Raw genomic sequence first — 57,211 nt, 5'->3', positions numbered from 1 at the left:
ACCTGAGCCTGACCGCTGACCACCGCGTGGTGGACGGCGTCATGGCCTCCAAGTTCCTCAAGCGGATCGCGGAGCTGCTGGAAAACCCCTATATGCTGCTGGTCTGAGTTCAGACCGGATCAAACGGAACCCGGCGTCAGCCGGGTTCCGTTTCCCGAAAGTTTGTTCAAAATTTGACGATTCTGTTCATCCGGAGCCGGAAATCCCGGCGTGATTTGGATAACTTAACGGAAAGAAGGACAAAAAATCATGGCAACTGAAGTGCTGATGCCCAAGCTGGGTCTGACCATGACCGAGGGCACCATTGAAGAGTGGAAGATCAAGGAAGGCCAGCCGGTGAAGAAGGGCGACGTGCTGTTCTCCGTGGCCACCGACAAGCTGACCAACGATGTGGAGGCCGATGCCGACGGCATCCTGCTGAAGATCCTGCTGCCGGAGGGCGAGACCGCCGAGTGCAAGAGCGTCATCGCCTACATCGGCGCCGAGGGCGAGGCTGTGCCCGGCGCCGCTGCCCCTGCCGCGGCTCCTGCTGCCGCTGAGGCGCCCGCGGCCGCTCCCGCAGCGGCCGCCGCTGCGGCTCCTGCCGCCGCCGGCCCCAAGAGCGTTATCGTGGTGGGCGGCGGCCCCGGCGGCTATGTGGCCGCCATCCGCGCTGCCCAGCTGGGCGCCAAGGTCACCGTGGTGGAGAAAGAGCACCTGGGCGGCACCTGCCTGAACATCGGCTGCATCCCCACCAAGTGCCTGCTCCACAGCGCTGAGCTGATCGAGGACATCAAGAACCAGGGCGCCGACATCGGCGTGAAGGTCACCGGCGTGGAAGTGGACTTCCCCCAGGTCATTGCCCACAAGAACGCCATCTCCAAGAAGCTGACCAGCGGCATCGCCGGACTGTTCAAGCTGAACAAGGTCGCCAAGATCGACGGTGAGGCCACCTTCACCGCCCCCAAGACTCTGGAGGTCACCAAGGCCGACGGCAGCAAGGAGACCATGACCGCCGACGCCATCATCGTGGCTACCGGCTCCATCAACGCCGTGCCTCCCATCCCCGGCATCAAGGAGAACCCCAACTGCATCGACTCCACCGGCGCTCTGAGCCTGGAGGCCCTGCCCAAGTCCATGGTGGTTATCGGCGGTGGCGTCATCGGCCTGGAGCTGGCCTGCGCCTACGCCGCCTTCGGCACCAAGATCACCGTGGTGGAGGCCATGGACCACATGCTGCCCATGCTGGACGGGGAGCTGACCAAGATCGGCGTGGCCCACATGAAGAAGATGGGCATGGAGTTCCATCTGGAGTGCCCCGTGCAGTCCGTGGAGGCCAGCCCCGTGGGCGCCAAGGTCACTTGCCGGAACAAGGCCGGCGAGACCGTCAGCTTTGAGGCGGAGAAGGTCCTGGTGGCCATCGGCCGCAAGGCCAACACCGCCAGCCTGAACCTGGAGGCCGGCGGTCTGAACAACGACCGGGGCCGCATCCTGGTCAACGACAAGATGGAGACCAACGTCCCCGGCGTGTACGCCATCGGCGACTGCGTGTTCGGCCGCGCCCAGCTGGCCCACACCGCCAGCGCCATGGGCGAGGTGGCCGCTGAGAACATTATGGGCATGGACGCCAAGTACGACGAGTCCACCAACCCCACCTGCGTGTACATCGAGCCGGAGGCCGCCTCCGTGGGCCTCACCGAAGAGCAGGCCAAGGCCAAGGGCATCGACTACAAGGTGGGCAAGTTCCCCATGAGCGCCAACGGCAAGGCCCTGATCCTCAACGGCGGCGAGGGCCTGGTGAAGATCATCGCCGACGCCAAGTACGGCGAGGTCCTGGGCATGCACATCATCGGGCCCCGGGCCACGGACCTCATTGCCGAGGGTGCCCTGGCCATCCGGCTGGAGGCTACCATCGACGAGCTGATCTCCACCATCCACTCTCATCCCACCGTCACCGAGACTATGCGGGAAGCCGCGCTGAACGTTGAGAAGCGCGCCATCCACACCAAGAACTGAGTTTCGGGTTTCGGAGGGAAGGAAAGTGTGAAAGGAAACCGTCAGGGTTTCCTTTCACGTTCCATCACCCGCCGCAGCGACGGAGGCGAAGCCTCCGCAGGCGTGCGGAGCACGCAGCGCGCCATCCACACCAAGAACTGAGTTTCGGACTTCGGGGGGAAGGAAAGTGTGAAAGGAAACCGGCAGGGTTTCCTTTCACGTTGGATCACCCGCCGCAGCGCGCCATCCACACCGAGAACGGAGTGTTTTCAACCGCATCCCCGGCCCGGACCGCTTCGGCGGCCCGGGCCTTTGTTACGCTGGAATGCGGAATATTTCCGGCCGGTTGCACGGTTTCGTGCAACAAAAGCCCATATATATTATAATGTATCCGCGCCTATGCCCGGATCTCCGGAAATCATACGGTGGTTTTGTTACGGCTCTGTTACAAATGGCCCGGTCCCCTTGCATTTGAAATTTGCCTCTGATAAAATCCAACATGAACAAACGAACTGTCCTGTTCCGATCACCCGGCGCAGATACGGGTAAACGGCTAGCCACGGTATGTGTGCCGTGTAAAAGGAGGGGGACCGCTCGGGCGTTCACATCACAAGCCGGAAGGGACGCGGAAGCCTCTCAAGAAGGTGTTTCTCCAGGTGGTGTCTGGGGATGTATACGCCTCATTTAGCAGATTTTTGCAACTTTTTCGGTAAAATTTAAAAGGAGGAAATCCTACCATGAAGAAGTTCCTTTCTCTGGTTCTGGCTCTGGTGATGGCCATGTCTCTGGTCACCGTCAGCGCTGGCGCCAAGGACTTCACGGACAGCGATTCCATCAGCGGCGAAGACTACGCTGAGGCGATCGACGTGATGTCCGCCCTGCAGATCATCGATGGCTACGAAGGCGGCGCCTTCCAGCCCCAGGGCACCCTGACCCGCGGCGCTGCCGCCAAGATCATTGCCTGCATGATGCTGGGCAAGACCACCGCTGAGGCTCTGGGCAACCAGGCCGCTCCCTTCAAGGACGTGCCCGTTGGCTCCACCTTCGCCGGTTACATTGCCTACTGCGTCGAGGCCGGCATCATCGACGGCTACGCTGACGGCACCTTCCGTCCCTCCAACAAGCTGACCGGCTTTGCCTTCCTGAAGATGCTGCTGACCGCTATGGGTTATGACAGCAAGATCGAGGGCTTCACCGGCACCAACTGGACCGTGAACGTGGCCCGCCGGGCCATCGAGAACGGCCTGACCAAGGGCAACGACAACTTCGTTGGTACCGCTCTGGCCACCCGTGAGGAGGCTTGCCTGTACGCTGTCAACACCATCAAGGCCACCCTGGTGGAGTATGAGAACAAGGGCTCTTCCATCGTCATCAACGGCGTTGAGATCAGCCAGGGCGCTTCCTCTCCCAAGGTCGTGACCTCCGGCAACGCCTCTCAGGCCACCTCCATCAACAGCGACAAGTACACCGGCACCGTCAGCGGCGCTTCCGGCACTAATTACTACACCGTCGAGTTCGGTGAGAAGTACATGCCCAAGCTGTCCCTGCGCGGCACTACCGACGACTTCAAGCGTCCCACCCACACTTGGAGCTACGACGGCGTGAAGGTCGGCACCTACACCGACGAGGCCGATCTGGAGTACAACAAGAAGGTCACCTCCAACGAGATCTATGCTTCTCTGGGCCTGACCTCCACTGTGAACGCTGAGATCTATGTGGATGGCGTCAACATCAAGAACAATGGCGACTACACCACCAAGACTTACACCACTCAGGGCACTGACGCTGTCTACTTCACCGTTCAGAAGAACAACACCGACAAGACCGGCGACAAGGGCGCTCTGACCCAGGTCTGGAAGACCGGCCACTGGAACAACGGCGTGTGGGTCACTGACGTTCTGATCACCATCATGCACTACTATGTGGGCGATGTGGTCTCCACCACTCCCGCTGCTACCAACCGCGAGGCTTATGCCACTATCGTGGGCCGCGGCGAGAACACCGCCAACACCGTTTCTGCCAACGGCCGTAACGGTCGCTTCAACACCGAGGACTTCAAGACCGACGATGTTGTTGTGTACAACTACAGCCAGGCTGTCAACGCCAACAGCGCCGTTCAGAACGTGACTGTTGCTGAGACCGCCACCGGCACCCTGAGCGGCTACACCACCAGCGACAGCGCCACTGTGGGCGGCACCAAGTACGACTACAGCTGCACCATCGCCAACCAGGCTGCCAACGCTGCCGTCAACAAGGACGTGACCGTGGTCCTCGATCCCTTCGGCTATGCCATCGACATCGACGGCGCTGACGACGAGAGCTACGCTGTTGTCCTGGGCATCAACGATGAGAACGACCTGCGCACCGAGGCCAACCTGCTGTTCGCCGACGGCACCGCCAAGATCGTCTCCACCTCTGCCAACTTCTGGAACACTGTCTCCAAGGGCGACGTTGTCACCTACGAGATCAAGTCCAATGACCGCTATGCTCTGACCCTGAAGGCTGACTCCTTCACTAACACCATCCGCATCACCAACGGCGCTTACACCTTCCTGGTGGGCGGCACCTACTCCGGCTCTGCCTGGAGCGGCACTCCCACTACCTACTATGCCAACGGCGACACCATCTTCCTGGTGAAGACTGTTGATGCCAACGGCAACGCTATGTACAATGCCTATAAGGGCATCAAGAACGTTCCCACCGTCACCCTGACCACTGCTAACACTGTTTCTGTGTACTGCAAGAACGGTGCCAACCAGCCCGCCACCGTGGTGTATGTGGACGCTTCTAACGCTTCTGTCCTGAACCCCACCTCTGACGTCATCTTCCTGAAGGGCAACGATGATGGCCAGTCCTATACCACCGGTATTGGCGGCTATTACAAGTTCGACGGTACCGTCAACGGTGAGCTGAAGGACGGCGACAAGGCTGTCAAGACCAGCGCCAAGTACGACCTGAACAAGGGCGTTTACAAGCTGTTCGACGGTGTCTCCTATGACGCCAACGGCGTTGCCACCCTGTACATCAGCGACAACGTGATCGAGGGCACCGGCGCTTACAAGCAGTCCAACGACGTTCTGGGCACTCAGCGCAAGAGCGACGGCGGCTTCGGCTACTACTCTGTGGCTTCCGGCTGCTATGTGGTTGTTGTTACCGAGGATGACGCTGAGATCATCACCGGCCTGACTGCCGCTTCTGTGGTTCAGGATACCAACGATCAGGTCTTCTTCAAGCTGAACAGCTCCAACCAGATCGCTTCTGCTTACATTGTGAAGGTTCCCCACGGCGAGATCGACGGCATCTCCTACAATGTGGCTGCTTCCGCTGGCGTTGAGTTCAGCGTCTATGGCGGCTCTTACTTCACCACTCTGAGCAAGGTTCCCGCTGATGCTACCGTGACCGTCCGCGCTGCGAAGGACGCCACTGTCACCAACGCCTCCCTGTCTGGTGAGAGCGCTCTGGCCGGCGGCACTGTGACCGGCGAGTACATCTACTACACCTTCAAGATGCCCGCCGCCAACGTGGCTGCCAACACCTTCGTGGTGACTGCCAACACCTACTCCGTGACCTTTGACTCCATCGAGGCTGGTCTGACCGGCAAGTTCGTCGGCACCGACAAGACCGTTACCAACGGCAGCCTGACCGCTACTGGCCTGGCCAGCGGCACCTACACCGTGGAGTGGACCGGCACTGGCTACATGACCAAGACCACTCAGGTCGTGGTGAACGGCGCCAATGTTGAGCACGCTGCTGCTCCTACCTATGTGGCGGTTACCATCGATTCCACCAGCCAGAGCACTGGCGCTAACGGCGTGAAGATCACTGGTGTGGATTACACCCATGTCGTGGCCGGCGATACCGTCCAGGTCACCGTGGATCTGACCGGCTTCACTGGCAAAGGTGCCAAGCTGAAGGCAAACAGCGATGTTGTCCAGCTGGTTACTGGTGGTGCTGCTACCCAGACCTTCTCCGTGGTTGTGAATGCTGCCACCGAGTTCTCTCTGGAGGCCATCTAATTTCCACAGCAAATGTTTCCTCTCCCGCATCTGCGGGTGAGTGACAGAAAACCCCCGCTCCAAAAGGAGCGGGGGTTTTTCTTATCGTTTTACGCCGTAGATCCGAATATAGGTGTCTATGGGCATGCCGATTTCTTCGCTGGCCCAGATGTTGAGCTTTTTAATTTCGTTGATCGGTTTCAGATGGATGGTATGCAGCACGGTGAATTCCTCCTCGCCCATTCTGGCGGAGAGGAAATGGGTACGGTCCGAGCCCGGATAGGACCACATTTTCACCCGCATGCCGCCCATGCCGGAACCGTCAGGAATTCCGAAAGCGGCGGCATAGCTGTCATATACCTCGCCGCCCAGCTGGCAGGCCCGGAACGTACCTGCTCCATCCGGCTGCAAATACAGCTCGCAGGCATTTTTGGGAATGTCCACCACAAGTTCCGCCCACAAATACGGACTGAAATCGATATCCTGTACATCCAGCGTTACTGCCCGTACAGGTGCGCCGGTGGGAACGTTCAGTAATCGCACACGCATGTCTGCGGCTGTTCGGGCGTCTTCCTCTGCCTTCAGAGCATCTGCCTGGGTTTGAAGCGCCGCGTCGATTTTGGCGTTGTCGGCATTGAAGTCCGTGCGGAAAATAAAATCCTCCGGGTCCCACTGGCAGAGCTGATAGTTGTTGGTCTGGTTCAAAAAATCCCCCCGTTTGTTCAAGATCCCGCCGGGGCGGGGCCGTCCCCCCCGGTCCCCGCCCGGCGCCGGGGCCTCCGCCGGGGCGGACGCAAACGACCAAACGCCCGCCCCGGAGAAGTCCCTACACTCCCTCCGGGAGTGTAGGGAAAAGTTGCACGGAAACGTGCAACCAGCGCGGAAAATTTTTCGCCTCAAAAATGATATCCTTTCCACAGTGGGAGGTCGTGGCGCCCCTGGGGGCGCTCTGCCGGCTTCCCCCATAGGGGAAGGCTGGGGGCCGGGGAGGCGGGCGGTACGGGATCCGCCCCTGCGGCGGCCGCCGTGCCTATTGGGCCTCCCCCTGGGGGGAAGCTGGTGCGTGCAGCGCGCCTGAAAGGGGAACGCAAGGCCGGGGCAATGTATACCCCCTTGGCATTATCCTGGGGCGGGACGAAAATTTTTTTGCCGGCAGTTGCACAGAAACGTGCAACTTTTGCCCTACACTACCATGTAGTGTAGGGCAAAGCGGCGGCACAGGCCGCCGGCGCGGGAGAGAAGAAAAAAGTCCCGGCGTCCCTGCCCGGCGCGTCCCCCCGCGCGCCGCCCGCACCGCTCCGGGTCCCCCGCCCGGGCGCGGCGGAAACATGGAAAGCGAGGGTATTCATTTTGCGACAAACGACCAATTATCAGCTGCCCTCCTGGGACAGCGACGACCGCATCCTGCGGACGGATTTCAACGACCTGACGGAAAAAACGGATACGGCCCTGGCGGACAATGCCGCCGCCATCGCCGCGGAGACGGAGGCTCGGGAAACCGGGGACCTGTACGTGAAGCTGGCCGAGATTATCACAACAGAGGATGAAGAACAGATATCCATCAATATGCGTTCCATGGACATGACGCCTTATCTCTACCTGGATGTTCTGGCAGAAAGTGCCTGCGACGGAGAGTTATGGATGCAGCTGCCCGGCCTCAGCAATTACACGGAGCTGTCTCTGGGGGGAGGCTCCGCTTCTGTGGAATATCTGGCGAAAGCCGCGCCCAATAACGGCGGAAAAGCGCTGCTGTGCGGCCGGATCTACGACCGTACAACTGCACCGGTCCACTGCCTCAGCATCGACAGTTCCACGGGAGGTTTTTACATTCGGGACTGTTACAGCGTATTCGGCACAGTCCCAACCTTGTATGAGCTGATTTTCCGCAGTTCAACGACTGGCGGAAAGCTGAAAGCCGGAGGAAAATTTATCCTGCACGGCATGCTGAAATGAAAATACCCCCGCGCCTTTCGGCGCGGGGGTATTTTTTTCAGTTCTCAGCCGTCGGCTGGGAATGACCTTGTGACTGGGATCAGGCGCCCAGGGTCACATACTGGGTAGCAGTAGCGGTGCCCAGAACGGTGGTGCCAGTGCTGTCCTTCAGGGTGACGGTCACACGGTACATCGCACCGGAAGACGCATCGCCCAGAGCGGGAGTAGCAGCACCAGCGGCATACTTGTTACCGGCCACATCGGTCTCGGTGTAGACGGTGATCCAGTCGCCGGAGGTGTTCATGCGCTCGTACACCACGGTCAGCTTGTCGCCGGCGGCGGGAGCGGTATAGCCGCTGGCTTCCTTCACGGTCAGCTGCATGGTCTTGGAAGAAGCGCCATCAGCCAGAGTGGGAGCAGCCAGCTTGTAGAACTTCACGGTGTTGACAGAGGCAGACGCATCGCCGGTGCCGCCCACGACCACGACGCCGCTGTCCTTGCTGGTAACAGCGAAGTCATAATCGGCGACGGTGCCCAGGACATACAGCGCGGGAGTTGCAGTGCTGGCCTCATAGGAAACGGCAGTGGTGCCGTCCTTGGTCAGGACGATGGTGTTGTTGCCCACCAGACCGGTGAAAGCAACCTGATTCCAATCAGCCAGAGCGGCGGTGCCGCCAGAAGTGGTCACGGCCACGTTGGCAACGGTCTTGGTCTCATAGGTGGGAGCGGTGAACTCCACGGAATAAGTGCCAGCGGGAAGGGCAACGGTGACAGAGCCAGAAGCCTCAGAGGAGACGTCCTTGCTGTAAACGGTCATGCTGCCGTTCTTCACAGTCAGCACAGCACCGGTCACGCTGGCGGGAACCTTGGAGATAACCAGGTTGTAGTTGCCAACGGTGAAGTCCGCAGTGGTATTGCCGGAGACAGAGACGCTTCTGGTCAGGGTGGCCTGACCAGCCTTGCTCAGCTCCACGGTGTAGGTGCCGGGAACCACAGTGAAGGTAGCGGTATGGTCGGTGCCATTGGTGGTCTTGCTCTCGCCGTTGACCTTGGCAGTCCAGTCGTTAGCAGCGGCCTTGACGGTCAGCGTGTACTCGGTAGCGCTGGTGAAAGCGTTGCCGGACAGGTTCTGAGCGGGCATGGCGAAGCTGTAAACGTAGTAGTTGCCCTCGTCAGCGCCCTTGGTCAGGGTCACAACAGAGCTGGACAGGGTGGTCTTCTCGGTGGTGGAGCGGACCTGAATAGTGGTACCGGCCTTCACATCAGACAGGCTGGAGAGCCAAGCGGTGCCGGTACCGGCGATCTTGTAGACCAGGCCGTCCTTGGCAGAGACAGAGTAAGAAGCGGCAGAGGTCTCCTCGCCAGCAACCTTCACGATGTAAGCGGAGGCGATGGCGTTGGAGGTGTTCAGCTTGAAGAAGACGCGATCATTGCCATCCTGGACCACAGAGCCAGCAGTCAGGCCGGTCTGGATGTCGCCTTCCTCGTTGACCAGGACCACATAGCAGTTGGAGGCAACAGCGTAGTACTTGAAGGTGCCGTTGCTGAGCATGGTGCCCAGAACGTCGTTCTGCTGCTTGTAGACGCCCTTGCCCTCGACCACGCCGTCGGTGCTGCGGACCAGAGTGGCCACGCCGTTGGCGTCATAGGACACGCCGTCATACAGGTTGTAGAAGCCCTTGCGAACATAGTGATCGCTGGTCTTGATCTTGCTGTCGCCGTTCTTCAGCTCGCCGTTCAGCGTGCCCTCGAACTGATAGTAGGTACCGATGCTGCTGTCATAGGTGTAGCTGTCGTCGTTGCCCTTCAGGAAGACAACGTCGGAAGCGGGATTCAGAACGGTGGTATCCTTCGCGGTAGCATCCACATACACCACGGTAGCGGGCAGAGAAGCGTCGCCGTTCTTGCAGAACACGGTGGCAACAGAAGCGGTCTTCACGGTGACGGAGGGAACGTTCTTGATGCCCTCGTAGGCGTTGTACAGAGCGTTGCCGTTGGCGTCCACGGTCTTGACCAGGAAGATGGTCTTGCCGTTGGCGTAGCGGTTCGCAGTAGTGGCGCCATAGGCGAAGGTGTAGTCGCCGTTCTTGATGGCCACGGTGGCTCTGCCAGCGTCGGCCTTCTCGGTCAGGGCGTAGCGGTCGCTGGACTTGAGAGTGTAGGCCACGATGTCGCCCACGAAGTTATTACCGCCAACAGTGCCACCGGCATAAGCGCTGTTCAGAACAACGTCCTTCACAGTGCCGTCAGCGAACAGCAGGGTGGCCTCATAGTGCAGGCCCTTGTGGTAATCCAGGACCACGGCATAGTTCTCATCGGTCTTGCCGTCCACGTCGATGGCATAGCCGAAGGGATCAAGGACCACGGTCACATCGGTGTTGATGGAAGCCTGAGCGGCCTCGCGAGCGATGGTGCAGCTGTAATCATACTTGGTGCCGCCCACGGTGGCGCTGTCGCCAGAGGTGAAGCTGGACAGAGTGCCGGTAGCGGTCTCGGCCACAGCCACGTTCTGGACGCGCTTGTCAGCAGCGATGCCAGACATCCGGGTGTAGTTGTAGATCACAACATCATCAGTCTTGAAGTCCTCGGTGTAGAAGTTGCCAGCGGGATAGCCCTGCTCGCCGCGGGCGGCGATGGTAACATAGGCGTCCTTGGTCTTGGTGGCAGCGGTCTTGGAGACCACATCGCCCACATAGTAGTGGACCTGAGTGATCTTCACGGTGGTGACCCACACGCCGGCGTCGTTGAAAGCGCCACCCTTCCAGACCTGGGTCAGGAGGCCGGTGTCGCCGGTCTTGGTGGTGTTGTTGTTCTGAACGGTGAAGTCGGCCTGGCGAACGCCATCCAGATAGAGCTCAGCAACGACCGTGGAGGTCAGGCCCAGATCATCATAGATGGTGTCGGAAGCGACCTTCTTGTTGTAGGTCAGGTCGGCAGTCTCAGCATAGGTGCCGATCTTCTTACCATCGTAGTTCCAAGTGTGGTTGGAACGGACGAAATCGTCGCTGCCGTCCTTCAGGGACAGCTTGGGCATGTACTTCTCACCGAACTCGACGGTGCAGGTGCTGAGTGCCGGCCAGCGCCGCTGACCGGTGCCGGTGTACTTGTCGCTCGTTGATGGAGGTGGCCTGAGAGGCGTTGCCGGAGGTCACGACCTTGGGAGAGGAAGCGCCCTGGCTGATCTCAACGCCGTTGATGACGATGGAAGAGCCCTTGTTCTCATACTCCACCAGGGTGGCCTTGATGGTGTTGACAGCGTACAGGCAAGCCTCCTCACGGGTGGCCAGAGCGGTACCAACGAAGTTGTCGTTGCCCTTGGTCAGGCCGTTCTCGATGGCCCGGCGGGCCACGTTCACGGTCCAGTTGGTGCCGGTGAAGCCCTCGATCTTGCTGTCATAACCCATAGCGGTCAGCAGCATCTTCAGGAAGGCAAAGCCGGTCAGCTTGTTGGAGGGACGGAAGGTGCCGTCAGCGTAGCCGTCGATGATGCCGGCCTCGACGCAGTAGGCAATGTAACCGGCGAAGGTGGAGCCAACGGGCACGTCCTTGAAGGGAGCGGCCTGGTTGCCCAGAGCCTCAGCGGTGGTCTTGCCCAGCATCATGCAGGCAATGATCTTGGCGGCAGCGCCGCGGGTCAGGGTGCCCTGGGGCTGGAAGGCGCCGCCTTCGTAGCCATCGATGATCTGCAGGGCGGACATCACGTCGATCGCCTCAGCGTAGTCTTCGCCGCTGATGGAATCGCTGTCCGTGAAGTCCTTGGCGCCAGCGCTGACGGTGACCAGAGACATGGCCATCACCAGAGCCAGAACCAGAGAAAGGAACTTCTTCATGGTAGGATTTCCTCCTTTTAAATTTTACCGAAAAAGTTGCAAAAACCAGTCAAGTGAGGCGTATACATCCCCGGGCATATTGCCGCTGCCGCCTGCGGCCCAGGGAAAAGGACGTCCGCTGGTAGCAATTTCTCGGGGAAAAAGTGCTACCAACAGAAATGTGCGGAAAAACGCCTTAGAGCCGCAAGGGTTTCCGGCGGTGGCGCTGGTAGCAGTTTTGGTAGCAGGGGCCTTTTGACAGGGGTTGTCGGGAACAAAAAAGGAGGATATAATGGGAAAAATGCAAGAGGAGGTTCATCCATGACGTGCCTGGGAAGATTTGCGCCGTCACCCAGCGGGCGCATCCATTTGGGAAATATCCTGTGCTGCCTGTTGGCGTGGCTCAGCGCCCGGCAGAAGGACGGACGGGTCCTGCTGCGGATCGAGGATCTGGACACCGCCCGCTGCCCACAGCGCTATGCCCGGCAGATGGAGGCGGACCTCCGGTGGCTGGGCCTGGACTGGGACGTGGGGCCCGGAGCGGAGGGACCGGACGGACCCTATTACCAGAGCGAGCGGACGGCGGTCTATGAGGCGGCGCTGGAAACGCTGGAGAAGATGGGGCTGGTGTATCCCTGCTTTTGCACCCGGGCGGAACTCCATGCCGCCAGCGCGCCCCACAGGAGTGACGGCCAGACGGTCTATCCCGGCACCTGCCGCGATCTCACGGCCGCCGAGGCCGCGGAGCGGGCCAAAAAACGGGCCCCGGCCCTGCGACTGCGGGTGCCGGCGGAGGAGATCGCTTTCCGGGACGGACACATGGGCCCGCAGCGGCAGCGGCTGGATACGGAGTGCGGAGACTTCCTGCTGCGGCGGTCCGACGGGCTGTTTGCCTATCAGCTGGCGGTGGTGGTGGACGACGCCGCCATGGGCGTCACAGAGGTGGTCCGGGGAGCGGATCTGCTGGACTCCACGCCCCGGCAGCTGCTGCTGTACCGGCTGCTGGGACTGCGGGCGCCGGAGTTTTACCACTTCCCCCTGCTGCTGGCCCCGGACGGGCGGCGGCTGAGCAAACGGGACGCAGACGCGGGGCTGGATGTGCTGCGGGAGCGGGCGGCGCCGGAGGAGATCCTGGGCAAGCTGGCGTATCTGGCCGGGTTCAATCCCTCCGCCGCGCCGAAGAGCACCTGGGCGCTGCTGGCGGACTTCGACTGGGACAAGGTGCCGAGGGAGGATGTCCGCATCCCGGAGGGACTGTTTTGAGTCAAAAAGCGGAGACGCGCCAAAAGACGCGTCTCCGCTTTACAAAGTGCCTATTTGCCCGAAGCTGCGATCTCCGGGATGTCCACCTCCGGCATCAGTTCCCGACTGATGATGGTCAGCATCTCTTCCAGCTTGGCGCAGTCCGCCGGGGGAAAGCGGCGGGAGATGCGGTCCATGACCTCCAGCATGTAGGCGGGGCTGATGTCGTAATAGTCCACGTATTTTTGGGTGACCCGCAGGTGGTACTCCCGGCGGTCCTCCGGGGACTGGATCTTCTCAATGTAGCCCTTTTTCACCAGGCTGTTGACCTTGTAGGCCGCATTGGGCGGCGAGATCCGCATGAAGGTGGCGAACTCGTTGACCGTGGGGGTCCCGAGGGCCTGGATGCTCTCCATGCAGAAGGTCTCCACTGTTGTGAGGCTGGCCTCCCGGCTCTGGAAGCGCTGGAAGATCTCCTGATAAAAATGCAGTTTGAATTTGGTATACACATTAAAAAAGGCGTATTTCAGCATAACGCGCCCTCTCCCATGGCGTTTGATTGCGGGAGCCTTACTCCGCGCTGATGGCAAAGGTCAGCTCCGCCGTGCAGGCCACCTGACCGTTGACCACGGCCTTGCACTCGCCGATGCCCACAGGGCCCCGGCGCTTAGTCAGTACGCACTCCATCTCCAGCACGTCGCCGGGCACTACCTTGCGGCGGAAGCGGGCGTTTTTCACGCCGCCGAACAGGGCGATCTTGCCCTTGTTTTCCGGCAGAGACAGGATGGCCACGCCGCCCACCTGTGCCATGGCCTCCAGGATCAGCACGCCGGGCATGACGTGGAACTGGGGGAAATGGCCGCAGAAAAAGGGCTCGTTGACGGTGACGCACTTGATGCCCTTGGCCCACTGGCCGGGCTCGTAGTCGGTGATCTTGTCCACCAGGGCAAAGGGGTAGCGGTGGGGCAGGATCTCCGCGATCTGATTGGAATTGAGCTCCATGGTCACGCCTCCCACTTCTTCAGCAGAATGCTGCCGTTGTGGCCGCCGAAGCCCAGGGAGTTGGACAGGGCATAGCGGATGGCCTGCTCACGGCCGGTGTTGGGCACCACGTCCAGGTCGCACTCGGGATCGGGCACGGCATAGTGGATGGTGGCGGGGATGAAGCCGTCGTGCAGGGCCATGGCGGAGATCACCGCCTCCACGGCGCCGGCGGCGCCCAGCATATGGCCGGTCATGGACTTGGTGGAGCTGATGGCAAGCTCGTGGGCGTGGGGACCGAACACGGCCTTGACGGCGGCGGTCTCACCGGCGTCGTTCAAGTGGGTGGAGGTGCCGTGGGCGTTGATGTAGTCCACGTCCTGCGGCTGAACACCGGCGTCGGCAATGGCGATGGCCATGGCCTTGGCGCCGCCGGAGCCGTCGGCTCTGGGGGCGGTCATGTGATAGGCGTCGCAGGTGGCGCCGTAGCCCACGAACTCCGCGTAGATCTTGGCGCCCCGCTTTTTGGCGTGCTCCAGCTCCTCCAGCAGGAGGATGGCCGCGCCCTCGCCCAGGACGAAGCCGCTGCGCTCGGCGTCAAAGGGAATGGAGGCCCGGTTGGGATCCGTGGCCTGGCTCAGGGCCTTCATGGAGGTGAAGCCGCCGATGGCCAGAGGGGTCACGGTGGCCTCGGTGCCGCCGCAGAGCATCACGTCGGCGTAGCCGTCCCGGATGTAGTGGAAGGCGTCGCCCACGGCGTTGGTGCCGCCGGTGCAGGCGGTCACCGGGCAGGAGCACATGCCCCGAAAGCCCGTGTGAATGGCGATCTGGCCGGCGGCCATGTTGCAGATGGCGGTGGGGATGTAGAAGGGAGAGACCCGGTCCCAGCCCTTCTCCGCGCCCTTGTCATGCTCGGCCTCGGTGATGCTGAGGCCGCCGATGCCGCTGGAGACGATGACGCCGCAGCGGTCCTCCTCGCCCTCGGCCAGGGTGAAGGCGGCGTCGGCCATGGCCTCCTTGGCGGCCACCACGGCGAACTGGGTGAAGCGGCCCATGCGCTTGGCCTCGGGCTTGGGCAGATAGTTTTCCGGCACGAAGTCCTTGACCTCGGCGGCCAGCTTGACCTTCATGTCCGTGGTGTCGAACTGGGTGATGGGCCCGATGCCGCACTGACCCGCCCGCACGGCCTGCCAGGTGTCGGCCACGGTGAGGCCCAGGGGCGTGACGGCGCCCATACCGGTAATGACGACTCTGCGTCGTTCCATAGTGTACCTCCGAAATAGAATTGAAGTGACAGGTAACTGCCCCGCGTTCCTCTAAAAGGGAAAGGGGGCTGGGGGAAAACCGTAGGTTTTCCCAGTTGACTTGCCTCCGGCAAATCAAGGATTTTTAATGATTTTCGCCGCGACCGGTCATTCCGCGGGAATTCACTTCCCGCGGAATTCCTCTGCCCGCCGCAGCGACACGCCCGCCGTGCGGGCGTGAGGGGGCTCAGCGGAGCCGGACTTTGTCCGGCGGAGCGTCTAAGGGGGACGCAGTCCCCCCTTGGACAGGTTACATCGCCATGCCCCCGTCCACCGCGATCACCTGACCGGTGATGTAGGCGGCGCCGTCGCTGGCCAGGAAGGCCACGGCCTTGGCGATGTCCTCGGGCGCGCCCAGGCGCTGCATGGGGATGGAGGCCAGGGTGGCGGTCTTGGCGGCCTCGGGCATGGCGGCGGTCATGTCGGTGTCGATGAAGCCGGGGGCCACGGCGTTGACGGTGACGCCCCGGGAGGCCAGCTCCTTGGCCAGGGACTTGGTCATGCCGATGACGCCGGCCTTGCTGGCGGCGTAGTTGACCTGACCGGCGTTGCCCCGGAGGCCCACCACGCTGCTGAGGTTCACGATGCGGCCGTAACGCTGCTTCATCATGGTCCGGGCCACGGCCTTCATGCACAGGAAGGTGCCCCGGAGGTTGGCGCTGATGACGGAGTCAAAGTCCGCCTCCTTCATCATCATGAGGAGGCCGTCCCGGGTGATGCCGGCGTTGTTGACCAGGATGTCGATGCGGCCGAAGGCCTTCACGGCCTCGTCCATCAGGGCCTTGACCTGCTCGCCGTCGGCCACGTCGCACTTGACGGCCAGGGCCTTGGCGCCCAGGGCCTCGCAGGCGGAGACGGTCTCAGCGGCGGCGGCTTCATTGCCGGCGTAGCACAGCACCACGTTGGCGCCGCCCTTGGCCAGCTCCAGGCACACAGCCCGGCCGATGCCGCGGCTGCCGCCGGTGACCACCGCGGTCTTACCGGTAAAATCCATTTATGCGTCCTCCTTTTTCATCAGGCCCTCCAGGGTCTGGGGCAGGGCCTCCACGTCGGCGGCCGTCTCCACGGCCACCACCGGCACCTCCGGTGCGGTCTTTTTCACAAAGCCGCTGAGGGCCTTGCCGGGGCCGATCTCCACGATGGCGTCCACGCCCATGGCGGCCATGGAGCGGATGGAGTCCTCCATATAGACGCTGCTCTGGACCTGCCGGACCAGCAGCTCGGGGATGGTGACGGTGTCGTCCTTTACGGTGCCCAGGCAGTTGAAGATCACGGGGATCCGGGGCTGGGCGAAGGAGACGGTTTCAAAATACGCCTTCAGGGCGTCCCCGGCGGGAGCCATGAGGGGGGTGTGGAAGGGACCGCTGACCTTCAGGGGCAGGCACCTGCGGGCACCCTTCTCCTTGGCGAGGGCGGCGGCCTTCTCCACGGCGGCCTTCTCGCCGCCGATGACCAGCTGGCCGGGGCAGTTGTAGTTGCAGATCACCACGCAGCCAAGGTCCGAGGCGGCGTCGCAGGCATCCTGCAGCGGCGCCCGGTCCAGGTTCAGCACGGCCATCATGGCACTCTCCCGCCCGGCGGCGGCCTCCTCCATGGCCTTGCCGCGGAAGGCCACCAGCTTCACAGCGGTGGCAGCGTCAAAGACGCCGGCGGCGTGGAGGGCGGAGTACTCGCCAAGGGACAAGCCCGCCGCCACAGACGGCACGATGCCCTTCTCCCGCAGTACGGCGGTGAGACCGGCGGCGAAGGCCACCATGCAGGGCTGGGTGTAGCGGGTCTGGTTGATAAGGCCCTGGCTGTCTGTAAAGGAGACCTCCTTGAGGTCGAAATCCACCTCGGCGCTGTCGTAGACGGCGCGGAAGGCGGGGTACTGCTCATAGAGGTCCGCGCCCATGCCGGCGTGCTGGCTGCCCTGACCGGCGAATAAAAAACCCAGTTTCATCACTCTGCGCTCCATTCCGCCGCGGTGGACTTCAGCACCGCCTGGCCGCCCTCATACAGTTCCCGGAAGATCTGGGCCACGGGCTTGATCTCGTGGAGCATGCCGGCCACCTGGCCGCTCATGACGCTGCCCATCTCCACGTCGCCCTCCAGCACGGCGCGCCGGAGGCCGCCCAGGGTCACCTTCTCCAGCTCCTCCAGGGAGGCGCCCTTCTTCTCCAGGGCCAGGTACTCCCTGGCCATCTTGTTCTTCAAAATCCGCACGGGACCGCCGATGGAACGGCCGGTGACCACGGTGTCGGAGTCCTTGGCCTTCAAAATGGCCTGCTTGTAGTTTTCGTGGATGGGGCACTCCTCGCTTGCCAGCAGGCAGGTGCCCACCTGGATGCCGCAGGCGCCCAGGGCGAAGGCCGCGGCGGCCTGACGGCCGTCGGCGATGCCGCCGGCAGCCACCACGGGCACGCTGACGGCGTCGATCACCTGGGGCACCAGGGCCATGGTGGTCATCTCGCCCACATGGCCGCCGGACTCGGTGCCCTCGGCGATGATGGCGTCCACGCCGTAGCGCTCCAGCCGCTTGGCCAGCACCGCGGCGGCCACTACGGGCATGACCTTGATCCCGGCCTCTTTCCAGGCGGGGATGTACTTGCCGGGGTTGCCGGCGCCGGTGGTGACCACCTTTACGCCCTCCTCCAGGATGATGCGGGCGATGTCGTCGGCGTAGGGGCTCATCAGCATCAGGTTCACACCGAAGGGCTTGTCCGTCAGCTCCTTGGCCCGGCGGATCTCCTTGCGGAGGCGGTCGCCGTCCCAGCCGCCGGTGGCGATCATGCCCAGAGCGCCGGCGTTGGAGCAGGCGGCGGCGAACTCGCCGGTGGCGATGTTGGCCATGCCGCCCTGGATGAAGGGGAGCTCGGTCCCCAGGATCTCATTGAGCTTTTTCATAGTCCTCACTCCTTATGCAAACTCCACCAGGGCGCCGCCCCAGGTGAGGCCGCCGCCGAAGCCCACCACCAGGACCCGGGAGCCGGGACCGACCTTGCCCTGCTCGTGGAGCTCGCTGATGACCAGGGGGATGCTGGCGGCGGAGGTGTTGCCGTATTCGTTGATGTTCTTGTAGTACTTCTCCTGGGGGATGCGGTATTTCCGCACGGCCAGGTCGATGATCCGGGCGTTGGCCTGGTGGAACACGAAGAAGTCCACGTCGTCCACGGTCTTGCCGGTGCGGGCAAGGACCTGGTCGATGCAGTAGGGCACCGCCTCCACAGCGAACTTAAAGACCTTGGTGCCCTCCATGTAGACCAGGCTGGGCACGCCTTTCTCCACGCCGGGGACCCGCAGCATCTCGTCGGTGCCGTGGCAGCCCAGGAAGGCGTGGATGGACTCGTAGGCGGGACTGCACTCCACTACCACCGCGCCGGCGCCGTCGCCGAAGAGGATGCAGGTGCCGCGGTCGGCCCAGTTGGTGATGCGGCTGAGGTTCTCGGCGCCGATCACCAGGCCGAACTTGCGCTCGGAGGCGCCTAGCAGGCACTCCATGGTGTGCAGGGCGTAGAGGAAGCCGGTGCAGGCGGCGTTGAGGTCAAAGCAGACCGTGTCGTGGGGCAGGCCCAGCTCCCGCTGCACCCGGCAGGCGGCGGAGGGCACCTGGGTGTCCGCCGTCAGGGTAGCCACCACGCAGGCGCCGATCTGGTCGGGAGTGACGCCGGCATTTTCCAAAGCCCGGCGGGCGGCCAGGACCGTCATGTCGGTGATGGTCTCGCCCTCCGCCAGGTGGTGGCGGTGGCTGATGCCGGTGCGGGTGGTAATCCACTCGTCGCTGGTCTCCACGATCTTGGCCATGTCGGCGTTGGTGACCACCTTGCTGGGGACGCCGCGGCCGGTGCCCCTGATTTTGATTCCGTTCATAGGTCCTCCTTGGGAGCCGCCGCTCCCATCTTTCTGAATTTCTGGTACCGCTGGGAAGCTAAGGCAGCCCCGCTCTCCCGGGACAGCTCTATCAGGCTCCGCATCAGGAAACGGTCCACCTGGCGGAAGGTGATGGCCGGGGACAGATGGGCGCCGCCCTCCGGCTCCGGGATGATATCGTCGATGACGCCCAAAGCCTTGAGGTCCGTGGCCGTCAGCTTCATCAGGTCGCAGGCCTCGGCGTGCCGGGCCGCGTCCTTCCAGAGAATGGAGGCGAAGCCCTCGGGGGAGAGGATGGCGTAGACGGCGTTTTCCAGCATCAGCACCCGGTTTCCGACGCCCAGCGCCAGTGCGCCGCCGCTGTTGCCCTCGCCGGTGATGACGGCCACCACCGGAACAGTCAGGCGGCTCATCTCGTAGAGGTTCCGGGCAATGGCCTCGCCCTGCCCCCGGGCCTCGGCCTCCAGGCCGGGATAGGCGCCGGAGGTGTCGATGAAGGTGATGATGGGGCGGCGGAACTTCTCCGCCTGGCGCATCAGCCGCAGGGCCTTGCGGTAGCCCTCGGGGTTGGGCATACCGAAGTTGCACTGGAGGTTTTCCTCCAGGGTCTTGCCCTTGCGGGTGCCGATGACGGTGACCGGGCGGCCGTGGAACAGCGCCACGCCGCCCAGAATGGCGGCGTCCTCGCCGCAGAGGCGGTCGCCCCTGCACTCAAAGAAATCGGTGAAGAGGGCGCCGATATAATCGCTGATGTTGGGCCGCTGGGGGTGACGGGCAATGGCCACCCGCTCGGCGGCGGTCAAGGCGGCGTTCATGAGCGCTCCCCCTTTCCGTGCAGGCGCAGCAGCCGGATCAGGGTCTCGCGCATCTGGTCCCGGGGGACCACGGCGTCCACGAAGCCGTGCTCCATCTGGAATTCCGCGCGCTGGAAGCCCTCCGGCAGCGTCTGGCCGATGGTCTGCTGAATGACCCGGGGGCCGGCAAAGCCGATCAGGGCCCCGGGCTCCGCCAGAATGATGTCGCCCAGGGAGGCGAAGCTGGCGGTGACCCCGCCGGTGGTGGGGTCGGTCAGAACGGAGATATAGAGCAGGCCCTTCTCGGAGAACCGGGCCAGGGCCGCGCTGGTCTTGGCCATCTGCATCAGGGAGAGGATGCCCTCCTGCATCCGGGCACCGCCGCTGGCGGCGAACAGGATCAGTGGCAGACGGTTCCGGGCGGCGTATTCGATGGCCAGGGTGATCTTCTCACCCACGGCGGCGCTCATGGAGCCCATGAAAAAGCGGCTGTCCAGCACGCCCACCACGCACCTGCTGCCGCCGATGGTGCCGGCGGCGGTGACCACGGCCTCGTTCAGGCCGGTCTTGTGCTGGGCGGCGGAGAGCTTGGCCCGGTAGCCGGGAAAGGACAGGGGATCCCCCGCGGGATACCGGGGGAAGAGCTCCTTGAAGGAGCCGGGGTCCAGGATGGTGCTGAGACGGTAGTAGGCGCCGATGGGGAAGTGATAGCCGCACTTGGGGCACACCGACAGGTTCCCGGCCACGGTCTTGCGGTCGCTGTCCTGCCCGCACTTGGGGCAGGTGACCGCCTTTTCACCGGGAATATGGTTGCCCCGGATGGCCTTCATGGCCAGAAGGCGCGCCCGGCGCTTGGCAAAAACGCTGTTCATGCCTTACCCTCGCTTTCGTCCAGCTTGCGGTTGAAGTCCAGCAGCGACCGCAGGTTTTCATCCAGGAAGGCCGTGGTGCAGGCACCCAGGATGAATTCCGGATGGTATAGGATCTGATAGCTCAGCTCCGCGTTGGTGGGGAAGCCCTCCAGGGTGAACTCTTCCAGACAGCGGCGCATCCGGCGGATGGCGCCCATCCGGGTGTCCCCCTGGGCAAGGATCTTGGCGGCCATGGAGTCGTAGTAGGGGGAGAGCTCGCAGCCGCTGTACAGGCAGGAGTCCACCCGGACGCCGGGGCCGCCGGGGAAGTGGAGGAAGTCCACCTTGCCCGGGCAGGGGCGGAAGTTCTGGGAGGGATCCTCGGCGTTGATGCGGCACTCGATGGCGTGGCCGGTCAGGCGGATGTCCTCCTGCCGCAGCCGCAGGGGCAGCCCCGCGGCGATCCGCAGCTGCTGGCGCACCAGGTCCACGCCGGTCACCAGCTCCGTGACGCCGTGCTCCACCTGGATGCGGGTGTTCATCTCCATAAAATAGAAGTGCTCCATGTCCGGATCCAGCAGGAATTCCACCGTGCCGGCGTTCTCATAGCCCACGGCCTTCGCCGCCTTCACGGCGGCCTCGCCCATCTTCTCCCGCAGCGCGGGCGTCAGGCACCAGGCCGGCGCCTCCTCGATGAGCTTCTGGTTCCGGCGTTGGACGGAGCAGTCCCGGTCGCCCAGGTGGATCACATGGCCGAACTTGTCGGCCAGCACCTGGAACTCGATGTGCCGGGGCCGCAGCACCAGCTTCTCCAGATACATTTCGTCGTTGCCGAAGCAGGCCTGGGCCTCGGCCTTGGCCTCTGCGTAGGCGGCGGCAAGGTCCTCGGGCCGGTCGCAGCGGCGGATGCCCCGCCCGCCGCCGCCGGCGCTGGCCTTCAGCAGCACCGGATAGCCCACGGTCTCGGCGGCGGCCAGCGCGTCCTCCACAGAGGCCACGGGCCCGTCGGAGCCGGGGGTCACCGGCACGCCGGCAGCGCGCATCAATTCCCGGGCGGCGGATTTGGAGCCGGCCTTGCGGATGGCGTCCCCGGAGGGGCCGATGAAGATCAGTCCCTCTGCGGCGCAGCGTTCAGCAAAGTCGGCGTTCTCAGACAAAAAGCCATAGCCGGGGTGGACGGCGTCGCAGCCGGTGGCCTTGGCCACGGTCAGCAGAGCCGTCTGGTTGAGGTAGCTGTCGGCGGCCTTGGCCGGGCCGATGCATACGGCCTGGCCTGCCAGCTGGACGTGGAGCGCCTCCGCGTCCGCCTGGGAGTACACGGCCACCGTCTCGATGCCCAGCTCCCGGCAGGCCCGCAGCACCCGCAGGGCGATCTCGCCCCGGTTGGCGATCAATACCCGCTTTAGCATGGCTTGTAACGGATCAGAGGCTCCCCGAAGGACACCAGCGCACCGCTGTCCTTGAGGATCTCCTCGATGACGCAGTCACAGGGGGCGGGGACCTCGCTCATCATCTTCATGGCCTCGATGAGGCAGACGGTCTGGCCCTTCTTCACCCGGTCGCCCACTGCCACGAAGGGCGCCTGATCCGGCGCCGGAGCGGCATAGAAGGTGCCCACCAGGGGAGCGGTGACGGCGCTCATCTCCTCCTGCGCGGGAGCGGCGGGAGCCGCCGGAGCGGGGGCCGCGGGCGCGGCATAAACAGGCGCCGCAGGAGCGGCGAAAACGGGAGCCGCCGGAGCGGGGGCCGCCCGGCACAGCTCTATGGAAAAGCCCTCTCGGGACAGCTTCAGGCTCTGGAGCGCGCTGCGCTCGAAGCGGTCCATCAGGTCATAGATCTCTTCGTTGGTCATGATGGTTCCTTTCTTCACGGAAAGCAGCCCGCCGGAGGGATCCCCCGGCGGGCGAAGAATTACTCCTTATGGCTGCTCAGATAGGTGAGAATGTCGTTCACAGTCTTGAGGTTGGCGACGTCGGCGTCGTCAATGTGGATGCCGGTGGCCTCCTCCAGAGCCATCACCAGCTCCACGGAAGCCAGGGAATCAGCGCCCAGATCGTCGGCCAGAGAGGCCTCCGGAGTCACCTGCTCAGCGTCGCAGCCCAGGGTTTCAACAATAATATCGCGTACTTTCTCGAATTCCATGATTGTGGTTCTCCTTATGTCGACAAAATATGAAAATTATTTTAATTAAAATTCTTTAACTAAAATAACAGGGCTATTGTATGTGAAGGCGGGCCGTTTGTCAAGCAAAATTTGGAACAACCCGAAAAAAAGGCGGGAGCTCTGTTGGCGGCGGCAGCAGGGCGTTATTATTTCGACAAGTATCGAAAAAACTATTTCTTTTTCCAGGAAGTTTCGCTATAATGCATCGTAAGCCCATTGTGGGCCTCCGCCGCAGCAAAACTGCTGCGGCTGGAAGTGTGATCGATAGAGGATGGGGACAAAGACATGAAAATCGTCATCGTGGGCATCGGGAAGGTTGGCCTGGCGCTGACCAAGCAGCTGTCGGTGGACAACAAGGTCACCGTGGTGGACGAAGATGACCAGTTGGTGGAGAATATTATTAATGTATACGACGTCATGGGGGTATGCGGCAACGGCGCCAGCTACCAGGTGCAGCAGGAGGCGGACGTGGCTCATGCCAATCTGCTGATTGCCACCACCTCCAGCGACGAAATCAACATTCTGGCCTGCCTTGTGGCCAAGAAGCTGGGCGTGCACCACACCATTGCCCGCATCCGCAATCCGGAGTATGAAAAGCAGCTGCGCTTCATGCGCACGGAGCTGGGCCTCTCCATGGCCATCAACCCGGAGAAGGCCACTGCCCGTGAGATCGCCCGTGTGCTCCGCTTCCCAGCCGCCATGAAGCTGGAGTCCTTTTCCAAGGGTCGGCTGGAGCTGGTGGAGTACCGCCTGACGGAGCACAGCAAGCTGGACGGAGTGCGTCTTTCGGACCTGTACCGCAGCCTCAAGGTCCGGGTTCTGATCTGCGCCGTGGCCCGAAAGGAGGAGACCATCATCCCCTCCGGCGACTTCCAGCTGCGCACCGGCGACAAGATCTACCTCACCTCTTCTCCCAGCGAGCTGGAGCAGTTTTTCCGGCACCTGGGGGTGTTCCGGGCCAGGGCCAATTCCGTCATCGTCGTGGGCGCCAGCAAGATCTGCTATTATCTGGCTTCCGAACTGATCGAGATGGGAATGGATGTGAAGATCATCGACCGGGACGAGCAGCGCTGTATCCGTATGGGGGAGCTGCTGCCAAAGGCTCTGGTGATCGTGGGCGACGGCGCCGACAGTGAGCTGCTTCACGAGGAGGGGATCGAGCAGGCCGATGCCTTTGTGGCCATCACCGGCATCGACGAGGCCAACATCCTCATGGCCATGAGTGCCGCCAAGCAGACCAGCGGCTGCAAGGTAGTGGCCAAGATCAACCGCAAGTCCCTGGTGGACCTGGTGTCCGCCGAGAGTATGATCGACAGTGTGGTCTCCGCCGGCTCCGTCACCACGGAGCTGATCCTCCAGTATGTCAAGGCCATGGAAAACGCCTCCGGCACCCAGCTCAAAACCCTGCACCGGATTGTGGAGGGCAAGGTGGAGGCCATGGAGTTCAGCGTCACGGCGGAAGTGCCCTTTGTCAACATTCCGCTGAAGGATCTGAAGCTCAAGAGCGGATTGCTGCTGGCGGGCATCGTGCGGCAAAACGGCAAAATCGTCATTCCCTCCGGCGACGATGCGCTGCACCTGCACGACGATGTGATTGTCGTCACCACGGACACCCGGCTCCAGGATATCCGGGACATCCTGCAATAAGGCGGGAAAGGCGGGCATATCTTGAACTATCGAATGATTTGTTTCGTCATCAGCCGGATCTTGCTGATGGAGGCGGCGCTGCTGGCGCTGCCCATGGCGGTGGCCTTTTGGTACGGGGAGTCCGGGATCCCATACCTGATCCCCATGGCGCTGCTGATTTTGTGTGGGCTTCCTCTGGGACGCCGGCGGCCGGAGCGGGCCTCTCTGTACGCCCGGGACGGCCTGGCTGTGGTGGCGCTGGCCTGGATCGCGGTGTCTTTGTTCGGCGCAATGCCCTTTTATATCTCCGGGTCTATGGAGAGCTTTGTGGACTGCATCTTTGAGACGGTCTCCGGCTTCACCACCACCGGCGCCAGCATTCTGCGGGAGGTGGAGAGCCTGAACCGGGGCATCCTCTTCTGGCGCAGCTTCACCCACTGGGTGGGCGGCATGGGCGTGCTGGTGTTCGTCATGGCCATTGTTCCCATGAGCGGGGACGGCCACGGCATGCACCTGCTGCGGGCGGAGGTGCCCGGCCCCTCGGTGGGCAAGCTGGTCAGCCGCATGAGCGACAGCGCCAAGATCCTCTACGGCATCTATCTGGTGATGACGGTGGCCGAGATCCTGCTGCTGCTGGCGGGCGGCATGCCGCTGTTCGATTCCTGCATCCACACCTTCGGCTCCGCCGGCACCGGCGGCTTCAGCAGCCGCAACCTCAGCGTGGGCGCCTACAACAACGCCTATTACGACATTGTCATCGGGATCTTCATGCTGCTCTTCGGCGTGAACTTCAATCTCTACTACTTCCTGCTCACCCGGAAATTCCGGGAGGTGTTCCGGTCGGAGGAGCTGCGGACATACCTGGCGGTGGTGGCGGTGTCGGTGGCGGCCATCACCTGCAACATCGTCCACATGTACGGGCTCGTGAGCACCAGCCTGCGCCACGCCTTCTTCCAGGTCTCCTCCATCATTACCACCACCGGCTATGCCACGGTGGATTTCAACACCTGGCCCACCTTCTCCAAGGCGATTCTGGTGACGCTGATGTTTATTGGCGCCTGTGCCGGCTCTACCGGCGGCGGCATCAAGGTTGCCAGGCTGGTGATTCTGGTGCGCAGCTCTGCGGGAGAGATGCGGCGGATGCTGCACCCCAATGCAGTCACTACCACCCGCTTTGAGGGCAAGGTCCTGCCGGAGCGGAATACCCGGGGCGTGTATATCTTTCTCACCATGTACCTGCTGGTATTCACCGTTTCCTGCCTGCTGCTGTCTCTGGAGGAGTTCGACCTGGTGACCATCTTCACCGCCGTGGCCTCCTGCCTCAACAACATCGGCCCGGGGCTGGAGGTGGTGGGCCCCATGGGCAACTTCGCGGACTTCTCCCCCTTCTCCAAGCTGCTGCTGTCCTTTGACATGCTGGCGGGCCGGCTGGAGATCTTCCCCATGCTGCTGCTGTTCGCCCCCTCCATCTGGCGGCGGAAGCTGCCTGCCCGCCGTCAGAACTCTCAGGGGCTGTGACGGGGGAAGCACTTTCCGGTAAACAACAAACAGCATAAGAAGAGGCCGCCAAAAAGGCGGCCTCTTCTTATGCTGAATTTATTTTCTGAAAGAGGTTCCTGCATGGTTCGGCAAGCCGCAGGTAAGCGGCTCAACCGGCGGAGCCGGAGCGGATGGTGTTGGTGATACGGCCGATGCCGTCAATTTCGCAGGTGATCACGTCGCCCTCTTTTAGAAAACAGGGAGGCTCCATGCCCATCCCGACGCCCGCAGGCGTGCCGGTAATAATGATTGTAGCGGCGGGCAAGGTCATGCAGCGGGAGAGCTCGCTGACAATATGGCGGATATCGAAAAACACCTGATTGGTAATGCTGTCCTGGCGCAGTTCCCCGTTGACATAGCAGCGGATCGGCAGCGCAGGCGGGCAGGGGAACTGGTCGGCAGTGACGATAACCGGTCCCATGGCAAAGAAGGAGTCCAGGCTTTTCCCCAGAAAATTCTGCTTATGGCGATACTGTACATCCCGGGCGCTGACATCGTTGGCAACGCTGTATCCAAATAGGTACTCGTGGACATCTTCCGGAGAGACGTGAAGAGCATCCTTGCCTAAAATTACGGCTAATTCGCACTCGTAGTCCAGTTTGGTGACAAAATCCAGATGGCCGTCAATGGGTTCTCCGTCTCCCACGGCCCGGAGGACCTTCTTGTCAAAGTAGACTGCATAGGGCTGTTCGCCGTGGTAATCCACCTTCTGAAAGCGATAGGATTCCTCGGCGTGGCGCATGTAGTTTTCTCCCAGGCAGATCACGTTTCCAACCGGGTGCGGAATGGGCGCACAGGGCTGCGTATCCGACAGAGGGACTCCGCACGGGTGGCCCTGACGGGCGGTTTCCTCCAGGACCTTGCGCTTTTCCGGAGTAAAGCTCCGGATCAGATCATTCATGGAGGCGTCGGAAAACCCCAGTTCCTGAACGGGATATACCGTGCGCTCATCGGCGGAAAGCACGCAGACCTGCTCTGCTCCTTGTATGTTACAGGTGAGAAGTTTCATGTTCTTCAGCTCCTTTTACCAGAGGCGCTGCACTGTGTCAGCGGTATTTGGCTACCAACTGGTCAAAGTCCGCCTCGTCCAGCAGACCGTGCTTTTCATAGGCCCGGGCCTTGACATCGCTTACCAGGAGCCGCTTTTCCTCGGCGGTCAGGTCGATCTTCCGTGCGGCCAGCCAGCAGTCGATGGAAGAAATGCCGGAATGCTTGCCCAGCACCACCTGGCTGTCCGGGTGGCCGGTCAGGGAGGGCAGGTAGGAATTTGTAATCAAAGGATTGCTCTGGTGGGTTTTCGCATACCAGTCGGCTACGATGCCGGACTCGATATCAAAGACGGTATCGCCGGTAATGCCCCGGTTGCCCCGGATCTGCAGACCGGAGAAGCTGCGCAGCAGCTTGGACAGGGGATAGATCTGGCTGTAATCCAGCCCCAGATCCACGCCGTACAGCGTCAGCAGGGACAGGACCACGTCCTCATAAGGTGCGTTTCCGGCCCGCTCTCCCACGGCGCCGATGGTGGTGTGGGCCACATCGGCGCCGGCGGCCAGACCCATGATGGTATTGGCGGCACCCAGGCCGTAATCGTCGTGGAAATGCAGTTCCACCGGCTTGTTGGGGATGCGGGCCTTTACAGCGTGAACAAGATGCGGCACGGTGTGAGGAGCCAGAACGCCCATGGTGTCCACGATGGCCAGAGCGTCCATGTGGCCGTTGGCCGCCACGTGCTCCAGCAGGTCCAGAGACCAGTTCATGGAGGCGCGGGTCATGTCGATGGGGAAGAAAACCGTATACAGACCTGCTTCCTTGGCTGCAAGAGAGGCCTTGATCGACAGCTCCAGAGCCCGATCCATGGTCCAACCGTAGGCGCTGGTGATCATTTCCTCGTTGCAGGGGATTTCGATAACAACACCTTTGACTCCGCAGTCAGCGGCCCGCTTGACGTCGTCCACCATGCAGCGGGCAAATGCAAAGATCTCGCTTTTGATATCGCTTCGCTTGGCCAGATCCACGATTACCTGCCGGTCCTGCTCGGACACAGCCGGCATGCCGGCCTCGATGCGGTGGATTCCCATTTCCGACATTTTTTCTGCCAAAGCAATTTTCTGGTTGTAATCGAAAATCAGGCCCGCCTGCTGCTCGCCGTCCCGAAGCGTCACGTCATGGAGCTTGATATGATCTGAAAAGTTCAGCCCCTCGGTTACTTGGCTGGAAAAGTTCCAGCTGCTGGTAAACCATTTGTCGTTGCGCCATTTTTCGCTCATAAACAAATACCTCCCCTTAAAAAATCACACCCCACAAGGGGGTCGGAGCCCGGGCAGGACCCAGGCTCCGCGGCTTTCTGTATATCAGATGAAACGGCAGATGCGGTCAATGGCAATGTCGGAGAAGCCAAAGGCCTCTGCTTTTGTGGTTTTGCCGTTGCACACCTCCAGCAGTTCGTCCAGCATAGCGGCGCCGGCATCTTCGATGCTGATTTCGCCCTCAGTAACGCCGCTGACGTCGATATCCATGTTGTCGATCATGTTCTGGAATGTGGCGCGGTTGGCGGTGACTTTCAGAACGGGAGCGATGGCGTGGCCGGTGGGCGTGCCGCGTCCCGTGGTGAAAACGACCACCTGACAGCCGCCGGCCACCATGGCGGTGACGGAGGCGATGTCGTATCCCGGGGAGTCCATGACGATGGCGCCCTTTTTGGTGGGGCGCTCGCCCTCCATAACGACCTCCACGATGGGGCGGGTGCCGCCCTTGTAGATGCAGCCCAGGGATTTCTCTTCGATGGTGGAGAGACCGCCGTCCTTGTTGCCCGGCGTGGGCTGGCCGTGACGGCAGTCCTGCCCGGCAGCAGCAAGGTGCGCCTCGTAATCCCGGCAGATTTTGATGATCTGATCATGGATCTCCTTGGTGGCGCCCCGCCGGGCCAGAATGTGCTCGGCGCCCACGAATTCGATCGTCTCGGAGATCATGGTGGAGGCGCCGAGGTCCACAAGGCGGTCGCTGAGGTTGCCGACGGCGGGATTGGCGCCGAAGCCGCTGGTCGCGTCGCTGCCGCCGCACTCAATGCCCATCATCAGGCTGGAGATGTCGCAGGGCTCCCGCTTGACCAAAGAGGCGTCCGACACCATCTGCCGGGCAGAGCGGACGGCCTTTTCAATGGTCCGGATGGTGCCGCCCGCTTCCTGAATGCCGTAGGAGACGATGGGCTTGTTGGTGACCTTCTGGATGCTCTCCCGCAGCTTTTGGTGCGAGACATTCTCGCAGCCCAGGCCGATGACCACCACTCCGTAGACGTTGGGGTTGGCGGCAAAGCCGATCAGAATTTTCTGCGTCATCTCCTCGTTGCCCTTGACCTCTGCGCAGCCGGAGTTGTTGATCACGTTGATGGAGCCGTTTACCTGGGAGGCAACGACGCGGCAGGTCTCGCTGGCGCAGGCGCAGGTGGGCAGAATCAACACGTGATTGCGGATACCCACGGTGCCGTCAGGGCGCTTGTAACCCATAAAGTTCATAGTCAATTCTCCCTCTTTCCTTATTCGCTCAGCTCACTGGAGTAGTCGCGGGGCAGACTGTCAATGTTCAGGTGGGACACCCAGCTGCCCACGCCGATGTCCACCTGGGCGCCGCCGATGATTTCACCGTATTTGATTACGTGAGCGCCCTTGGCAATGGGGGCCACTGCGATTTTATGACAGGGAGGGATCTGCTCCGTGGTGGTGACAGAGCAGAGCTCCGAGCCCTTGAAGTAGTGGACGGTCTGCCCCGCGCTTGCCCCGTTGACAACCGTAACGACATTATCTTTTGGATTCAACATAATGGCTTCTGCTTTCATGGTGATTTCCCTCCGGTTTGAAAATTTATATCAGGCCTTCTCAGCGGCCTTCTTGGCGGCCCACTCAGCGGCGGTACCCCACTTTTTGGCTGCCCAGGAGGTCAGCAGGGGAACCAGGATGACCGTGACGATCACAGCGGCGGCGCACTGAGCAGTGGCGGACTCCACATAGGGCTCGAAAGCCGGGGCGGCCACAGCCACGGCGGCCGGCGTCGCCACGCAGTTGCCGGCTGCGGTAGCTACCGCGGCACCGGCGTAGCCAGGACGCTTGAGGATGAATTTGTCGGCCAGAATGCAGATCAGACCGGACCAGGCCACGCAGATCACGCCCAGCAGGATTCCGGACAGACCGCCCTTGACCAGGTTGGCCAGGCTGATGCCCGCGCCCAGGCAGAAAGCGAAGAAGGGGATCAGCACATTCAGACCGGGCTTGAGGAAATCGGCGATATCCTTGTCCAGATTGCCCAGGATCAGACCGGCCAGAATCGGGGCGATGGCACAGATCAGGCTCTGCAGAGGAATATCCGCCATGCCGGAGGCACCCACAGCCACCAGGGTCAGGAAGGGGCCGTCGTTGATGTTGAGGATCGCCTGGGCAGCGATGTCGGTATCATCACCGAAGGAACCCGCCAGGGACATGAACAGTCCGCCGTTGGAGTTGGTCACGGCGCTGATAATGGCCAGAGTAGACAGGCCCAGGACGCCGGCCATGCTGAAGATGGCACCCACAGCCCAGCCCAGTGCGGCGCCGGCCAGGAATTTAGCCAGCAGCAGAACGATGCCGCGCTTGAGAATTTCCCCGCCCTGGCGCAGCTGAATCTGTGCACCCACGCAGAAAAGGAACACGGCGATGGTGGTGTTCGCACCGCTGCTGGACCACAGGGCGGTAACATAGCCGCCGGCCTGCAGGACAGAGGGGCAGACCGTATTGATCACAACGCCCAGCAAAAGGGGGATCACCATCATGCCGCCGGGAACTTTTTGCACAGTTTTCGAAATTTTCATTGCAGTATCCTCCTAAAATTCAAACAACTGTATGGAAGCAGGACATATGCAGGGATCGGCAGAGCCAGATAGCGGACGGCTTGTCCGTGAGTGGCTGCATAAGTGAATTGATTTGAAACACATGTGCTTCGCAATCCGGATAGCACTAGTGGAATTTGCCTAAAAACAAGAATCAATATCAAAAACGAATTTGATTGTTTCAAAATAAGCTAATTTTCTTAACAAGATATATGCGCAAAGGATTTGCACAGAACATGTATCAATATGGAACAAAAATGAGTTAAGAAATGAAGAAAAGAGCGGTGATTTTTGGGAGACAGACAGAGAAGAACTAATAAAGATTTGAAATGAGACATATAAAACACGCTTTGAAAGGGAGAAAATAAAAAATATTTGAGAACACCACTTGCGGAATGTGATTCGTTTTGATACACTAAAAAAGAGGTGAGCGTGTGGACAAGATCAAGATACTGACCATTGCGCCGTATCAGGAATTGGAGTATCTGGTGCGGGATATCGCAAAGGATTTTGATAACATTGAGATGTATACGTTTACAGGCTATTACAAGAATGCGATCCAATTTGCCAAGGCGTTTCCGGACAAGGAATTTGACGTGATCATCTCCCGGGGCGGTACGGCGACTTTGGTGCGGTCCTTGAATGATACGCCGGTAGTGGAGGTGGAGGTTTCCACGCTGGATCTGCTGCGGGTAATCAAGCAGGCGGTCCAATGTTCTCCCAAGGCTGCCGTGGTCAGCTATCCCGATGTGACGGCTCGTGTGGAGATGCTGGCGCAGTTTTTGCGGCTGGATATCAAGACGTTTTCCTTTGAACTGCCCGAACAGATTGAGGAGACCGTCCGGCGCTGTGTGCGGGCGGGATATCAGCTGATCGTGGGTGGTGCAGCCACCCGGGAGTATACGGTGGCGGAAGGCGCACAGTTTATGCTGATTGCATCCAGCCGGGAGAGCGTGGAGGCCAGCATCCGGCGGGCAATTGAGCAATATCACCTTATGAACAGCGTCCAGGACAGAAACCGTCTTTATCAGAGCATCGTGGATAAGAGCGACGCCGCGCTGTTCCTTTTTTCGGGAGAGAAAAACGTGCAGTACATGAATGTGGCTGCCCGGCGGATGCTGAACAGCGTAGACCGGCTTGAACAGTTCCTTGCGCGGAATATTGATGTGCTGGAGAAGAATCAGCGGCTGCATTTGCTGAAAAAAATGAATAACGACGTCTATGAAGTCAACGGCAACGCCATCATGATCCGCCAGCAGCCTCATTATCTTTTTGAGCTGCATTTTCGGTCTGCGGGGTGCCGGGTAGCCTCTGTGGCCCAGATCGAAAACCCGGAGGAAATCCGACGCAGCCAACAGCTTTTGGGCTCCAGTGAGCTATACCTGCGCCCTCTGGCAAAGGCCATTCAAACGGCCGGTGAATCCATGCTGCCGGTACTGATCCAGGGGGAGGTGGGGACCTGCAAAGGCCTGGTGGCCCGGAAGATCCACGGACAGCAAGTCGGGGAGATCACCAGCCTGATTTGCCTGCGCTGCGGCGACCTGACGGAGAAAAACTGGAATCTCCTGCTGAACAACGCCGACTCGCCCATTCATGCCATGCATTATACGGTGTATCTCGACCACGTGGACGCTCTGACGCCGGAGCTTCAGCGGCAGGTGTCCGCCTATATCGAGGACAGTAAAATGACACGCCGGCACCGCCTGATCAGTTCCAGCTGCTGCGACCTGTCCGCCGAGGTGGCCAGGGGGCGATTTTCGAGCCGGCTCTATATGCAGCTGAGCGGCTTTACCATCAATGTGCCGTCCCTGGCCCAGCGCCGGGAGGATATTCCTGCGTTTGTTAACCGGATGCTTCCACAGCTCAACACCCTTTTGTCCAAGTCCGTGGTGGGAATGGAGCCGGATGCAATGGAGCTGATGACGCGCTTCGATTGGCCGCTGAATCTGGTTCAGCTGGAGAAGGTCCTGCGGCAGATCATGGCGGCGCCTGTCTCCTTTTACATTTCTGCTGAGGAGGTGCAGGCTGTTTTGAGCAACGAGGAGCGAAAAACGGCGGCGGCTTCCTTTGACTTGTCAGGCACGCTGGAGGACATCGAAAGGCGCATTATACAACAGGTCCTCAAAGAGGAGAATATGAATCAATCTGCCGCCGCAAAACGGCTGGGGATCGGACGCAGTACACTGTGGAGGAAGATCTCTGCCGGAGAAGGGCAGCGTTCAAATTAAGAGCGATGACAAGTAAAAGAGCCACCGGAGAGGGGATCCCTCTCCGGTGGCTTTTTGCGGTTGACCGCCGGAGCGACGAGGCCGGCGGTGTTGTGTGTGGAGCATTTTACCCAGAGCGGCGGTATGCCGGGGACTTTGCCGGCGGTATGCGGGCAAGCGGCAGCCAAAAGTGAATGAACGGGAAACCGGCGTCGCAGAAAGTGTCTTAAAACAGCTCCCGTGTGAAAGAGATTTCCTGCGGGGGCGACGGTCTGCTGCCGGGCGTCAGGGCAGCTCCAGCTGGTCCAGCTGGGAGAGGATCTCCCGCTGGCGCTCGTAGAACAGCAGCTCCTTGTTGTGGGCGAAGTAGGCCTCGCAGCCGTAGCGGCTGATGAACCGGGCGGCGCTGGGGTCCATGGTCAGCTCCGTCACCAGGATCAGCATTTCCTGGCCGTCTCCAAAGACCGCCTCGCAGAAGCCGAACAGGTGGGTCAGCTGGGCTCCGGCTGCCTCCGCCCGGCGCTTCATGTCCGCCACGGCGCCGTCAAAGTCCGCCTTGACGGCGGCAAAGGGATCGTCCGGGGCCTTTGCCGCCAGCTGCTTGTGTCTGCGCAGGGCCGCCATGGTCCGCTCCCGGGCCCGCTCCTGCTCCTGGGACAGGCTGCCGGCCCGGCGGGCGCTGTCCAGCAGGGACTGCTGGGCCGAGAGCTGGGCGTCCAGCAGGGCCAGGATGTCGGCGTCCGGCGACGCCATCCCCGCCTTCACGGCCCGCAGGGCCTCCAGCAGCAGGCGGAGGGCATCCTCCGTCTCCGCCACGGCACGCAGGGGGCGGACGGCCGCGTCCAGCAGCAGCCCCAGCAGGGACAGCCGCTCGTCGAACTTGGCGGCCTTGGCCCGCTTCTTCACGGCGGCGGGGGCCTTGCCGGCGAGGATCTTGTCCACCTGATAGTCACTGCGGTATTTGTTGAACAGGTCGTAATAGATGGCGAACTCCTTGGCGATGCGGGGGTTTTGCAGATACTGGCCCACCAGCTTCTCATCTACGAGCAGGCCGTTCTTCTCATACAGGTGCAGCATCTGGCTCAGATCGTCCCAGCCCCGGGCGGTGACGAACTGCTTGCCGCTGACGGTGGACTCCACCTTGTAGAAATCCCCCTTGCGGATCTCCAGGTAGGTCAGCACCGCCGGGTGGACGCCCTTTTGCAGGGCGAAGGACTTCCAGGCGTCGAAGTCCGGCTCCACGTCGATGCGCTTGAGCCGGTCCCAGGTGACGATGTCGAACTCCCGAACGGACTTGTTGTACTCCGGCGGATTGCCGGCGGTGACCACGATCCAGCCGTCGGGTACCCGGTGGCGGCCGAAGATCTTGTACTGCAGAAATTGCAGCATGGAGGGGGCCAGGGTCTCGGATACGCAGTTGATCTCGTCCAGGAACAAAATGCCCTCCCGCTTGCCGCTCTCCTCCATGGTCTCGTAGATGGCGGCGATGATCTCGCTCATGGTGTACTCGGAGACCTGGTACTCCTTGCCGTCAAAGACTTTTTTCTCGATGAAGGGCAGGCCCAGGGCGCTCTGGCGGGTGTGGTGGGTCATGGAGTAGGACACCAGGGCCACGTCCAGCTCCTGAGCGATCTGCTCCATGACGGCGGTCTTGCCGATGCCCGGCGGGCCCATCAGAAATACGGGGCGCTGCTTCTCCGGACGGACGGCATAGCGGCCGAACTCGTCCTTGGTGAAGTAGGCGGTCATGGCGTTTTTGATCTGTTCCTTGGCTTCTTGGATGTTCATATCCTGCATCCCGGCTTTCTGTGTAAGATGTTGGTTGATTTCAAAGGGAGAACTCCGCCTCCGGGTCGGCTGCGGCGCCCAGCTGCCGCCCCCGGTCCAGCAGGAGGGCGGCGGCCTCCGTCAGGCGGCGGGAGAGCAGCAGCTCCACCGCCTCCGGGCAGCCGGCGCGGTCCAGCACCCCCAGCTCCAGCAGGCGCTCCAGGCGGGCGTGGAGCTGGGGACTGTCCGTCAGGGGCAGCTTTTGGCGCAAAAAGGCGGCGTACCGGTCCATGCTGCGGAGGTGGCCGTAGGCGTGGTCACCCTGAAGGGCGTAGAAGTCCCGGTAGGAGAGGCCTTCCAGAACGGAGAGCCCGTAGAGCAGCCGCTCCAGGCCGGAGAAGCGGCGGTCGGGGGAGTAGAGGGCGGCGATATCCGCCTCGTAGTCCGCCGCTGCCGCGGTATAGCCCAGGCACAGGGCGTATTCCAGCTGCTTGAGCCGCCCGCCGCACAGGGCGCAGAGGCACACGTCCTGGCGGCCGTAGCCGGCGCTGCGCTCGATCACGTCCTCCATCAGCTCCAGCAGCCGCCCGTAGTCGTCCAGGGCAAAAAAGGGAACCATCCGGGGAGCGGAGAATACCATCAGCTCCGGTGGCAGCGGCGCGCCGGAGCGGAGGTCCATGGCGATCCGGGTGAGGAAGCGGGCGTCGTCCCCGGCACCGCCCGCCAGCCACGCCAGCAGCTCCCCCAGACCCAGCAGGTCCGCCCGGCCCTCGTAGCGCAGGGACCGCAGCCGGGGCAGGGCCCCCAGGCCGTAGAGGGCGGTCACATGGGCGGGGACGGTCAGCTCCTCCACGGCCTCCCAGCCGGGAGCGGGGGAAAGACGCACCGCCGCCTCCGGGGCGGTCACCTCCGCCCGGATGCCGTGGACCGCAAGAGGCGGGGAGATGGGGCGCATGGCGGGACCTCCTTGCTCACAGCGAGAATTCCGACTCCGGATCCGCGGCCGGGGCGGCGCCCAGGGACAGCAGGCAGGCGGTGGCGTCGGTCAGACGGGCCCGGGCCAGCAGCTCCGCCGCCGCGGACCGGACGGCGGGACCCAGCAGCCCCGCCGCCTCCAGGGAGATCAGCAGCAATCGCAGCTCCTCCGTATCCTCCAGGTGCAGCTGGCCGGAGAGAAAGTCCAGATAGGCCGTCCAATCGCGCATATGGTGGTAGCCGTGGGGACCGTCGGCGGTGTAGAAGGTCTCATAGGAGTTCCCCAGGCCCAGGGCCAGGGCGTAGAGCAGCTGCTGCCGGGGGGAGGGACGGGCTGCTCCATAACAGGCCGCCGTCTGGGCGGAGTAGGGCGGGTCCGCGGCGGCGCAGCCCATGGAAAAGGCGTACTCCAGGTGCTTGAGGGCCGCATAGCTGCGGCAGAGGATCACGTTCATCCGGGCGGAGTCCTGGCGGCCGTTGCTGCACGCCGCCAGATCGTCGATGGCCGCCAGCAGCCGCCCGTAGGCGGGCAGAGCCTGGGGCGGCCGCAGCCGGGGGGCGAAGATAGCCGTGAGGGTGCCGCTCATGGGCGGCGCCGCCAGCAGGTTGGTGGCCAGGCGGTGGAGGAGCACCTCGTCGTCCTCCGTGTCCCCGGCCAGCCAGGCGATGCCCTCCTCCAGGCCCAGCACGTCGCCGCCGCCCAGACACTCCACCGTCCGCAGGCCGCTCAGCCGCTCCAGGCCGGAGAAGCTGCGGATCCCCTCCGGGATCATCAGCGTCTCCACGCCGCCCAGGCCCGCGGCGTCCTCGGCCCGCAGACACACCACGGGGCCCGGGGCGGCCACCGTGGCCCTGGTCCCCTCGATCCGGAGGGGGCCCTGTTCCCTTGTCTCCATGGTCAGATCTCCTCGCTTTGCAGCACCAGCTTGATGGCCCACACCGGTACGTCGGGGTCCAGGCCCTCGTCGCCCACAAAGACGAAGGCGGCGTCGTAGTCCGGCTTGCGCTCCGGGAAAATGCCCGCTCCGTCGGTGAAGTAGATCATCCCCCGCAGGTTGGTGAAGGCCCCGTCGCGGATCAGCTGGTCCACGTACTGGAACACCGGCCGGAAGTCCGTGCCGCCGAAGCCGTGGAGCTCCATATGGGCCAGGTAGTCCTCAAAGTCCCTCTGGCAGGTGATGTGGGCGTCCTCCTGGATCTGGGCGTCGCACTGGATGATGTGGAGGTTGATCTTGGTGAAAAAGTTCTCCTGCTGGCGCAGGATGTTGTAGGTCTTGGTGACGAACCGCTGGACCAGGTCCCCGCTGACGGAGCCGGAGGTGTCGATGGCCACCACGAACTCCCGGATGCGGCGGACCTCCTTGTACTCCAGGGGCTCCACCAGGGGCATGTTGCCGTAGAGGGAGAGACCGTAGGTGTAGAAGATGTAGTCGAACTCGTCGTTGTTGACCTGCACCACCTCGCCCAGGGACATATAGCGTCGCAGGAAGTCGGCGTAGTCGTAGTGCTCCCGGGTCACGGGCCGCAGGCTCTGGACCAGGGACCCGGCGTCCAGGCCGTGGCGGCGGGAGGCGGTCTCCAGATCCACCTGGATCCGGCGGCTGATCTCCTTCCAGGCCTTTTCCAGCTCCTTCCGCTCCTCGGTCCCGGAGGGGGGATCCTGCTTGCGGCGGGCGCTGGACCCGCCCCGGCCCTGCTTGTCCCGGGCGGGGATGCCGCCCTCCGGCGGGGGCTCCTGCCCCTCGCCTCCGGCGCTGGACCCGCCCTTGACGGGCAGATACCAGGCCCGGTGGTCGTCCGCCAGGAAGGGCTGGCGCAGCTGGGCGATCTGGTCCGGGCGCAGGTTTTGGTCCAGGAGGTGGCGGTAGAGCTTTTCCGCCGTCAGGGGGTGGACCTGTTCCGCCAGGGCCGCCAGGGTCTCCTCCTGGGTCCTGTCCCGCCGGCAGGCGGCGCAGGGCAGGTCCAGGTCCCGGATGGCGGCCTCCACAGCGATGTCGCAGGCCAGATCCCAGCACCGGCGGTCGATGCCGGGGCCGGTGAAGAGGTGGTGGAACACGCAGTGGAGCACCATGTGCAGATAGTCCCGCACCGGGCGATTCTGCTCCTGGCGGTAGGCGTTGAGCAGGTAGTAGACATCGTAAAAGAGCTTCTGGCCGTCGGTGGCCAGGGTGCCGGGATAGGAGACGGGGGTGAACCGGCTCAGGGCCAGGTCCAGAAACCGCAGGTGCACCAGCAGGGTGCTCCGAGCCAGATCCAGCACCTCCCGGGCCAGGCCGTCCGCCTGGCGGAAGGCCGCCACATGATCCTCCATTTCCCCTCACCGTCCTTTCTGCCGCCGGAGCGGGTCCGGCGGACACAGGTCTATGGTAGCACGCCCTCCGCTCCATTGCAAGGGCGGGCGTCTTGCGCCGCCGGGCGGGACATGATATGATACCAAAAAACCATTGTTGGAGTGAGACCATGAAGAAACTGGTCATCGGCATCCTGGCCCACGTGGACGCGGGCAAGACCACCTTGTCCGAGGCGCTGCTCTACGAGAGCGGCGCCATCCGCCGCCTGGGCCGGGTGGACCATCAGGACGCCTTCCTGGACACCGACGCCATGGAGCGGGAGCGGGGCATCACCATCTTCTCCAAGCAGGCGGTGCTGCCGCTGGAGGGCACGGAGGTGACGCTGCTGGACACGCCGGGCCACGTGGACTTCTCCGCCGAGACGGAGCGGACGCTGCGGGTGCTGGACTGCGCCGTGCTGGTCGTCAGCGGCACCGACGGCGTCCAGGCCCACACCCGGACGCTGTGGCGGCTGCTGGAGCGGTACGGCGTGCCGGTATTGCTGTTTGTCAACAAGATGGACCTGGCCGGGGCGGATCGCACGGCGGTGCTGGCGGAGCTGCGCCGGAGATTTTCCTCCGGGTGCGTGGACTTCGGCGCGGCGCCGGAGCAGGTGGCCGAGGAGGCCGCCGTGTGCGGCGAGGCGGCCCTGGAGCAGTTCCTGGAAACCGGCGCCGTGACGGACGGGACGCTGCGGCAGCTGGTGGGGGAGCGGGCGCTGTTTCCCTGCTTTTTCGGCTCGGCGCTGAAGCTGGAGGGCGTGAAGGCCCTCCTGGAGGGGCTGGAGCGGTACGCCCCAGCCCCGGCCTATCCGGCGGAGTTCGGCGCCCGGGTGTACAAGATCTCCCGGGACGGCCAGGGCGCCCGGCTGACCCATCTGAAAGTCACCGGCGGCACGCTGCGTGTGAAGGATCTGCTCCGGGGCCCCGGCGGCGCCTGGGAGGAGAAAGCGGACCAGCTGCGCATCTACTCCGGCGCCAAATTCAAGACCGTGGAGGAGGCCCCCGCCGGGACGGTGGTGGCTGTCACGGGCCTGAGCCGCTCCCTGCCTGGGGAGGGCCTTGGGTTCGAGGGCCAGTGGACCGGGCCGGTGCTGTCCCCGGTGCTGACCTATCAGGTGCAGCTGGCGGAGGGCACGGACCCCCACACCGCCCTTATGAAGCTGCGGCAGCTGGAAGAGGAGGACCCCCAGCTCCACGTCTCCTGGAGCGAGGCTGCCCGGGAACTGCGAGTGCAGCTGATGGGCGAGGTGCAGCTGGAAATTTTGGGCCGGCTGCTGCGGGACCGGTTCGGCATGGAGGTCACCTTCGGCACCGGCGCCATCTTGTACCGGGAAACCATCGCCGCCCCGGCCATCGGCATCGGCCACTTCGAGCCTCTGCGCCACTACGCGGAGGTCCACCTGCTGCTGGAGCCCCTGCCCCGGGGCAGCGGACTGGTGTTCGCCTCCCGCTGCCCGGAGGACCAGCTGGACCGGAACTGGCAGCGGCTGATTTTGACCCATCTGGCGGAGAAGGAGCACCTGGGCGTGCTGACCGGCTCCCCCATCACGGATCTGAAGATCACCCTCCTGGCGGGCCGGGCCCACGACAAGCACACCGAGGGCGGCGACTTCCGCCAGGCCACCTACCGGGCGGTGCGCCAGGGGCTCATGTCGGCTCAGAGCGTACTGCTGGAGCCCTGGTACACCTTCCGGCTGGAGCTGCCCGCCGCCCAGGTGGGCCGGGCCATCAGCGACCTCCAGCGGATGAACGGCGAGACGGACCCGCCGGAGACCTTCGGCGAGGAGACGGTCCTCACCGGCGCGGCGCCGGTGGCGGCATTGCGGGATTACGCCCGGGAGGTCACGGCCTACACCCGTGGCCAGGGGCGGCTTTTCTGCCAGAACGGAGGCTACCGCCCCTGCGCCGACCAGGCGGCCGTGGTGGAGGCCCTGGGCTACGACCCGGACCGGGACGTGGAGAACACCGCCGACTCGGTGTTCTGCGCCCACGGCGCGGGGTACAACGTCAAGTGGGACCAGGTGCCCGCTATGGCCCATGTATCCAGCGGCCTGTCCCTGGAGGAGGAAGAGGCGCCGGAGGACACGGCGCCCCGGCCCCGGCAGGCCATGGACTACGCCGGGACCCTGGCCCAGGACAAGGAATTGCAGTCCATCTTTGAGCGGACCTACGGCCCGGTGAAGCAGCGCTCCTTCCAGCCGCCGCCCAAGCCCCGGCGGCCCGTATCTGAGGGGGCGGAGGAAAAGCGGTCCATCCCGCCCCGGCCCACGGGGCCGGAGTATCTGCTGGTGGACGGGTACAACATCATCTTCGCCTGGGACGAGCTGAAGACCATCGCCCGGGAGAACCTGGACGCCGCCCGGAAGGCCCTGTGCGACATCCTCTGCAACTACCAGGGCTACCGCAAGTGTCGGGTGATCCTGGTGTTCGACGCCTACAAGGTCAAGGGCGGCCAGGGCAGCGTGGAGAAGTACCACAACATCCGCCTGGTCTACACCAAGGAGGCCGAGACGGCGGACGCCTATATCGAGCGGGCCACCTATGAGATCGGAAAGCACCACCGGGTGCGTGTGGCCACCTCCGACGGGCCGGAGCAGCTCATCATCCTGGGCCACGGGGCATTGCGGCTGTCGGCCTCCGCCTTCCGGGCGGAGGTGGAGGAGGTCCAGGGCCGGATCGCCGACGTGCTGGAGCAGAACAACCGCGCCGCCGGGGCGAGACCGGTCCGGGCGGCTCTGGAAAAGGCCCAACAGGAAAAGGAGGATGCCACATGATCACCCTGTTGACCGCAGCCCTGACCCTCACCGCCTGTACGCTGGCGCGGTGGTATCTGGAGCGGCCGGGGCGCCGGGAGCGCAGCGCCCTGGGCGGCCGGATCAAGCTGACGGCCCTTTGGAACAGGGGCGCCGCCTTCGGCCTGCCCCTGGGGCGGGAGGCGCTGATGGTCCTCTCCGCCCTGGTGCTGGGCGTGACGGTGCTCTTTCGCCGCCAGAGTCCCTTCGGCGCCGGGCTGGTCCTGGGCGGCGGGCTCAGCAACCTCTGGGAGCGGCTGCGGTACGGGAAGGTGCTGGACTACCTGCGCTTCCCCGCTGCGCCGGGAAAGCTGAAGAAGTACGTCTACAACCTGGCGGACCTGGCCCTGTTCCTGGGCGCCCTTTGGCTGGCCCTGTTTCCCCGGGAGAAATAAGTAAATGGAAACGCCTCCGCGGACAACAGTCCGCGGAGGCGCTTTTTTGTCTTGGCTCAGGTCAGCAGCTCCCAGCCCATCTTCAAAAACAGCAGTCCCAGCACCACGAAGATCATTCGCCGGACCTTGGTGCTGCCGCCCCGGATGGCGTACCGGGCGCCGCACCAGTTGCCCGCCACGCAGCACACCACCGCCGGCACCGCCAGCTGCCAGTAGACCTTCCCACCGGCGATCCACACCACGGCGGAGGCCACGTTGGAGGCCAGGTTGGCGGCTTTGGCGCAGCCGGAGGCCGTCAGCAGGTCCATGCCCAGCACCAGGGTGAAGGCCAGGATCATGAACGTGCCGGTGCCGGGGCCGATGAGCCCGTCATAGGCGCCCATGCAAAGGCCGATGAGTGCGCTCAGCGCCGCGTGCTGCCGGGGTGTCCAGCGGTCGCTCCGGGTCTGGCCCAGGTCCCGCTTCCACACCATCACCGCCGCCGCCACGGGCAGGGCTGCCAGTACGCAGGCCTGGAGCACCTGCTCGGAGCACCACAGGGCCAGCCGGGCCCCCAGAGCGCCGCCGGTCAGAGCGCCCGCCGCCGCCAGCACGGCGGTCCGCAGCTCCACCTTGCCGCTGCGCAGGTACCGCCAGGCGGCGGTTCCGGTGCCGATGGCGTTGACCACCTTGTTGGTGCCGGCAGCCAGGTGGACCGGCACCCCCACAAAGAGGTAAGCCGGCAGAGAGATCAGCCCGCCGCCCCCCGCCACGGAGTCCACGAATCCCGCCAGGAACAGCATGGGGCACACCAGCAGGCACATATGAAAAAAGGAATCCACAGTCCTCACATTCCCTCCCAAAAAACTCACGGCGCCTATTGTAGCATATTTTTTCCACCGTGACAATCGGTTTGGCTTGACAAGGAGCGGAGTGGTCCTGTATACTAACTGTACTAATACGGATAGTACAATTTTGACTATTTTCTTTATATTTTATTAACACCCCTTGACAACGGGTAAAATTGTGTTATTGTATTAAGCAACTAAGACAATAACACAGAAAGACGGACGACCCACTGCCAATGGAAAAGTGCCTGGGATTTTACAGAGAATTGACCGGGGCGCCCCACGGATTTGATGGCCGTGGTGTACTATAGGGACGGGATCTTCCGAGAGATGAAGAAATTTGCCCATGCGGATCGTAATAGAGACAAAGAGAGCGAAGGAGGCACAGCCATGAAAATCCTCATTACCACAGATTGGTACGCGCCGGCGGTGAACGGCGTGGTGACCTCCGTGAAGAATCTGCGCCGGGAGCTGGAGGCCCTGGGCCACGAGGTCCGGATCCTGACGCTGTCGCCGGACCTGCGGTCGGAGGCGGCGGCGGGGATTACCCGCATCGGCTCCATCGGCGCCGGGCGTGTCTATCCCGGCGCCCGGCTGCGGACCGCGCTGGCGGGCCGGTGGGTGCGGCAGCTGGTGGAATGGGGACCCGACGTGGTTCACTCCCAGTGCGAGTTCTCCACCTTCTTCCTGGCCCGGCGCATTGCCGAGGAGCTGAACGTGCCCCTGATCCATACCTACCATACGGTGTATGAGGACTATACCCACTATTTCTCCCCCAGCGTCCGCTGGGGCCGCCGGGCGGCGGCGGTGTTCAGCCGCTGGATCACCGGCCAGACCGACTGCATCATTGCCCCCACCGGCAAGGTGCGCCAGCTGCTGCTGGGCTACGGAGTGACCCGGCCGGTGGTGGTGATCCCCAGCGGCATTGACCTGCGGCGGTTCCGCCGCCCCCGGGACCCTATGGCGGAGACGGTGCTCCGGGCCAGCCTGGACATTCCGGCGGACCGGACAGTGCTGCTGTTCGTGGGACGGCTGGCGGCGGAGAAGAATGTGGAGGAGCTGCTCGCCGCCCGCAAGGCCCTGGGAGACAAGCCTGTGACGCTGCTGCTGGTGGGAGACGGTCCCCACCGCCCGGCCCTGGAGGCCCGGGCGGCGGAGCTGGGCCTGGACGCCCCGGACGTGATCTTTGCCGGGCAGGTGCCGCCGGACCAGGTGGCCGACTGGTACCGCCTGGGCACGGTGTTCGTCAGCGCCTCCACCAGTGAGACCCAGGGCCTGACCTATGCGGAGGCCCTGGCCGCCGGGCTGCCGGTTCTGTGCCGGGCGGACCCCTGCCTGGACGGGGTCATCCGCCAGGGGGAGAACGGCTGGCAGTACCGCACGGAGGAGGAGTTCCTCCGCCGTGTGGAGGAGATCCTGGACGATCCCGCCCGGGCGGCGGAGCTGCGGCCCACCGCCGCAGCATCGGCGGAGCCCTTCTCGGCGGAGCGCTTCGCCCGCCGGGTGGAGCGGGTCTATCTGGATCAGATCAGCCGCCGGAGCGCGGCGGAAAGAGAGGTGTCCGCATGACCAAGAGCGTGGAGAGGACCGCCCTGCGGGCGGCGTCCTTGTGTGGGCTTGTGATCTGTGTGGTGACGGCGGTCTGGGCCTGGCGGATGGGCTTTTTGACCTCCCAGGAGAGGCTGCAGGCCCTGGTGGCCGGCTGCGGCGCCGCCGGGGCGCTGGTATTCGTGGCGTTCCAGGCGGTGCAGGTGGTGGTGCCCATCCTGCCCGGCGGCCTGGGGTGCCTGGCGGGGGTACTGCTGTTCGGCGCCGTCAACGGCTTTTTTTATAATTACATCGGCATCTGCGTGGGGTCCCTGCTGGCCTTCGCCATTGCCCGCAACTGCGGAAAGCCCCTGCTGAGCCTGCTGTTTTCCGAAAAGACCATTCAAAAATACAGCGCCTGGACCGAGGACCGGGGCCGCTTTTCCAAGATGTTCGCCTGGGCCATCTTCCTGCCGGTGGCGCCGGACGATTTCCTTTGCTACCTGGCGGGCACCACGGAGATGAGCTGGCGGCGCTTCACCGCCATCATCCTGCTGGGCAAGCCCTTTGCCATCGCTCTGTACAGCCTGGGGCTGACGGTGGCATGGCAGCATGTGACGGCCATGCTGGCCTGAGAGAACGAAACGGATAAAAGGAGGCACGATATGCGGATCTGCATATACAGCGGCGGTGAGCGCCTGGTGGCCAAAAGCGGCGTGGGCCAGGCCATCCGCCATCAGCGGGAGGTGCTGCGCCGGGCGGGCGTGGAGACTACGGACCGCTGGAGCAGCGACACCTGGGCCGTCCATATCAACACGGTGCTGCCGGATATCCTGCCGGCGGTGCTCTGGGCCCGGCTGACGGGGCGGAAGGTGGTCTGCTACGGCCACTCCACCATGGAGGACTTCCGCCGCTCCTTCCGGGGCTCTGACGCCCTGGCCCCTCTGTTCCGGCGGTGGATCACCTTCTGCTACGGGCTGGGGGACGTGGTGCTGACCCCCACGGAGTACTCCCGCTCCCTGCTGGAGAGCTATGGGCTGAGGCGCCCGGTCTATACCATTTCCAACGGCGTGGACACGGACTTCTTCGTCCAAGACCCGGGCCTGCGGGAGGCGTTCCGGCGCCGCCGCGGTCTGCGGGACGGTGAGAAGGCCGTGGTCTCCGTGGGCCATCTCATCGCCCGCAAGGGCCTGCCGGAGTTTGCGGATCTGGCCCGGCGGATGCCGGACGTCCGCTTTATCTGGTACGGCTGGACGGACCCCCGCCTGGTGCCCGCTGAGATCCGGCAGGTGCTGGACACGGCGCCGGAGAATCTGGAGTTCCCCGGCTACGTGGGCCGGGAGGAGCTGCGGGAGGCCTACTGCGGCGCCGATGCCTTTGCCTTCCTCAGCCACGAGGAGACGGAGGGCATCGTGGTGCTGGAGGCCCTGGCCTGCGGGATCCCGACGGTGCTGCGGGATATCCCGGTGTACAACGGCTGGCTGGAGGACAGGAAAAACGTCTACAAGTCCGCCGATCAGGAGGGGTTCCGGCGGACGCTGGAGGGCATCCTCTCCGGCTCCCTGCCGGACCTGACGGCGGCGGGACGGGCCGTGGCCGAGGAGCGGAGTCTGGAAGCCGTGGGGCGGCAGCTGCGGGAGATCTACCGCAGGGAGAACATCCTGCCTCTGCCGGCGCCGGCCCACGCCCAGGCATGAGGCGGATACAGAAGCAAAGGACAAGCGCGCGGCTTTCGCCGCGCGCTTTTTTGCTCATACCAGCCGCACCTGATAGGCCCGCAGCCAGTGGTCCAGCTGGAGGAAGTAGGCGATGGTCTGGGGCGTGGTCATCAGCTGGCCGTACCAGGGCTGGGCGTCCCGGCGGACCAGCAGGGCCTCCAGTGCCTCCCGCCGCACCAGGTCCAGCAGGGGAGAGGTATTGTCCGCCAGCACCTTCCGCAGCTGCCCGGATACCAGCTCCAGATACAGGGGGTGGACAGTCTTGGGATAGGGGCTCTTCTTCCGCTCCAGCACTTCCCGGGGCAGCCACGGCGCCGCAGCGGCGCGCAGCAGCCCCTTTTCCTGGCCGCCCAGGTCCCGCAGCTCCGGCGGGACGTTGTAAAGGTACTGGGCGATCCGCCAGTCGCAGAAGGGGACCCGGACCTCCAGGGCGCTCCACATGCTCATCCGGTCCTTCCGGTCCAGCAGGGTCTGCATGAACCAGTTCATGTTTAGATGCATCAGCTGCCGGGCCCGGCGCCGGGCTGGACCGTCCTCCGGCAGGCAGTCCGCCTGGGCCAGGGAGGACCGGCAGCGGGCGCGGACGAATTCCTCCGCATCCAGCCCCTCCGCCCACTCCGGCGAGAGGAAGGAGGTCCGCCAGGCGGTGGACCGGGCCCAGGGGAACTCCCCGACGGCCGGAGGATCCCGGAACCAAGGGTAGCCGCCGAAGATCTCGTCGGCGCACTCGCCGGACAGGGCCACCGTCACATCCCGGCGGACCCTGCGGCAGAACAGCAGCAGCGAGGCGTCGATATCCGCCATGCCCGGCAGGTCCCGGGCCTGGGCGGCCTCATCCAGGGCGCCGGCCACCTGGGCCGGGTCCAGCACCGCGGCGGTGTGACGGCAGCCCAGGAAATCCACCATGGTCTGGATGTAGGGTCCGTCCTGAGAGGGCTGGAAGTGCCCGGCGGTGAAATAGCGGCCGTTGTCCCGGTAGTCCACGGAGAAGGTCCGCAGTTCCTCGCCCCGCTCGCCCAGGGCCCTGGAGGCCACGGCGCTGATGATGCTGGAGTCCAGCTCGCCGGAGAGGAAGGTGCCCACCGGCACGTCGGACACCAGCTGGCGGCGGATGGCGTCCTCCACCAGAAAGCGCACGTGGGCCACGGTTTGGGCCTCGTCCTCCGTATGGGGCTCCGCCCGGAGGGACCAGTACCGCCGCAGATGCAGCCCCCGGCGGGAGAAGGTGCCGCACTGGCCCGGCAGCAGCTCCCGGACATTGCGGAACACGCCGCAGCCCGGTGTCCGGCCGGGGCCCAGGAGAAGAAGCTCCGCCGCTCCCTCCCGGTCCAGCTCCGGCGGCACCGCCGGATGGCGTACCAGGGCCTTCAGCTCCGAGGCGAACACCAGTCCTCCGCCGGGGAGCAGGGAGAAGAACAGGGGCTTCACCCCCATCCGGTCCCGGGCCAGGAACAGCGTCTCCCCGCCCTCCTCCCACACGGCGAAGGCGAAAATGCCGTTGAACCGCTCAGGACAGGCCTCGCCCCACTCCAGATAGGATTTGAGCACCACCTCCGTGTCGGAGCGGCCCTGAAAGGTCCAGCCCCGGTCCGTCAGCTCCCGGCGCAGATCTTCCGTGTTATACAGCTCTCCGTTGTAGACCAGCCGGCAGGGCCCTGCCGGCCCCTCTCCGCCCATGGGCTGGCGGCCGCCCTCCCGGTCCACCACGCACAGCCGGGTGTGGGCCAGCAGGGCGTGGGGGGAGCGGTACAGCCCCTCCTGGTCCGGGCCCCGCCGCCGCAGCGCCGCCTGCATGGCCTCGATGACCTCCGCCTGCGTCCGCAGGTCCCGCGTGTAGTCGATTTCTCCCGCAATCCCGCACATGGGAAACACCTCCTGAAAAAATAGCAGGGGAGCCCCGGAAAACGGAGCTCCCCTGCTCGTTTCAGAATATGCGGCAGAGGGAAAAGGGTGACGGCGGGCTCACTGGGGCAGGGTCTGGACCACGCCCCGGGCGCAGTCCACAGAGACCATGATGCCGTCCTGGAGCCGCTGGGTGGCGCCGGTGGCGCCCACAATCACCGGCTTATCCAGGGTCAATCCCACGGTGGCGGCGTGGCTGTTGACGCCGGACTCCTCGCTGATCACCGCCGCCGCCTGCCGCAGCCAGGGCAGCAGGTCGTTGGTGGTGTAAGGCACTGCCAGCACGTCGCCGGGGTGGAACTTGGCAGCCACGTCCTCCTGGGACCGGCACACGCACAGGGGGCCGGAGGCGTTCTTGGTGCCGATGCCCACGCCGTTGAGCAGGAAGCCGCCCACCAGATGGACCCGGATCATGTTGGTGGTGCCGGCCACGCCCACCGGTACGCCGGCGGTGACCACCACCAGGTCGCCCTGGTGGACCAGATCCGCCTTCTCGGCGGCGCGGACGGCAAACTCCACCAGCTCGTCGGTGTTGCTGGCGTAGGGCATCATCAGCGGCACCACGCCGAAGTACAGGGACATCTGGCGGCGGACCTGCTCATCCAGCAGGCAGGCCACCACAGTGGTGGCGGGGCGGAAGCGGCTGACCATCTGGGCGGTGGTGCCCCGCTGGCTGACGGTGATGACCGCGTCGGCGCCGATGTCGGCGGCGGTGGTGCAGGCGGCGTGGGCCGTGGCCGCGGCAATGGACAGGCGGCTGGAGCCGCCCTGGCGCTTCATCCGCTTGGTGTAGTCGATCTGAGCCTCCGTCCGCAGGGCGATGGCGTCCATGGTGCGCACGGCCTCCACCGGGTACTTGCCCGCGGCGGTCTCGCCGGAGAGCATGATGGCGGAGGTGTTGTCGTAGATGGCGTTGGCCACGTCGGTGATCTCCGCCCGGGTGGGCCGGGGATGCTCCATCATGGAGTCCAGCATCTGAGTGGCGGTGATGGCGGGCTTGCCGCAGGCCACGCACTGGGCGATCATCTGCTTTTGCAGAATGGGGATCTCGGTGAAGTCGATCTCCACGCCCATATCGCCCCGGGCCACCATGATGCCGTCGGCCACGGAAAGGATCTCGGAGAGATTGTTGACACCGTCCTGATTCTCAATTTTGGCGATGATGCGGATCTTGGAGTCCACACTGTCCAGCAGACTGCGGATCTCCCGCACGTCGGCAGCGGTGCGGACGAAGCTGGCGGCAATGAAGTCGAAGCCCTGCTCCGCGCCGAAGAGGATGTCCTCCCGGTCCCGCTGGCTCATGTAGGGCAGGGACAGGTGGACGCCGGGGATGTTGACGCCCTTGCGGTTTTTCATGATGCCGTCGTTTTCCACCTGGCAGCGGATGGTGCTGGCGGTGGTCTCCAGCACGGTCAGGCGGACCAGACCGTCGTCCAGCAAAATGGTATCCCCGGTTTTCACATCCTGGGGCAGCTCGGCGTAGGTGATGGCGCAGCGTGTCTCATCGCCCACGATATCCTCGGTGGTCAGGGTGAACTCCTGGCCGGCGTGCAGCATGACGGAGCCCTCGGCAAAGGTCTTGAGCCGGACCTCGGGGCCCTTGGTGTCCAGCATGGCGGCCACCGGCAGGTTCAGCTCCTCCCGCAGCTGCTTCAGCGCGTCCAGCCGGGCCTTGTGCTCCTCGTGGGACCCGTGGGAGAAGTTGAAGCGGGCCACGTTCATGCCGGAGAGCAGCATCTCCCGCAGAACGCCCTCCCGGTCCGTGGAGGGACCCAGAGTACACACGATCTTGGTTTTTCTCATATGGCGACCACCTTTCGAAAAGTCATGGTAATTTATTTAGCAATCGATTTTATTATAGCACAAGATCAAAAAAAGTACAGTCGCCTCGATGTAAAAAAGCAAAAAAATCCCTGGGCATTTTCACAAAGACACTGCCGCCTCCCGCAATGGCGCGGGAGGCGGTCACCGCCTCAGTGCGTCCAGCCTGGACAGGAACGCGTTTCGGCGGAACACGATGAACTTGTATGCGCGCCCGCCCTCCATGGTGAGCGTGACGGTGGGGAAGCACAGCGCCCGTCCGGTTCCGACCGTCTGGATGCGGTCGTAGGGCAGTTCCAGACGGCGATAAAATGCGTCCGCCTGGAGCTTGTTCGTCCGGTACAGCACCCGGTCGCTTTGCAGCCAGATCGCGCCGCCCAGAACGCCCTCGTGGAAGAGACTTGCCAGGAAAACATCCTTCATACTGACCCCCGTTTCTCTGCGGACCGCCTGACGGCACCCTATGAAAAAGCCGGGGAGGGACGTCCCTCCCCGGTATGGGCGCAGGCGTTACATGCCCAGCTTTTCCCGCAGGGCCGCGATCATCTCCTGATACTCCCCGTCGCTCAGCAGCACCGGCTCCGGGTTGGTGATGGCAAAGGCGCCGCCGAACTCAAAGCCGCCCTCGTACTTGGGGACGATGTGGAAGTGGAGATGGGGATTGGTGTCGCCGAAGGACCCCAGGTTGATCTTGGTGCAGCCCCACAGCTCCTTGACGGCGCCGGAGGCCCGGGCCAGATCCTGGGCAAAGTCCGCCAGCTCCTGGGGATCGCACTCGCACAGCTCCTTCTTGTGGTCCTTCAGGGCCAGGGCGCAGCGGCCCTTGTGGGCCTGGTCCTTGAAGAGGTACAGCACGCCGGCCTTCATCTCGCCGACCTTGAACATGATGGCCTCCCGGCCCTCGTGATGCTCGTCGCAGTAAAAGCAGCCCATGGGTATCAGCCTCCTGTCAGAATTTTGGGAAATCTTCCCCTTGCTCCTACCATACTCCAACCCGGCGCCGCCGTCAAGGAAAACGCTTGCGCCATTGCGGCGGCGGACAAAATGTGGTATGCTGGCGGCAGAAATCAGACTGGAGGCGATGGGACATGAAATTGGGCATGGTGACGGACTCCCTGGCGGAGCTGACGCTGGCGGAGGCGGCAAAGGTGTGCCGCGATCTGGGGCTGGAGCAGGTGGAGCTGGGCTGCGGCAACTGGTCTCCGGCGCCCCACGTGGATCTGGACGCCCTGACGGCGGACGCCGGGGAGCGGCGGCGATTGACGGACACCCTGGCGGAAAACGGCCTGGAGATCTCCGCCCTCAACTGTTCCGGCAACCCCCTCTTTCCCGGGGAGAAGGGAGCGCGGGACCGGGCTGTGGCGGAAAAGACCTTTACCCTGGCGGAGCAGCTGGGATTGAAGACCGTGGTGATGATGAGCGGCCTGCCCGGGGGCTGTCCCGAGGACCGGACCCCCACCTGGATCGTCACCTCCTGGCCGCCGGAGACGGAGGAGATCCTGCGCTATCAGTGGCAGGTGGCCGTCCCCGCCTGGCGGGAGCTGGCCCGGCGGGCGGCGGACCACGGCGTGGAGCGGATCGCCCTGGAATTCCACGGCTGGCAGCTGGTGTACAGTGCCGAGACCTTGCGGCGGCTGCGGGGCGAAGTGGGGGACATCCTGGGTGTGAACCTGGACCCCAGCCACCTGTTCTGGATGGGCGCGGACCCTCTGGCGGTGGCAGAGGCCCTGAGCGGATGCATCTACCACGTCCATATCAAGGACGTGCGGCTGGAGCGCGCCGCCGGGCCCAACACCCTGCTGGACACCAAGGGCGTGCTGGAATTCGCCACTCGCTCCTGGAACTTCGTCACCCCGGGCAGCGGCCACGGGGAGGACTGGTGGCGGGGGTTCCTCGCAAAGCTGAAATCGTGCGGCTACGACGGCCCCCTGAGCATCGAGCAGGAGGACTACACCATTCCCACCCGGCAGGCTTTGGAGCAGGCGGCAGCACTGCTGCGGCGGGTGCTGCCGGCATAAGACATCAAAAGCAGCAAAAGCGGCGCCTGGGACCGATCGTCCCAGGCGCCGCCTTGCTTCTCAATGGGCCAGTACCCGCCAGGCAATCCAGGTGGCAAGCGCCAGCTGGAGCACCAAAATGGCTGGCAGGCCGTACCGGAACCGCCTGTGGAGGGTTTTGTGGTGAAAGACCCGCATCCCCAGGATGGCCCCCACGCTGCCGCCCAGAATGGCCAGCAGAAACAGCGTTTTTTCCGGCACCCGGCGGACGGCCTCGTTTTTTGCCTTGCGCTTGGCCTTCCACTTGTCCAGGCCGAACACCAGGAAGGCCGCGGCGTTCACGGCGATCAGCCAGATCCACAGCAGGGGCCAGAAATCGCCCAGTACCACAAAGCCGGTGACCGTGGTGCCATCCGGCAGAAACAGACTCTTTTCCATGGGAGTTCTCCTTCAAAAAAACGGACTGGCCGGGTTTCCGGCCAGTCCAGTGTAGCAGAGGATTCAGTTTTTGGCAAGTTTACTGAGCTCCCCGGCGGTCTTGGCCGCCAGGGCGGCGTTGTTGTACACCAGCTGGATGTTGCTGGCCAGGGAGTCGCCGCCAGTCAGGTCCTTGATCTTGGCCAGCAGGAAGGGCGTGGTCTCCTTGCCGTGGATGCCCAGGGCCCGGGACTCCGCGATGGCCTCGTCGATGGCCTTGCTGATGACCTCGTGGTCCATGGAGTATTCCTCCGGGATGGGGTTGGTCACCAGCATGCCGCCGCCCAGACCCATGTCCTGCTTGACGAAGAAGGTCCGGGCCAGCTCCTCCGGGGTGTCCAGCCGGTAGTCCACCTTGAAGCCGGACTTGCGGGTGTAGAAAGCGGGCAGCTCCTCCGTCCCGTAGCCGATGACGGGCACGCCGTGGGTCTCCAGATACTCCAGAGTCAGCCCCAGGTCCAGGATGGACTTGGCACCGGCGCAGATCACCATGACGGGGGTGTGGGCCAGCTCCTCCAGGTCGGCGGAGATGTCCATGGTGGTCTCTGCGCCCCGGTGGACGCCGCCGATGCCGCCGGTGGCGAACACGCTGATGCCCGCCAGGTGGGCGATAATCATGGTGGTGGTGACGGTGGTGGCGCCGTCCATCCCCTTGGCCACCAGCACCGGCAGATCCCGGCGGCTGGCCTTGGTGACAGCGGTGCCGGTCTTGCCCAGGTAGTCGATCTCCTCAGGGCTGAGACCAGCCTTTAGGCGGCCGCCCAGCACGGCGATGGTGGCGGGCACGGCGCCGTTTTCCCGGATGATCTTCTCCACGTTCAGCGCCGTCTCCACGTTCTGGGGATAGGGCATGCCGTGGGAGATGATGGTGGACTCCAGCGCCACCACGGGACGGCCCTCCGCCAGGGCCTGCTGCACTTCGGGGGCGATGTCCAGATACTTGTTGAGATCCATGGTAGATTCCTCCAAATTCAAATGGTTGTATCAGATCGTGTTTCGAAGGCCGGCCCGCTGTTCCAGGGCGCCGGCGCTGAGGGCGGGGTTGATGGTCTCCCGGCTCTCCATGGCGATGGCGGAGGCGGCAAGGCCCGCCCGGGCGGCGTGCTCCAGGTCCGCCTGGCGCAGGTGGGACCACACCAGGGCCGCCATGAAGGCGTCGCCGCAGCCGGTGGTGTTGACCATATCGGCGGCGGGAGCGGGCAGCAGGACCCGCCTCTCATGGTCGGCGGCGTAGACGCCCTCTGCCCCCAGGGAGATGAACACCTGCTTTAGGCCCGTATCCAGCAGGGCCCCGGCGGCCTGTTCCAGGCTGGCCCGGTCCGTGATGGTCACGCCGGAGAGAAGCTCTGCCTCGATCCGGTTGGGCTTGAGGGTGTGGAGTTTTCCCAGCACCGGCCGGAGCTTGACCGCCTTGGCGGTGGACACCGGATCGGCGAAGATGGGCGCCGTGCAGGTCTCTGCCAGGAAGCGGATGCTCTCCTCCGGAAGATTGGTGTCGATGACCACCGCCTCGCTGCCGGAGAGCAGCTTCATCCGGCCGGAGAGGACCTGAGGCGTCAGGTGGCGGTAGATGTCCATGTCGCTGACCGCCAGGGCCATGTCCCCCTCGGGGCCGTTGATGAAGAGGTAGGTGGAGGTCCGCCCGCCGGGGATCACCGGGGACTGGGAGATGTCGATGCCCAGCTCCGCGCAGCTGCCGGCGATCTTCTGGGCGTTGGCGTCGTCGCCGAAGGCGGTCACCAGCCGCACGTCCAGGCCCAGCAGGCTCATGTTGTGGGCGATGTTGCGGCCCACGCCGCCCAGGCTCATCCGCACCTCGCCGGGGTTGGAGTCCCGGGGCACCAGTTCCCGGAAGGGTCTGCCGCCGATATCCACGTTGACCCCGCCCACCACGGTGACATAGGAGGGAGTGCGCAGGATGTAGCCCTTGCCGGTGATGTAGCCCTTTTTCATCAGGTTGGAGATGTGGACCGCCGCGGAGGACCGGGTGATGCCGGCCTTGTCCGCCAGCTCCTGCTGGGAGATCATGGGGTTTTCCGCGATCCAGTTCAGGATCTGCCGTTCCCGCTGGGTCATGGCACCACCTCCGTAAACAAAAATTTATAAAAATAATCTTATGCTTATTTTACCTGACTTTTTGGGATTGTCAACCCCCCTGTTTTTCCGCCGCCGGTCCCGCCGGCCGAGCCGATGGTCCGCCGACACTGGACGGCGGCTGGAAAATCCCCTATACTGAGAGCGAGAAAGGGGGGAGGACCGTGGAGATCAAGGTGGTGGTGGATCCGGCGGAGACCGGCATCCGGGTGGAGGTCCGCGCCCCCGCCATGACGACGGAGGTGGAGGCCCTGCTGGAGCGGCTGTCCCGGGAGGGACCGGAGACCCTGCCGGGATTCCGGGACGGGACGGCGGTGCTCCTGGCGCCGCCGGACATCCTCCGGTTTTACGGGGAGGACAAGGCAGTGCTGGCCCAGACGGCGGACGGCGTCTACACGGTCCGCCAGCGGCTCTACGAGCTGGAGCAGCGGTTCGCCCCCCCTCCGGTTTGCCCGGATCTCCCACTCGGAGATCGTGAATCTGAACAAGGTGACGGCGCTGGACCTGACCCTCACCGGCACCATCCGGGTGACGCTCTCGGACGGGACCGTGTGCTGGGCCTCCCGCCGGTATGTGCGCAGGATCAAGGAGGTGCTGGGCCTGTGAGAGCGTGGTTGGAGATGCCCCTGAACCGTCAGCGGGCGGCCTGGGGTGTGGGCATGGGCCTGGGAGCCATGGCCCTGGTGCCCCTGGCGGTGGTCTGGCTCAACAGCCTCAGCGTGCTGCCGGGGGATCCGCTGCTGGTGCGCCCGGCAGTGCTGGCGGCCCTGGGCTGGCCCTGGGGCGCTCTGCTGGCGCTGGAGCTGGCTCTGGGCTTTGGCTTCGGCGCGTCCGTGGGCCTGGCGGTGCCGCCTATGGAGGGCTCTGGCCGCGCCGTGGCGGGGCGGACGGCGGTCCATCTGCTGGCCTCCTCGGCGCTGTTTGCCGGGATCTGCTGGGTGTGCGGCCTGCCGCCCCGGAACTGGCAGGGATTGACGCTGCTGCTGGGCCTCTACTGGCTGATGTATCTCACCGTGTGGCTGCTGCGCTGGCTGCGCTGGCGGACGGAGCTGGAGGGCATCCGCCGGGAGCTGGGCCTTGCGGCCCCGGCCCCGGCGGGCGGGCCTCTCCAGGTGCGGCCCCTGGCGCCCTACCTGCTGCTGGCGGGGGCCCTGGAGCTGGCGGTGCCGCCGCTTTTCCGGCTGGTGGAGGGGGGCAGTGACGTCCCGGTGCTGACGGGACTGTTCTACCCCTACCTGCTGCTGCCCTTCGCGTGCCTGGCCGTGGGCTGGGCGGCGGGACGGCGGCGGGGCCTGGGCCTGGTACTGCCGGTGATCTGCGCGGCGCTGACGGTGCCCCACGTGTTCCTGCTGTACAATGAGAGCGCGCTGTTCCAGGCGGGCGTGGCCGCGGGGTTTGCCCTGGCGGGCAATCTGGCCGGTGCGCTCCGGCGGCGGGTAAAAGGAGGCCGTGCCCATGAGGCGCCGTGAGGCGGCGCTGTACGGCGGCACGGGAAAGACGCTGACTGCCGCCCTGGGTGCCGGCACCGAGCCCCGGACTTTTTGCTCCGAAATGAATATTCCCGGAACCAAATCGCCGCCCTCTGCGTCTGAGTAGACAAAGAGGGCGGCGGCCGCGCTGTCCGGAACGGGGCCGGGCCTGAGAGAATCGGCCGGTCCCGTGGAGCAAAGGAGGATCTTGCCATGAAAAAATGGTGCTTGTTTTTATGCGTATACGCCTGCCTGTGCCTGCTGGCGGCCTGCGCCGCCGACGGCGCTCCCACTTTGGAGGAAACACCTGCGGAGGAGACAGCGGAGAGCACCGTGGTGTGCCGCGTGATTTCAGAATTGGAGGGCGGCTCCCTGATCCTGGCGGAGCAGGACCGGGACGCCGGGCTCTACACCCTCTCCTTGGCGGACAAGGCCGTCACGCTGGACGGGGCGGATTTTGACCCGGCGGCGCCGGGGGCGTATCAGGCCCTGCCCGGGGAGTCCCTGGCGGGGACCACGGTGACCGTGACCTTTTCCGGCGGCATCCAGGAGTCCTGGCCCATGGGCTTTTCCGGTGTCACCGCCCTGGACTTCTCCACGGAGGACTTCGACGACACCTGCCGGCTGTACCTGGACGTGCTGGAGGATCTGTGGAACGCGGACGGCGCCCTCAATGAGAACCTCACGGAGCTGGCACTGGACCTGACCACCACCGGCCTTACCGGCAGCGAGCGGGAGGCGGTGGCCTACGCTTTCGGTGCGGCCCACGGGCTCATGGCCATGGAGGCGACGTTTGAAGAGCTGGTGGACCAGGGCTATGTCAGTGCCACGCCGCTTCCTGCCTCCGGGTCGGGGGAGGAGGCCGACGCCCCGGAGCACTTTTTCTATGAATGGGAGGACGGGTGCCTGTTCTCCATCACAGAGGCAGATGAGCCGGTGATCTTCAACGAGGCGGCCATGGGTCCCCAGACCGGCGACGAAGTCCACTATGAGGGCATCCGCTTCAACGCCGGAAAGTGGCGGACCTCCCTGGCGGCCTATATCTTCTCCAACTGCACCGCCGTCCGGACGGCGGGCGGCGCCTGGGGCGATTACACCGTGGAGGCGGAAATGGTATCCTGAAATGACGGAAAAATCCGCTTTCCTCTTGTAAAAGATTCCCGGATGGAGTACAATACTCTATTATTGTCCAGCAAAAACGAGAAAACGGGTGAATTTCAAATGAGCTACACGAAAATCGCGGCGATTTACGCCGACAGCCAGGCCCTTTCCGGAAAGACCCTCACCGTGGGCGGCTGGGTCCGTACCATCCGGGACATGAAGACGTTCGGCTTCATCGAGCTCAACGACGGCTCCTGCTTCCGCAATCTCCAGGTGGTCATGGACGCCAACTCCCTGGAAAATTATAAGGATATCGCCGCCCAGAACGTGGGCGCGGCGCTGATCATCACCGGCACCGTGGTGCTGACCCCGGAGGCCAAGCAGCCCCTGGAGCTGAAGGCCAGCGCCATCGAAGTGGAGGGCACCTCCACCCCGGACTATCCCCTCCAGAAGAAGCGCCACAGCGTGGAGTTCCTGCGGACCATCCAGCACCTGCGGCCCCGGACGAACCTGTTCTCCGCCGCCTTCCGGGTGCGCTCCGCCACGGCCCACGCCATCCACTGCTTCTTCCAGGACCAGGGCTTCGTCTACGTCCACACGCCCATCATCACCGCCAGCGACTGCGAGGGCGCCGGTGAGATGTTCCAGGTGACCACCCTGGACCTGGAGAATGTGCCCAAGAACGCCGACGGCACCGTGGACTACACCCAGGACTTCTTCGGCAAGAAGGCCAACCTGACCGTCTCCGGCCAGCTCAACTGCGAGAACTTCGCCATGGCCTTCGGCAATGTCTATACCTTCGGCCCCACCTTCCGGGCGGAGAACTCCAACACCCAGCGCCACGCCGCCGAGTTCTGGATGATCGAGCCGGAGATGGCCTTCTGCGACCTCAAGGG

Annotated in this window: 50 protein-coding genes (2 of these 50 only partly in view); 18 read left to right on the top strand and 32 right to left on the bottom strand. The window is 63.8% G+C overall.

All coding sequences use genetic code 11. The features are described 5' to 3' along the window. The 3 genes from ACVDHE_RS03675 to ACVDHE_RS03665 all read left to right on the top strand — a co-directional run. Positions 1–107, top strand: partial view of a 2-oxo acid dehydrogenase subunit E2 gene (locus ACVDHE_RS03675; protein WP_458885634.1) — the 3' portion only. The gene continues 1,240 nt to the left of window position 1, outside the view; only the last 107 of its 1,347 coding nucleotides appear in the window; its start codon lies off the left edge, out of view; the stop codon is at positions 105–107. A gap of 142 nt (positions 108–249) precedes the next feature. Then, positions 250–1,995: a dihydrolipoyl dehydrogenase gene (gene lpdA, locus ACVDHE_RS03670; RefSeq protein WP_458885633.1), complete on the top strand. Its 1,746-nt coding sequence runs from the start codon at positions 250–252 to the stop codon at positions 1,993–1,995. 716 nt (positions 1,996–2,711) lie between these two features. Continuing rightward, the gene (locus tag ACVDHE_RS03665) at positions 2,712–5,990 is read left to right on the top strand and encodes an S-layer homology domain-containing protein (protein WP_458885632.1); all 3,279 of its coding nucleotides are present in this window, start codon (positions 2,712–2,714) and stop codon (positions 5,988–5,990) included. 81 nt (positions 5,991–6,071) lie between these two features. On the opposite strand, the gene ACVDHE_RS03660 is transcribed toward ACVDHE_RS03665, so the two are convergent. Beyond that, positions 6,072–6,674 carry a hypothetical protein gene (locus ACVDHE_RS03660; protein WP_458885631.1) on the bottom strand — a complete coding sequence of 201 codons (603 nt, stop codon included), beginning with the start codon at positions 6,672–6,674 and terminating at the stop codon, positions 6,072–6,074. Between the two features lie 645 nt (positions 6,675–7,319). On the opposite strand from ACVDHE_RS03660, the gene ACVDHE_RS03655 reads away from it, so the two are divergent. Then, positions 7,320–7,922 carry a hypothetical protein gene (locus tag ACVDHE_RS03655; protein WP_458885630.1) on the top strand — a complete coding sequence of 201 codons (603 nt, stop codon included), beginning with the start codon at positions 7,320–7,322 and terminating at the stop codon, positions 7,920–7,922. Between the two features lie 79 nt (positions 7,923–8,001). Here ACVDHE_RS03655 and ACVDHE_RS03650 read toward each other — a convergent pair whose 3' ends face one another. Both ACVDHE_RS03650 and ACVDHE_RS03645 read right to left on the bottom strand, forming a co-directional pair. Further along, positions 8,002–10,935, bottom strand: a complete 2,934-nt coding sequence (locus ACVDHE_RS03650; protein ID WP_458885629.1) for a hypothetical protein — start codon at positions 10,933–10,935, stop codon at positions 8,002–8,004. Between the two features lie 7 nt (positions 10,936–10,942). Beyond that, positions 10,943–11,731 carry an S-layer homology domain-containing protein gene (locus ACVDHE_RS03645; RefSeq protein ID WP_458885628.1) on the bottom strand — a complete coding sequence of 263 codons (789 nt, stop codon included), beginning with the start codon at positions 11,729–11,731 and terminating at the stop codon, positions 10,943–10,945. Positions 11,732–12,031: 300 nt separating this feature from the next. Between ACVDHE_RS03645 and gluQRS the strand changes: the two genes are divergently transcribed. Next, on the top strand, positions 12,032–12,973 hold the full coding sequence (gene gluQRS / locus ACVDHE_RS03640; protein ID WP_458885627.1) for a tRNA glutamyl-Q(34) synthetase GluQRS: 942 nt from the start codon (positions 12,032–12,034) through the stop codon (positions 12,971–12,973). Positions 12,974–13,023: 50 nt separating this feature from the next. Here gluQRS and ACVDHE_RS03635 read toward each other — a convergent pair whose 3' ends face one another. The 12 genes from ACVDHE_RS03635 to acpP form a co-directional block, all read right to left on the bottom strand. Then, positions 13,024–13,485 (bottom strand): MarR family winged helix-turn-helix transcriptional regulator, encoded by a 462-nt coding sequence (locus ACVDHE_RS03635; RefSeq protein WP_458885626.1) that lies wholly within the window; start codon positions 13,483–13,485, stop codon positions 13,024–13,026. Between the two features lie 37 nt (positions 13,486–13,522). Further along, positions 13,523–13,954 carry a 3-hydroxyacyl-ACP dehydratase FabZ gene (gene fabZ / locus ACVDHE_RS03630; protein ID WP_213039689.1) on the bottom strand — a complete coding sequence of 144 codons (432 nt, stop codon included), beginning with the start codon at positions 13,952–13,954 and terminating at the stop codon, positions 13,523–13,525. 2 nt (positions 13,955–13,956) lie between these two features. Continuing rightward, a complete protein-coding gene (gene fabF, locus ACVDHE_RS03625; protein ID WP_458885625.1) occupies positions 13,957–15,198 on the bottom strand; it encodes a beta-ketoacyl-ACP synthase II in 1,242 nt (413 codons plus the stop codon). Between the two features lie 289 nt (positions 15,199–15,487). Further along, positions 15,488–16,231 (bottom strand): 3-oxoacyl-[acyl-carrier-protein] reductase, encoded by a 744-nt coding sequence (gene fabG / locus ACVDHE_RS03620; RefSeq protein WP_458885624.1) that lies wholly within the window; start codon positions 16,229–16,231, stop codon positions 15,488–15,490. After that, positions 16,232–17,179, bottom strand: a complete 948-nt coding sequence (gene fabD / locus ACVDHE_RS03615; protein ID WP_458885623.1) for an ACP S-malonyltransferase — start codon at positions 17,177–17,179, stop codon at positions 16,232–16,234. Then, a complete protein-coding gene (locus ACVDHE_RS03610; protein ID WP_418726047.1) occupies positions 17,179–18,123 on the bottom strand; it encodes a DUF561 domain-containing protein in 945 nt (314 codons plus the stop codon). Before ACVDHE_RS03610 ends, fabD begins: the two co-directional genes overlap by 1 nt. Before the next feature lie 12 nt (positions 18,124–18,135). Beyond that, positions 18,136–19,086, bottom strand: a complete 951-nt coding sequence (locus tag ACVDHE_RS03605) for a beta-ketoacyl-ACP synthase III (protein WP_458885622.1) — start codon at positions 19,084–19,086, stop codon at positions 18,136–18,138. Next, positions 19,083–19,901, bottom strand: coding sequence for an acetyl-CoA carboxylase carboxyltransferase subunit alpha (locus tag ACVDHE_RS03600; RefSeq protein WP_418726045.1), 819 nt, complete (start codon positions 19,899–19,901; stop codon positions 19,083–19,085). Before ACVDHE_RS03600 ends, ACVDHE_RS03605 begins: the two co-directional genes overlap by 4 nt. Then, positions 19,898–20,752 carry an acetyl-CoA carboxylase, carboxyltransferase subunit beta gene (gene accD, locus ACVDHE_RS03595; RefSeq protein ID WP_458885621.1) on the bottom strand — a complete coding sequence of 285 codons (855 nt, stop codon included), beginning with the start codon at positions 20,750–20,752 and terminating at the stop codon, positions 19,898–19,900. The genes ACVDHE_RS03600 and accD overlap by 4 nt, the downstream gene beginning before the upstream one ends. Continuing rightward, on the bottom strand, positions 20,749–22,140 hold the full coding sequence (gene accC / locus ACVDHE_RS03590) for an acetyl-CoA carboxylase biotin carboxylase subunit (RefSeq protein ID WP_458885620.1): 1,392 nt from the start codon (positions 22,138–22,140) through the stop codon (positions 20,749–20,751). Before accC ends, accD begins: the two co-directional genes overlap by 4 nt. After that, positions 22,134–22,601: an acetyl-CoA carboxylase biotin carboxyl carrier protein gene (accB, locus tag ACVDHE_RS03585; protein ID WP_458885619.1), complete on the bottom strand. Its 468-nt coding sequence runs from the start codon at positions 22,599–22,601 to the stop codon at positions 22,134–22,136. The genes accC and accB overlap by 7 nt, the downstream gene beginning before the upstream one ends. 41 nt (positions 22,602–22,642) lie before the next feature. Beyond that, positions 22,643–22,873, bottom strand: coding sequence for an acyl carrier protein (gene acpP / locus ACVDHE_RS03580; protein WP_213039679.1), 231 nt, complete (start codon positions 22,871–22,873; stop codon positions 22,643–22,645). A gap of 306 nt (positions 22,874–23,179) precedes the next feature. Between acpP and trkA the strand changes: the two genes are divergently transcribed. Next, complete coding sequence (gene trkA / locus ACVDHE_RS03575; RefSeq protein ID WP_213039678.1) at positions 23,180–24,541, top strand: Trk system potassium transporter TrkA; 1,362 nt, start codon at positions 23,180–23,182, stop codon at positions 24,539–24,541. A 21-nt stretch (positions 24,542–24,562) separates the two neighbouring features. Beyond that, the gene (locus ACVDHE_RS03570; RefSeq protein ID WP_458885618.1) at positions 24,563–26,038 is read left to right on the top strand and encodes a TrkH family potassium uptake protein; all 1,476 of its coding nucleotides are present in this window, start codon (positions 24,563–24,565) and stop codon (positions 26,036–26,038) included. Between the two features lie 130 nt (positions 26,039–26,168). Here ACVDHE_RS03570 and ACVDHE_RS03565 read toward each other — a convergent pair whose 3' ends face one another. The 5 genes from ACVDHE_RS03565 to ACVDHE_RS03545 all read right to left on the bottom strand — a co-directional run bounded on the left by ACVDHE_RS03565 (position 26,169) and on the right by ACVDHE_RS03545 (position 30,896). Beyond that, positions 26,169–27,068: a fumarylacetoacetate hydrolase family protein gene (locus ACVDHE_RS03565; protein WP_458885617.1), complete on the bottom strand. Its 900-nt coding sequence runs from the start codon at positions 27,066–27,068 to the stop codon at positions 26,169–26,171. A gap of 37 nt (positions 27,069–27,105) precedes the next feature. Continuing rightward, entirely contained in the window at positions 27,106–28,326 is a 1,221-nt protein-coding gene (locus ACVDHE_RS03560; protein ID WP_458885616.1) for a LeuA family protein, read from the bottom strand. 84 nt (positions 28,327–28,410) lie between these two features. Further along, positions 28,411–29,571, bottom strand: coding sequence for a UxaA family hydrolase (locus ACVDHE_RS03555; RefSeq protein ID WP_458885615.1), 1,161 nt, complete (start codon positions 29,569–29,571; stop codon positions 28,411–28,413). Between the two features lie 20 nt (positions 29,572–29,591). Further along, positions 29,592–29,891, bottom strand: a complete 300-nt coding sequence (locus tag ACVDHE_RS03550) for a UxaA family hydrolase (protein WP_458885614.1) — start codon at positions 29,889–29,891, stop codon at positions 29,592–29,594. A gap of 30 nt (positions 29,892–29,921) precedes the next feature. After that, complete coding sequence (locus ACVDHE_RS03545) at positions 29,922–30,896, bottom strand: 2-keto-3-deoxygluconate permease (protein ID WP_458885613.1); 975 nt, start codon at positions 30,894–30,896, stop codon at positions 29,922–29,924. Positions 30,897–31,348: 452 nt separating this feature from the next. Here ACVDHE_RS03545 and ACVDHE_RS03540 point away from each other — a divergent pair, with 452 nt between their 5' ends. Then, entirely contained in the window at positions 31,349–33,142 is a 1,794-nt protein-coding gene (locus ACVDHE_RS03540) for a PrpR N-terminal domain-containing protein (RefSeq protein WP_458885612.1), read from the top strand. 264 nt (positions 33,143–33,406) lie between these two features. Here the strand turns inward: ACVDHE_RS03540 and ACVDHE_RS03535 are convergent, their stop codons facing one another. The 4 genes from ACVDHE_RS03535 to ACVDHE_RS03520 are packed head-to-tail and all read right to left on the bottom strand — an operon-like array spanning position 33,407 to position 38,174. Then, entirely contained in the window at positions 33,407–34,909 is a 1,503-nt protein-coding gene (locus tag ACVDHE_RS03535; RefSeq protein ID WP_458885611.1) for an ATP-binding protein, read from the bottom strand. A gap of 40 nt (positions 34,910–34,949) precedes the next feature. Continuing rightward, on the bottom strand, positions 34,950–35,843 hold the full coding sequence (locus tag ACVDHE_RS03530) for a hypothetical protein (protein ID WP_458885610.1): 894 nt from the start codon (positions 35,841–35,843) through the stop codon (positions 34,950–34,952). A gap of 16 nt (positions 35,844–35,859) precedes the next feature. Continuing rightward, positions 35,860–36,759: a hypothetical protein gene (locus tag ACVDHE_RS03525; RefSeq protein ID WP_458885609.1), complete on the bottom strand. Its 900-nt coding sequence runs from the start codon at positions 36,757–36,759 to the stop codon at positions 35,860–35,862. A 2-nt stretch (positions 36,760–36,761) separates the two neighbouring features. Further along, positions 36,762–38,174 (bottom strand): vWA domain-containing protein, encoded by a 1,413-nt coding sequence (locus ACVDHE_RS03520; RefSeq protein ID WP_458885608.1) that lies wholly within the window; start codon positions 38,172–38,174, stop codon positions 36,762–36,764. 149 nt (positions 38,175–38,323) lie between these two features. On the opposite strand from ACVDHE_RS03520, the gene ACVDHE_RS03515 reads away from it, so the two are divergent. Beyond that, entirely contained in the window at positions 38,324–40,969 is a 2,646-nt protein-coding gene (locus tag ACVDHE_RS03515; protein WP_458885607.1) for an NYN domain-containing protein, read from the top strand. Next, complete coding sequence (locus ACVDHE_RS03510) at positions 40,966–41,382, top strand: signal peptidase II (RefSeq protein ID WP_458885606.1); 417 nt, start codon at positions 40,966–40,968, stop codon at positions 41,380–41,382. Before ACVDHE_RS03515 ends, ACVDHE_RS03510 begins: the two co-directional genes overlap by 4 nt. Positions 41,383–41,438: 56 nt before the next feature. Here ACVDHE_RS03510 and ACVDHE_RS03505 read toward each other — a convergent pair whose 3' ends face one another. Further along, entirely contained in the window at positions 41,439–42,203 is a 765-nt protein-coding gene (locus ACVDHE_RS03505; protein ID WP_249539370.1) for a sulfite exporter TauE/SafE family protein, read from the bottom strand. A 396-nt stretch (positions 42,204–42,599) separates the two neighbouring features. Between ACVDHE_RS03505 and ACVDHE_RS03500 the strand changes: the two genes are divergently transcribed. From ACVDHE_RS03500 to ACVDHE_RS03490, 3 genes are read left to right on the top strand one after another with little or no spacing between them, the layout of a single operon-like run. Further along, positions 42,600–43,778, top strand: coding sequence for a glycosyltransferase family 4 protein (locus ACVDHE_RS03500; RefSeq protein ID WP_213039667.1), 1,179 nt, complete (start codon positions 42,600–42,602; stop codon positions 43,776–43,778). Next, on the top strand, positions 43,775–44,371 hold the full coding sequence (locus tag ACVDHE_RS03495; RefSeq protein WP_213039666.1) for a TVP38/TMEM64 family protein: 597 nt from the start codon (positions 43,775–43,777) through the stop codon (positions 44,369–44,371). The genes ACVDHE_RS03500 and ACVDHE_RS03495 overlap by 4 nt, the downstream gene beginning before the upstream one ends. 30 nt (positions 44,372–44,401) lie before the next feature. Then, positions 44,402–45,433, top strand: coding sequence for a glycosyltransferase (locus ACVDHE_RS03490; RefSeq protein ID WP_458885605.1), 1,032 nt, complete (start codon positions 44,402–44,404; stop codon positions 45,431–45,433). 54 nt (positions 45,434–45,487) lie between these two features. Here the strand turns inward: ACVDHE_RS03490 and asnB are convergent, their stop codons facing one another. The 4 genes from asnB to ACVDHE_RS03470 all read right to left on the bottom strand — a co-directional run bounded on the left by asnB (position 45,488) and on the right by ACVDHE_RS03470 (position 50,110). Further along, positions 45,488–47,317, bottom strand: a complete 1,830-nt coding sequence (gene asnB / locus ACVDHE_RS03485; protein WP_458885604.1) for an asparagine synthase (glutamine-hydrolyzing) — start codon at positions 47,315–47,317, stop codon at positions 45,488–45,490. A gap of 99 nt (positions 47,318–47,416) precedes the next feature. After that, positions 47,417–49,159: a pyruvate kinase gene (pyk, locus tag ACVDHE_RS03480; protein WP_458885602.1), complete on the bottom strand. Its 1,743-nt coding sequence runs from the start codon at positions 49,157–49,159 to the stop codon at positions 47,417–47,419. Positions 49,160–49,321: 162 nt separating this feature from the next. Next, positions 49,322–49,600 (bottom strand): hypothetical protein, encoded by a 279-nt coding sequence (locus ACVDHE_RS03475; RefSeq protein WP_213039662.1) that lies wholly within the window; start codon positions 49,598–49,600, stop codon positions 49,322–49,324. Positions 49,601–49,687: 87 nt separating this feature from the next. Beyond that, on the bottom strand, positions 49,688–50,110 hold the full coding sequence (locus ACVDHE_RS03470) for an HIT family protein (protein WP_249539369.1): 423 nt from the start codon (positions 50,108–50,110) through the stop codon (positions 49,688–49,690). Positions 50,111–50,265: 155 nt separating this feature from the next. On the opposite strand from ACVDHE_RS03470, the gene ACVDHE_RS03465 reads away from it, so the two are divergent. Beyond that, entirely contained in the window at positions 50,266–51,195 is a 930-nt protein-coding gene (locus ACVDHE_RS03465) for a sugar phosphate isomerase/epimerase family protein (RefSeq protein ID WP_458885601.1), read from the top strand. 60 nt (positions 51,196–51,255) lie between these two features. On the opposite strand, the gene ACVDHE_RS03460 is transcribed toward ACVDHE_RS03465, so the two are convergent. From ACVDHE_RS03460 to ACVDHE_RS03450, 3 genes are all read right to left on the bottom strand, one after another. Beyond that, positions 51,256–51,612 (bottom strand): DUF1294 domain-containing protein, encoded by a 357-nt coding sequence (locus tag ACVDHE_RS03460; protein WP_458885600.1) that lies wholly within the window; start codon positions 51,610–51,612, stop codon positions 51,256–51,258. A 63-nt stretch (positions 51,613–51,675) separates the two neighbouring features. Continuing rightward, positions 51,676–52,605 carry a pseudouridine-5'-phosphate glycosidase gene (locus tag ACVDHE_RS03455; RefSeq protein WP_418724704.1) on the bottom strand — a complete coding sequence of 310 codons (930 nt, stop codon included), beginning with the start codon at positions 52,603–52,605 and terminating at the stop codon, positions 51,676–51,678. Positions 52,606–52,635: 30 nt separating this feature from the next. Then, positions 52,636–53,727 (bottom strand): PfkB family carbohydrate kinase, encoded by a 1,092-nt coding sequence (locus ACVDHE_RS03450; RefSeq protein ID WP_325225636.1) that lies wholly within the window; start codon positions 53,725–53,727, stop codon positions 52,636–52,638. Positions 53,728–53,909: 182 nt separating this feature from the next. Between ACVDHE_RS03450 and ACVDHE_RS03445 the strand changes: the two genes are divergently transcribed. The 4 genes from ACVDHE_RS03445 to asnS form a co-directional block, all read left to right on the top strand. Beyond that, positions 53,910–55,214, top strand: coding sequence for a hypothetical protein (locus ACVDHE_RS03445; RefSeq protein WP_458885599.1), 1,305 nt, complete (start codon positions 53,910–53,912; stop codon positions 55,212–55,214). Beyond that, positions 55,201–55,341: a hypothetical protein gene (locus ACVDHE_RS03440; RefSeq protein ID WP_458885598.1), complete on the top strand. Its 141-nt coding sequence runs from the start codon at positions 55,201–55,203 to the stop codon at positions 55,339–55,341. Before ACVDHE_RS03445 ends, ACVDHE_RS03440 begins: the two co-directional genes overlap by 14 nt. Before the next feature lie 86 nt (positions 55,342–55,427). After that, positions 55,428–56,336 (top strand): hypothetical protein, encoded by a 909-nt coding sequence (locus ACVDHE_RS03435; protein ID WP_458885597.1) that lies wholly within the window; start codon positions 55,428–55,430, stop codon positions 56,334–56,336. 99 nt (positions 56,337–56,435) lie between these two features. Then, positions 56,436–57,211 carry the 5' portion of an asparagine--tRNA ligase gene (asnS, locus tag ACVDHE_RS03430; protein ID WP_418724699.1) on the top strand. Its footprint extends 619 nt past the window's final position, so only the first 776 of its 1,395 coding nucleotides appear in the window; the start codon lies at positions 56,436–56,438; its stop codon lies off the right edge, out of view.

The organism is Dysosmobacter sp. Phy (assembly GCF_054476235.1).
The sequence above is the reverse complement of the archived record's forward strand: the minus strand, read 5'-3'. Positions and strand labels throughout refer to the sequence as shown.

Bases quoted from the DNA above. Each gene is read 5' to 3' on its own strand.
- ACVDHE_RS03600 (WP_418726045.1), bottom strand. From the start codon at position 19,901: ATGAACGCCGCCTTGACCGCCGCCGAGCGGGTGGCCATTGCCCGTCAC.
- acpP (WP_213039679.1), bottom strand. From the start codon at position 22,873: ATGGAATTCGAGAAAGTACGCGATATTATTGTTGAAACCCTGGGCTGC.
- accD (WP_458885621.1), bottom strand. From the start codon at position 20,752: ATGAACAGCGTTTTTGCCAAGCGCCGGGCGCGCCTTCTGGCCATGAAG.
- ACVDHE_RS03455 (WP_418724704.1), bottom strand. From the start codon at position 52,605: ATGGATCTCAACAAGTATCTGGACATCGCCCCCGAAGTGCAGCAGGCC.
- ACVDHE_RS03650 (WP_458885629.1), bottom strand. From the start codon at position 10,935: ATGCCCAAGCTGTCCCTGAAGGACGGCAGCGACGATTTCGTCCGTTCC.
- ACVDHE_RS03495 (WP_213039666.1), top strand. From the start codon at position 43,775: ATGACCAAGAGCGTGGAGAGGACCGCCCTGCGGGCGGCGTCCTTGTGT.
- ACVDHE_RS03665 (WP_458885632.1), top strand. From the start codon at position 2,712: ATGAAGAAGTTCCTTTCTCTGGTTCTGGCTCTGGTGATGGCCATGTCT.
- ACVDHE_RS03450 (WP_325225636.1), bottom strand. From the start codon at position 53,727: ATGACCCAGCGGGAACGGCAGATCCTGAACTGGATCGCGGAAAACCCC.
- ACVDHE_RS03520 (WP_458885608.1), bottom strand. From the start codon at position 38,174: ATGGAGGATCATGTGGCGGCCTTCCGCCAGGCGGACGGCCTGGCCCGG.
- ACVDHE_RS03435 (WP_458885597.1), top strand. From the start codon at position 55,428: ATGAAAAAATGGTGCTTGTTTTTATGCGTATACGCCTGCCTGTGCCTG.
- accC (WP_458885620.1), bottom strand. From the start codon at position 22,140: ATGCTAAAGCGGGTATTGATCGCCAACCGGGGCGAGATCGCCCTGCGG.
- ACVDHE_RS03490 (WP_458885605.1), top strand. From the start codon at position 44,402: ATGCGGATCTGCATATACAGCGGCGGTGAGCGCCTGGTGGCCAAAAGC.
- fabD (WP_458885623.1), bottom strand. From the start codon at position 17,179: ATGAAACTGGGTTTTTTATTCGCCGGTCAGGGCAGCCAGCACGCCGGC.
- ACVDHE_RS03645 (WP_458885628.1), bottom strand. From the start codon at position 11,731: ATGAAGAAGTTCCTTTCTCTGGTTCTGGCTCTGGTGATGGCCATGTCT.
- ACVDHE_RS03530 (WP_458885610.1), bottom strand. From the start codon at position 35,843: ATGCGCCCCATCTCCCCGCCTCTTGCGGTCCACGGCATCCGGGCGGAG.
- fabG (WP_458885624.1), bottom strand. From the start codon at position 16,231: ATGGATTTTACCGGTAAGACCGCGGTGGTCACCGGCGGCAGCCGCGGC.
- ACVDHE_RS03610 (WP_418726047.1), bottom strand. From the start codon at position 18,123: ATGAAAAAGCTCAATGAGATCCTGGGGACCGAGCTCCCCTTCATCCAG.
- ACVDHE_RS03525 (WP_458885609.1), bottom strand. From the start codon at position 36,759: ATGGAGACAAGGGAACAGGGCCCCCTCCGGATCGAGGGGACCAGGGCC.
- ACVDHE_RS03565 (WP_458885617.1), bottom strand. From the start codon at position 27,068: ATGAAACTTCTCACCTGTAACATACAAGGAGCAGAGCAGGTCTGCGTG.
- ACVDHE_RS03635 (WP_458885626.1), bottom strand. From the start codon at position 13,485: ATGCTGAAATACGCCTTTTTTAATGTGTATACCAAATTCAAACTGCAT.
- ACVDHE_RS03465 (WP_458885601.1), top strand. From the start codon at position 50,266: ATGAAATTGGGCATGGTGACGGACTCCCTGGCGGAGCTGACGCTGGCG.
- ACVDHE_RS03550 (WP_458885614.1), bottom strand. From the start codon at position 29,891: ATGAAAGCAGAAGCCATTATGTTGAATCCAAAAGATAATGTCGTTACG.
- ACVDHE_RS03560 (WP_458885616.1), bottom strand. From the start codon at position 28,326: ATGAGCGAAAAATGGCGCAACGACAAATGGTTTACCAGCAGCTGGAAC.
- ACVDHE_RS03475 (WP_213039662.1), bottom strand. From the start codon at position 49,600: ATGAAGGATGTTTTCCTGGCAAGTCTCTTCCACGAGGGCGTTCTGGGC.
- gluQRS (WP_458885627.1), top strand. From the start codon at position 12,032: ATGACGTGCCTGGGAAGATTTGCGCCGTCACCCAGCGGGCGCATCCAT.
- ACVDHE_RS03515 (WP_458885607.1), top strand. From the start codon at position 38,324: ATGAAGAAACTGGTCATCGGCATCCTGGCCCACGTGGACGCGGGCAAG.
- pyk (WP_458885602.1), bottom strand. From the start codon at position 49,159: ATGAGAAAAACCAAGATCGTGTGTACTCTGGGTCCCTCCACGGACCGG.
- lpdA (WP_458885633.1), top strand. From the start codon at position 250: ATGGCAACTGAAGTGCTGATGCCCAAGCTGGGTCTGACCATGACCGAG.
- ACVDHE_RS03440 (WP_458885598.1), top strand. From the start codon at position 55,201: ATGAGGCGCCGTGAGGCGGCGCTGTACGGCGGCACGGGAAAGACGCTG.
- fabZ (WP_213039689.1), bottom strand. From the start codon at position 13,954: ATGGAGCTCAATTCCAATCAGATCGCGGAGATCCTGCCCCACCGCTAC.
- ACVDHE_RS03470 (WP_249539369.1), bottom strand. From the start codon at position 50,110: ATGGGCTGCTTTTACTGCGACGAGCATCACGAGGGCCGGGAGGCCATC.
- trkA (WP_213039678.1), top strand. From the start codon at position 23,180: ATGAAAATCGTCATCGTGGGCATCGGGAAGGTTGGCCTGGCGCTGACC.
- ACVDHE_RS03605 (WP_458885622.1), bottom strand. From the start codon at position 19,086: ATGAACGGAATCAAAATCAGGGGCACCGGCCGCGGCGTCCCCAGCAAG.
- ACVDHE_RS03460 (WP_458885600.1), bottom strand. From the start codon at position 51,612: ATGGAAAAGAGTCTGTTTCTGCCGGATGGCACCACGGTCACCGGCTTT.
- ACVDHE_RS03555 (WP_458885615.1), bottom strand. From the start codon at position 29,571: ATGAACTTTATGGGTTACAAGCGCCCTGACGGCACCGTGGGTATCCGC.
- ACVDHE_RS03545 (WP_458885613.1), bottom strand. From the start codon at position 30,896: ATGAAAATTTCGAAAACTGTGCAAAAAGTTCCCGGCGGCATGATGGTG.
- ACVDHE_RS03500 (WP_213039667.1), top strand. From the start codon at position 42,600: ATGAAAATCCTCATTACCACAGATTGGTACGCGCCGGCGGTGAACGGC.
- fabF (WP_458885625.1), bottom strand. From the start codon at position 15,198: ATGGAACGACGCAGAGTCGTCATTACCGGTATGGGCGCCGTCACGCCC.
- ACVDHE_RS03535 (WP_458885611.1), bottom strand. From the start codon at position 34,909: ATGAACATCCAAGAAGCCAAGGAACAGATCAAAAACGCCATGACCGCC.
- ACVDHE_RS03510 (WP_458885606.1), top strand. From the start codon at position 40,966: ATGATCACCCTGTTGACCGCAGCCCTGACCCTCACCGCCTGTACGCTG.
- asnB (WP_458885604.1), bottom strand. From the start codon at position 47,317: ATGTGCGGGATTGCGGGAGAAATCGACTACACGCGGGACCTGCGGACG.